General features: G+C 59.9%; 47 protein-coding genes and 1 pseudogene (1 of these 48 running past the window's edge). 17 read left to right on the plus strand and 31 right to left on the minus strand.

Features of this window, described 5'->3' with window-relative positions:
• Window positions 1–485, minus strand: a 485-nt coding sequence (locus ACP7CZ_RS25100) for a ribonucleotide-diphosphate reductase subunit beta (protein WP_426175341.1), incomplete at its 3' end; no start/stop codon positions are given.
• Between the two features lie 377 nt (window positions 486–862).
• Here ACP7CZ_RS25100 and ACP7CZ_RS25105 point away from each other — a divergent pair.
• The gene (locus tag ACP7CZ_RS25105) at window positions 863–1,078 is read left to right on the plus strand and encodes a TOBE domain-containing protein (protein ID WP_003173733.1); all 216 of its coding nucleotides are present in this window, start codon (window positions 863–865) and stop codon (window positions 1,076–1,078) included.
• 54 nt (window positions 1,079–1,132) lie between these two features.
• Here the strand turns inward: ACP7CZ_RS25105 and ACP7CZ_RS25110 are convergent, their stop codons facing one another.
• Window positions 1,133–2,278, minus strand: a complete 1,146-nt coding sequence (locus tag ACP7CZ_RS25110) for a MalY/PatB family protein (RefSeq protein WP_294165775.1) — start codon at window positions 2,276–2,278, stop codon at window positions 1,133–1,135.
• Window positions 2,279–2,479: 201 nt separating this feature from the next.
• Between ACP7CZ_RS25110 and ggt the strand changes: the two genes are divergently transcribed.
• A complete protein-coding gene (ggt, locus tag ACP7CZ_RS25115) occupies window positions 2,480–4,204 on the plus strand; it encodes a gamma-glutamyltransferase (protein WP_034127337.1) in 1,725 nt (574 codons plus the stop codon).
• Window positions 4,205–4,315: 111 nt separating this feature from the next.
• Here the strand turns inward: ggt and ACP7CZ_RS25120 are convergent, their stop codons facing one another.
• The 3 genes from ACP7CZ_RS25120 to ACP7CZ_RS25130 all read right to left on the minus strand — a co-directional run bounded on the left by ACP7CZ_RS25120 (window position 4,316) and on the right by ACP7CZ_RS25130 (window position 7,241).
• Window positions 4,316–4,846, minus strand: coding sequence for an AAA family ATPase (locus ACP7CZ_RS25120; protein WP_106118464.1), 531 nt, complete (start codon window positions 4,844–4,846; stop codon window positions 4,316–4,318).
• The gene (pnuC, locus tag ACP7CZ_RS25125) at window positions 4,843–5,406 is read right to left on the minus strand and encodes a nicotinamide riboside transporter PnuC (RefSeq protein WP_054895940.1); all 564 of its coding nucleotides are present in this window, start codon (window positions 5,404–5,406) and stop codon (window positions 4,843–4,845) included. The genes ACP7CZ_RS25120 and pnuC overlap by 4 nt, the downstream gene beginning before the upstream one ends.
• A 200-nt stretch (window positions 5,407–5,606) precedes the next feature.
• Window positions 5,607–7,241, minus strand: coding sequence for a methyl-accepting chemotaxis protein (locus tag ACP7CZ_RS25130; protein WP_294165773.1), 1,635 nt, complete (start codon window positions 7,239–7,241; stop codon window positions 5,607–5,609).
• Between the two features lie 226 nt (window positions 7,242–7,467).
• Between ACP7CZ_RS25130 and ACP7CZ_RS25135 the strand changes: the two genes are divergently transcribed.
• Window positions 7,468–8,298 carry an undecaprenyl-diphosphate phosphatase gene (locus ACP7CZ_RS25135; RefSeq protein WP_044273643.1) on the plus strand — a complete coding sequence of 277 codons (831 nt, stop codon included), beginning with the start codon at window positions 7,468–7,470 and terminating at the stop codon, window positions 8,296–8,298.
• On the plus strand, window positions 8,295–8,678 hold the full coding sequence (locus ACP7CZ_RS25140) for a DUF1294 domain-containing protein (RefSeq protein ID WP_197880389.1): 384 nt from the start codon (window positions 8,295–8,297) through the stop codon (window positions 8,676–8,678). Before ACP7CZ_RS25135 ends, ACP7CZ_RS25140 begins: the two co-directional genes overlap by 4 nt.
• Here ACP7CZ_RS25140 and ACP7CZ_RS25145 read toward each other — a convergent pair.
• Together ACP7CZ_RS25145 and ACP7CZ_RS25150 are read right to left on the minus strand one after the other, a co-directional pair.
• Entirely contained in the window at window positions 8,667–9,023 is a 357-nt protein-coding gene (locus ACP7CZ_RS25145) for an MmcQ/YjbR family DNA-binding protein (protein ID WP_252950904.1), read from the minus strand. The genes ACP7CZ_RS25140 and ACP7CZ_RS25145 overlap by 12 nt on opposite strands.
• A complete protein-coding gene (locus ACP7CZ_RS25150) occupies window positions 9,020–9,928 on the minus strand; it encodes a LysR substrate-binding domain-containing protein (RefSeq protein WP_014718355.1) in 909 nt (302 codons plus the stop codon). Before ACP7CZ_RS25150 ends, ACP7CZ_RS25145 begins: the two co-directional genes overlap by 4 nt.
• A gap of 125 nt (window positions 9,929–10,053) precedes the next feature.
• Between ACP7CZ_RS25150 and ACP7CZ_RS25155 the strand changes: the two genes are divergently transcribed.
• Entirely contained in the window at window positions 10,054–10,665 is a 612-nt protein-coding gene (locus tag ACP7CZ_RS25155) for an FMN-dependent NADH-azoreductase (protein ID WP_034127345.1), read from the plus strand.
• A gap of 191 nt (window positions 10,666–10,856) precedes the next feature.
• A complete protein-coding gene (locus ACP7CZ_RS25160) occupies window positions 10,857–11,894 on the plus strand; it encodes an alpha/beta hydrolase family protein (protein ID WP_057977268.1) in 1,038 nt (345 codons plus the stop codon).
• Here ACP7CZ_RS25160 and ACP7CZ_RS25165 read toward each other — a convergent pair.
• From ACP7CZ_RS25165 to ACP7CZ_RS25175, 3 genes are all read right to left on the minus strand, one after another.
• On the minus strand, window positions 11,888–13,060 hold the full coding sequence (locus ACP7CZ_RS25165; RefSeq protein ID WP_034127347.1) for an MFS transporter: 1,173 nt from the start codon (window positions 13,058–13,060) through the stop codon (window positions 11,888–11,890). The genes ACP7CZ_RS25160 and ACP7CZ_RS25165 overlap by 7 nt on opposite strands.
• A gap of 219 nt (window positions 13,061–13,279) precedes the next feature.
• Window positions 13,280–14,866 carry an ABC-F family ATPase gene (locus ACP7CZ_RS25170; RefSeq protein ID WP_003191057.1) on the minus strand — a complete coding sequence of 529 codons (1,587 nt, stop codon included), beginning with the start codon at window positions 14,864–14,866 and terminating at the stop codon, window positions 13,280–13,282.
• A 142-nt stretch (window positions 14,867–15,008) separates the two neighbouring features.
• Entirely contained in the window at window positions 15,009–16,247 is a 1,239-nt protein-coding gene (locus tag ACP7CZ_RS25175) for an MFS transporter (protein WP_294165764.1), read from the minus strand.
• A gap of 154 nt (window positions 16,248–16,401) precedes the next feature.
• Between ACP7CZ_RS25175 and ACP7CZ_RS25180 the strand changes: the two genes are divergently transcribed.
• Complete coding sequence (locus ACP7CZ_RS25180; RefSeq protein ID WP_236452693.1) at window positions 16,402–17,214, plus strand: class I SAM-dependent methyltransferase; 813 nt, start codon at window positions 16,402–16,404, stop codon at window positions 17,212–17,214.
• Between the two features lie 319 nt (window positions 17,215–17,533).
• Here the strand turns inward: ACP7CZ_RS25180 and ACP7CZ_RS25185 are convergent, their stop codons facing one another.
• The gene (locus ACP7CZ_RS25185; protein ID WP_054895932.1) at window positions 17,534–17,920 is read right to left on the minus strand and encodes a TIGR03067 domain-containing protein; all 387 of its coding nucleotides are present in this window, start codon (window positions 17,918–17,920) and stop codon (window positions 17,534–17,536) included.
• Between the two features lie 340 nt (window positions 17,921–18,260).
• Between ACP7CZ_RS25185 and ACP7CZ_RS25190 the strand changes: the two genes are divergently transcribed.
• Window positions 18,261–19,586: a Wzz/FepE/Etk N-terminal domain-containing protein gene (locus ACP7CZ_RS25190; protein WP_054895931.1), complete on the plus strand. Its 1,326-nt coding sequence runs from the start codon at window positions 18,261–18,263 to the stop codon at window positions 19,584–19,586.
• 264 nt (window positions 19,587–19,850) lie between these two features.
• Entirely contained in the window at window positions 19,851–20,750 is a 900-nt protein-coding gene (gene lpxO / locus ACP7CZ_RS25195; protein ID WP_014718362.1) for a lipid A hydroxylase LpxO, read from the plus strand.
• A gap of 18 nt (window positions 20,751–20,768) precedes the next feature.
• Here lpxO and ligD read toward each other — a convergent pair whose 3' ends face one another.
• A complete protein-coding gene (ligD, locus tag ACP7CZ_RS25200) occupies window positions 20,769–23,288 on the minus strand; it encodes a DNA ligase D (protein WP_294165761.1) in 2,520 nt (839 codons plus the stop codon).
• A gap of 24 nt (window positions 23,289–23,312) precedes the next feature.
• Window positions 23,313–24,152, minus strand: a complete 840-nt coding sequence (locus ACP7CZ_RS25205; RefSeq protein WP_034127353.1) for a Ku protein — start codon at window positions 24,150–24,152, stop codon at window positions 23,313–23,315.
• Window positions 24,153–24,337: 185 nt separating this feature from the next.
• Between ACP7CZ_RS25205 and ACP7CZ_RS25210 the strand changes: the two genes are divergently transcribed.
• Both ACP7CZ_RS25210 and ACP7CZ_RS25215 read left to right on the plus strand, forming a co-directional pair.
• Entirely contained in the window at window positions 24,338–24,646 is a 309-nt protein-coding gene (locus ACP7CZ_RS25210) for a hypothetical protein (protein WP_294165758.1), read from the plus strand.
• 12 nt (window positions 24,647–24,658) lie between these two features.
• Complete coding sequence (locus tag ACP7CZ_RS25215) at window positions 24,659–25,816, plus strand: PQQ-dependent sugar dehydrogenase (protein ID WP_198715210.1); 1,158 nt, start codon at window positions 24,659–24,661, stop codon at window positions 25,814–25,816.
• A 173-nt stretch (window positions 25,817–25,989) separates the two neighbouring features.
• On the opposite strand, the pseudogene ACP7CZ_RS25220 reads toward ACP7CZ_RS25215, so the two are convergent.
• From ACP7CZ_RS25220 to ACP7CZ_RS25230, 3 genes and pseudogenes are all read right to left on the minus strand, one after another.
• A pseudogene (locus ACP7CZ_RS25220) lies at window positions 25,990–26,154 on the minus strand (DUF1348 family protein); the annotation flags it as partial.
• A 192-nt stretch (window positions 26,155–26,346) separates the two neighbouring features.
• Window positions 26,347–26,826 carry a DUF1348 family protein gene (locus tag ACP7CZ_RS25225; protein ID WP_236281522.1) on the minus strand — a complete coding sequence of 160 codons (480 nt, stop codon included), beginning with the start codon at window positions 26,824–26,826 and terminating at the stop codon, window positions 26,347–26,349.
• A 54-nt stretch (window positions 26,827–26,880) separates the two neighbouring features.
• Window positions 26,881–27,444 carry a TetR/AcrR family transcriptional regulator gene (locus tag ACP7CZ_RS25230; RefSeq protein ID WP_294165744.1) on the minus strand — a complete coding sequence of 188 codons (564 nt, stop codon included), beginning with the start codon at window positions 27,442–27,444 and terminating at the stop codon, window positions 26,881–26,883.
• A gap of 123 nt (window positions 27,445–27,567) precedes the next feature.
• Here ACP7CZ_RS25230 and pssA point away from each other — a divergent pair, with 123 nt between their 5' ends.
• Both pssA and ACP7CZ_RS25240 read left to right on the plus strand, forming a co-directional pair.
• On the plus strand, window positions 27,568–28,911 hold the full coding sequence (gene pssA / locus ACP7CZ_RS25235; RefSeq protein ID WP_072448600.1) for a CDP-diacylglycerol--serine O-phosphatidyltransferase: 1,344 nt from the start codon (window positions 27,568–27,570) through the stop codon (window positions 28,909–28,911).
• Between the two features lie 120 nt (window positions 28,912–29,031).
• Complete coding sequence (locus ACP7CZ_RS25240; RefSeq protein WP_294165741.1) at window positions 29,032–32,463, plus strand: hypothetical protein; 3,432 nt, start codon at window positions 29,032–29,034, stop codon at window positions 32,461–32,463.
• Between the two features lie 56 nt (window positions 32,464–32,519).
• Here ACP7CZ_RS25240 and efeO (ACP7CZ_RS25245) read toward each other — a convergent pair whose 3' ends face one another.
• From efeO (ACP7CZ_RS25245) to efeU, 4 genes are read right to left on the minus strand one after another with little or no spacing between them, the layout of a single operon-like run.
• Complete coding sequence (gene efeO / locus ACP7CZ_RS25245) at window positions 32,520–33,335, minus strand: iron uptake system protein EfeO (RefSeq protein ID WP_034127360.1); 816 nt, start codon at window positions 33,333–33,335, stop codon at window positions 32,520–32,522.
• 25 nt (window positions 33,336–33,360) lie between these two features.
• Window positions 33,361–34,659, minus strand: a complete 1,299-nt coding sequence (gene efeB, locus ACP7CZ_RS25250; protein ID WP_057977358.1) for an iron uptake transporter deferrochelatase/peroxidase subunit — start codon at window positions 34,657–34,659, stop codon at window positions 33,361–33,363.
• 14 nt (window positions 34,660–34,673) lie between these two features.
• Window positions 34,674–35,876: an iron uptake system protein EfeO gene (gene efeO / locus ACP7CZ_RS25255; RefSeq protein ID WP_294165738.1), complete on the minus strand. Its 1,203-nt coding sequence runs from the start codon at window positions 35,874–35,876 to the stop codon at window positions 34,674–34,676.
• Between the two features lie 10 nt (window positions 35,877–35,886).
• Entirely contained in the window at window positions 35,887–36,732 is an 846-nt protein-coding gene (gene efeU / locus ACP7CZ_RS25260) for an iron uptake transporter permease EfeU (protein ID WP_034127362.1), read from the minus strand.
• Between the two features lie 168 nt (window positions 36,733–36,900).
• Here efeU and ACP7CZ_RS25265 point away from each other — a divergent pair, with 168 nt between their 5' ends.
• The 3 genes from ACP7CZ_RS25265 to ACP7CZ_RS25275 all read left to right on the plus strand — a co-directional run bounded on the left by ACP7CZ_RS25265 (window position 36,901) and on the right by ACP7CZ_RS25275 (window position 42,325).
• Window positions 36,901–37,914 (plus strand): AraC family transcriptional regulator, encoded by a 1,014-nt coding sequence (locus tag ACP7CZ_RS25265; protein WP_054895923.1) that lies wholly within the window; start codon window positions 36,901–36,903, stop codon window positions 37,912–37,914.
• A 303-nt stretch (window positions 37,915–38,217) separates the two neighbouring features.
• Window positions 38,218–41,619 (plus strand): hypothetical protein, encoded by a 3,402-nt coding sequence (locus ACP7CZ_RS25270; RefSeq protein ID WP_294165735.1) that lies wholly within the window; start codon window positions 38,218–38,220, stop codon window positions 41,617–41,619.
• Between the two features lie 322 nt (window positions 41,620–41,941).
• A complete protein-coding gene (locus tag ACP7CZ_RS25275; RefSeq protein WP_125919876.1) occupies window positions 41,942–42,325 on the plus strand; it encodes a hypothetical protein in 384 nt (127 codons plus the stop codon).
• Between the two features lie 64 nt (window positions 42,326–42,389).
• Here ACP7CZ_RS25275 and ACP7CZ_RS25280 read toward each other — a convergent pair whose 3' ends face one another.
• The 5 genes from ACP7CZ_RS25280 to ACP7CZ_RS25300 form a co-directional block, all read right to left on the minus strand.
• Window positions 42,390–42,914 carry a hypothetical protein gene (locus ACP7CZ_RS25280; RefSeq protein ID WP_294165733.1) on the minus strand — a complete coding sequence of 175 codons (525 nt, stop codon included), beginning with the start codon at window positions 42,912–42,914 and terminating at the stop codon, window positions 42,390–42,392.
• A gap of 218 nt (window positions 42,915–43,132) precedes the next feature.
• Window positions 43,133–44,548, minus strand: a complete 1,416-nt coding sequence (locus ACP7CZ_RS25285; protein WP_034127366.1) for an efflux transporter outer membrane subunit — start codon at window positions 44,546–44,548, stop codon at window positions 43,133–43,135.
• A complete protein-coding gene (locus ACP7CZ_RS25290) occupies window positions 44,545–47,724 on the minus strand; it encodes an efflux RND transporter permease subunit (protein ID WP_034127367.1) in 3,180 nt (1,059 codons plus the stop codon). The genes ACP7CZ_RS25285 and ACP7CZ_RS25290 overlap by 4 nt, the downstream gene beginning before the upstream one ends.
• A 15-nt stretch (window positions 47,725–47,739) precedes the next feature.
• Entirely contained in the window at window positions 47,740–48,981 is a 1,242-nt protein-coding gene (mexE, locus tag ACP7CZ_RS25295) for a multidrug efflux RND transporter periplasmic adaptor subunit MexE (protein ID WP_034127407.1), read from the minus strand.
• A gap of 217 nt (window positions 48,982–49,198) precedes the next feature.
• Window positions 49,199–50,095: a LysR substrate-binding domain-containing protein gene (locus ACP7CZ_RS25300; RefSeq protein ID WP_057977305.1), complete on the minus strand. Its 897-nt coding sequence runs from the start codon at window positions 50,093–50,095 to the stop codon at window positions 49,199–49,201.
• Window positions 50,096–50,198: 103 nt separating this feature from the next.
• Between ACP7CZ_RS25300 and ACP7CZ_RS25305 the strand changes: the two genes are divergently transcribed.
• Window positions 50,199–51,476 carry a DUF2254 domain-containing protein gene (locus tag ACP7CZ_RS25305; RefSeq protein WP_294165727.1) on the plus strand — a complete coding sequence of 426 codons (1,278 nt, stop codon included), beginning with the start codon at window positions 50,199–50,201 and terminating at the stop codon, window positions 51,474–51,476.
• Window positions 51,477–51,503: 27 nt separating this feature from the next.
• Here ACP7CZ_RS25305 and ACP7CZ_RS25310 read toward each other — a convergent pair whose 3' ends face one another.
• From ACP7CZ_RS25310 to ACP7CZ_RS25335, 6 genes are all read right to left on the minus strand, one after another.
• Window positions 51,504–52,085: a TetR/AcrR family transcriptional regulator gene (locus ACP7CZ_RS25310; RefSeq protein WP_034127369.1), complete on the minus strand. Its 582-nt coding sequence runs from the start codon at window positions 52,083–52,085 to the stop codon at window positions 51,504–51,506.
• Window positions 52,082–53,722, minus strand: a complete 1,641-nt coding sequence (locus ACP7CZ_RS25315; RefSeq protein WP_294165726.1) for an AMP-binding protein — start codon at window positions 53,720–53,722, stop codon at window positions 52,082–52,084. The genes ACP7CZ_RS25310 and ACP7CZ_RS25315 overlap by 4 nt, the downstream gene beginning before the upstream one ends.
• Before the next feature lie 70 nt (window positions 53,723–53,792).
• Window positions 53,793–55,037, minus strand: coding sequence for a GTP-binding protein (locus ACP7CZ_RS25320; protein WP_294165724.1), 1,245 nt, complete (start codon window positions 55,035–55,037; stop codon window positions 53,793–53,795).
• A complete protein-coding gene (gene nthB / locus ACP7CZ_RS25325; protein ID WP_096144579.1) occupies window positions 55,034–55,690 on the minus strand; it encodes a nitrile hydratase subunit beta in 657 nt (218 codons plus the stop codon). Before nthB ends, ACP7CZ_RS25320 begins: the two co-directional genes overlap by 4 nt.
• 41 nt (window positions 55,691–55,731) lie before the next feature.
• Window positions 55,732–56,325, minus strand: coding sequence for a nitrile hydratase subunit alpha (gene nthA / locus ACP7CZ_RS25330; RefSeq protein WP_054895913.1), 594 nt, complete (start codon window positions 56,323–56,325; stop codon window positions 55,732–55,734).
• A gap of 75 nt (window positions 56,326–56,400) precedes the next feature.
• Window positions 56,401–57,671, minus strand: the 3' portion of a protein-coding gene (locus tag ACP7CZ_RS25335; protein WP_034127374.1) for an amidase. 244 nt of this gene lie beyond the right edge of the window; the window shows 1,271 of its 1,515 coding nt (coding positions 245–1,515); its start codon lies off the right edge, out of view; it ends in the stop codon at window positions 56,401–56,403.

Below are 57,671 nucleotides of genomic sequence, written 5' to 3' on the forward strand. Positions count from 1 at the left end.
TTGGCTACCAGGGAGTCGGCGGTGGAGAAGAAGCCCAGGTTGCGCATGACGATGCGGCGCTCGTCGTCGGTCAGGCCTTCGGGGTTTTTCCACAGGGCGATGTCGGCGGTCATGTTGACCTCTTGCGGCATCCAGTGGTTGGCGCAGCCGTCGAGGTACTTCTGCCAGGCCCAGTCGTACTTGAATGGCACGAGTTGGTTGAGGTCGGCGCGGCAGTTGATCATGCGCTTTTCGTCAACGGCGACGCGGGCGGAGGCGCCTTCGAGCTCGGCGAGGCCTTCGGCGACGTCGAGTTTGTCCAGGGCGGCCTTGGCACGCACGATGGCGGCGGAGTCGTTGGCGGTGACGGCACGGGCTTCCACGGCGGCAGCGGCGCCGGCACCGTCGAGGCGGTCCATGTTGGCTTCGGTGGCGTGGCCGGCGTTGGCGCCTTTGATCACCGCTGCAACGGTGTCTTCGTTGTCGACTTCATCCCAACTCAGCATTGAAATACTCCCTTCTGATCCGTTCTGACGGTGTTCAACCCGTCCAAAAAATGTGCGATTTGCAGGCTACCAGGCATTGAAATACTGCGCTGAGTGTGGTCGGCAAATACCGATTCTGCACACTATGTAGTGGTCTGTTTTGTTTGTGGGCACACTATATGGTGTGTAACAAGGTTGGTCAACGCACAAGATGTGCGGTTATAAGTCGCTGCCGAACGTTGGGCGCCGGGCAGATGGGAGGCGAAGAATATTTACTTCATATGTCTTTATGGAATAGATAAATAGATATTTATTCCTTTTAATCTTTTCTATCGAGGCGCAATTTGAGGGCCTGCGCATTCGTGCGGATTGACCCAACAGCCAAAAGGAAAGCCGACATGACCATCAAAGCGATCAACGTGCGCAACCAGTTCAAAGGCGTGATCAAGGAGATTCTATTGGGGGAAGTGGTGTCGGAAATCGACGTACAAACCGCGTCTGGCATTGTGACGTCGGTGATTACCACACGTTCGGTGCGTGATCTGGAATTGAAGGTGGGCAGTGAAGTGATTGCCTTCGTGAAATCGACTGAAGTGTCCATCGCCAAGTTGTGAATGAATAATGTGGGAGGGGATTGCCTGCCCTCCCACGAATGCTCCACCGGGAGGTTAGCGCTGGCGCAAGGCTCGTTCCATGCGCTGTATCCCTTCCTCCAGCATCGCCCGTGGGCAACCGAAGTTCAGGCGCACGAACTGCTGGCTGTCATCACCGAATTCGATCCCCGCGCTCAGGCCGACCTTGGCGTGCCCAAGGAAAAACTGCTGCGGGTCATCCAGGCCAAGAGCGCTGCAATCGAGCCACGCCAGGAAGGTGCCCTGTGGTGCATGCATTACCACACCAGGCAAGCGGGTCTTTACTGCATCGAGCAGGTAGTCGCGGTTGGCTTGCAGGTACGGCACCAGCGCGCTGAGCCAGTCGGCGCATTTGCTGTAGGCGGCACGGGTGGCTTCCAGGCCCAGGGGGCTGACGCTGTCGACCATGCCGCAGCGTGCGTTATTGAAGCGCTCGCGCACTTCGGCGTTCTGGACCACCGCAAAGCAGGTCTTCAAGCCGGCCACGTTATAAGCCTTGCTCGCCGACATCAGGGTGATGGTGCGCTGGGCAATCTCGGGGCTGAGGCTGGCGGTGGGGATGTGGCGACGGCCGTCGAAGCACAGCTCGGCGTGGATCTCGTCGCTGATGATCAGCGCGCCAGCTTCCAGGCAGGCATTGGCTACCGCCGTCAGTTCCTCCCGGGGAAATACCTTGCCGATGGGGTTGTGCGGATTACTCAGCAGCAACGCATCGGCACCGCTCAAAGCCTGGCGCATCGCAGGCATAGGCGTGACGTATTCGCCGTTGAGCAACTCGAACGGCATTTCGATGCGTGGCAGATTCCAGTTGCCCGGCGCCAGGCGAATCGGCCGGTAGTTGGGGGTTTGCAGCACCACCGCCTGGCCGGGCTGGACGAATGCGTGCAGGGCCATATTGAAGCCAGGCTCCACGCCGGGCAGGAACAACAGTTCTTCGGGCTGCACGCGCCAGGCGTATTTGGCCCACAGGTCAGCGACGATGGCGTCGCGCACGTCCGGGCCGGCCACGCTGTAGCCGAGAATCTGCTGGTCCAGGCGCGCGTGCAGGGCGCGCAAAATGGCGGGCGGCGCGGCGATGTCCATGTCGGCGATCCACATCGGCAGAACATCTTGCGGGTAACGGCTCCACTTGGTACTGCCGGTATCGAAGCGTGGGTGGATCGTGTCGAAATCAAAGCTCATGGACAGGCTCGTATCAGGGCGGCGGCGAAAGAATGGCGCCGATTCTAGCGCCATTAATTTTATAGGCCAGAGCTGATTGCCACCTTGCACAGCGGTGTGCGTTCCATGACCGACAAGTTCTGTAATAAAAACGCCATTGCGCTGGGGATTGAATCAGCGAGGGGCTATTTTGGTGCATCTCAATAATCAGAGTAGCCATGGATGAAATACCAACCCTTGAGTCACACCTTGATTGCTACCGCGCTGGTATTAACGATCAACGGGGTGCATGCAGCTTCCCAAGCCCCGGTTGCGGGTGAAAATGGCATGGTGGTCACGGCCCAGCACCTGGCAACCCATGTGGGGGTCGATGTGCTCAAGGCCGGCGGCAACGCGGTCGATGCGGCGGTGGCAGTGGGTTACGCACTGGCGGTGGTGTACCCGGCGGCGGGCAACCTGGGCGGTGGCGGTTTCATGACGGTGCAACTGGCGGACGGGCGCAAGACCTTCCTCGACTTCCGCGAAAAAGCCCCTTTGGCGGCGACGGCCGATATGTACCTCGACAAGGCCGGCAATGTGGTCGAGGGCCTCAGCGCCAAAGGCCATTTGGCGGTCGGCGTACCGGGCACGGTGTCCGGCATGGAGCTGGCCCTGAGCAAATACGGCACCCTCAAGCGCGCCCAAGTGATTGCCCCGGCGATCAAGCTGGCGGAAAACGGCTTTGCGCTGGAGCAGGGCGATATCGACCTGTTGCACACCGCCACCGGTGAGTTCGAAAAAGACCAGGATATGCGTGGCATCTTTCTGCATAACGGCGAGCCGATGCAGGTAGGCCAAAAGCTGGTGCAGAAGGACCTGGCCAAGACCCTCAAGGAAATCTCGGCCAAGGGCACCGACGGTTTCTATAAAGGCTGGGTCGCCAAGGCGGTAGTGGATTCCAGCCAGGCCGGCAAAGGCATCATCACCCAGGCCGACCTCGACGCCTACAAAACCCGCGAACTGGCCCCCATCGAGTGCGACTACCGTGGCTACCATGTGGTCTCGGCGCCGCCACCCAGCTCCGGCGGTGTGGTGATCTGCCAGATCATGAACATCCTCGAAGGCTACCCGATGGCCGACCTGGGCTATCACTCGGCACAGGGCCTGCACTACCAGATCGAAGCGATGCGCCACGCCTACGTGGACCGCAACAGCTATCTCGGTGACCCGGACTTCGTGAAGAACCCCATCGAGCATCTGCTGGACAAGAACTACGCGGCCAAGCTACGTGCGGCGATCGAACCGCAAAAGGCCGGTGATTCCCAGGCAATCAAACCGGGTGTATCGCCGCATGAAGGCAATAACACCACCCACTATTCCATCGTCGACAAATGGGGCAACGCGGTCTCGGTGACCTATACCCTCAACGACTGGTTTGGTGCCGGGGTGATGGCGAGCAAGACGGGGGTGATTCTCAACGATGAAATGGACGACTTCACCGTCAAGGTCGGCGTGCCGAACATGTACGGGCTGGTGCAGGGCGAAGCCAACGCCATCGCACCGGGCAAGGCGCCGCTGTCGTCGATGAGCCCGACCATCGTCACCAAGGACGGCAAGGCGGTGATGGTCGTCGGTACACCGGGGGGCAGTCGCATCATCACTGCCACCTTGCTGACCATCCTGAATGTCATCGACTACAAGATGAATATCCAGGAAGCCGTGGACGCGCCGCGCTTCCACCAGCAGTGGATGCCTGAGACCACCAACCTTGAGACGTTTGCCGTGAGCCCGGATACCCAGAAGATTCTCGAGAGCTGGGGCCATAAGTTTGCTGGTCCGCAAGATGCCAACCATTTGGCGGCGATCCTGGTCGGTGCGCCTGCTCTGGATGGCAAGCCGGTGGGTAACAACCGCTTCTATGGGGCCAATGACCCGCGACGCAATACGGGGTTGTCGTTGGGTTACTAAGGCTTCACACCGTTGGTGTAGGAGCGAGCTTGCTCGCGAAGATCGTTAACGATAACGCGGGGTGCCTGATTCACAGCGGCGCACTCCGGTTTTTCGCGAGCAAGCTCGCTCCTACAGGGGGAAGGCGAGCAACTGCTTGACGGCGGTAAATGCCGCCTGGCGGCGCTGCTCCCAATCCCCGCCAATCACCACCAGCGGCTGTCGATGCTCCTGCATCCACTCCAGGCTGGCCTGAAAAAACGCCCGGCGATCCGCCAGTTCCGGCTGGCAGCGCTGGCCGTCGGCACTCCATTCCACATCCTCGGGTGAGAGCAGCAGGTGCAGGTCGTAATGCCGCGCCAGAAGTTCGTCATCAAGCCAGCCGGGATAGTCGCCGAACAGGGTCTGGCTCCAGAGCTTGTTGGTCAGCAGGTGGGTGTCGAGGATCAGCAAGGCGGGGCGTTTGGCGCGGGCGGCGTCCTCCCAGGCCAACTGGCCCTGGGCAATGGCCGGGATATCCGCCAGGGTGGTGTCGCGCTGATGCTGATCGATGAAGTGCCGCACATATTCCCCCACCATCAACCCGCCGAAGCGCGTGTGCAACTGCGCCGCCAGCCAGCTCTTGCCGCTGGATTCGGGGCCCGCCAATACCACCACTTTCATGTGCGCAACGCCGGGTCGGCGCGCCACTCGCGCCAGCCTTGCACGGCAATCACGGTAAACAATGCATAGAGTGCAGCCGTGAGATAGAGGCCTTTGTAGAGGAACAGACCGACGAAGATCACATCCACCACAATCCACAACGGCCAGCACTGCACGCGTTTTTGCGCCATCCACATCTGCGCGACCAGGCTGAAGCCGGTGAGGGCGGCGTCGAGCCAGGGCTGGGCGGCGTCAGTCCAGTGGGCCATGGCGGCGCCCAGCAGCAGACTGCCGACGGCGCCCACAGCCAGGCTGGCCATGATTGCCGGCGCTTTCAGGCTGGTGACCTGGCGGCCTTGCTTGACCTCGCCAGCGCGGGTCCACTGCCACCAACCGTAAACTTGCAGCGCCGCGTAGACCACTTGCAGCAGCATGTCCGAGTAGAGCTTGACCTCGAAAAACACCCAGGTGTAGAGCAACACCATCACCAGGCCGATGGGCCAGCACCAGGGGTTTTGTTTGACCGTCAGCCAGACAGCGATCACCCCCAGGGCGGCGGCGAACAGTTCAAGCCCGGACATGGCGGATCCTTGGGAGAGTGGGAGAGGGCGGTGATTGTACCCAGAGCTAACCGATCATCAAACATAGCAATGCGTCATTGCCCTCTGCAGGAGCGAGCTTGCTCGCGAAGATCGTCAAGGTTACCGCGTATTGTCTGAATAACCGCGGTGCCTATGGGTTTTTCGCGAGCAAGCTCGCTCCTACAAAAGGCTAATCAGCGCTAGATTCGGAATTGGCGCAGCAACCCATCAAGCTGCTCACTCAAGCTACGCAACTGCGCACTCGCCACGCTCGATTGCTCCGCCGCCAGCGCCGTGCTATGGGACAGCCCGGCCGCTTGGGTGACGTTCTGGTTGATGTCTTCCACCACATGGGCCTGCTGCAGGGTGGCGCTGGCAATCGAGGCGTTCAGGCCGTTGAGGTTGTGCAGTGCCTGGCCGATGGCGGTGAGGCTTGCACCGGCCTGGCCGGCTTGCTCGATGGTCAGTTGCGAGGCGCTGTGGCTGTCGCTGATGACCTTGACCGCCGCTTCCGAGTGACCTTGCAGGCGCTCGATCATTACCTGGATCTCGGCGGTGGATTTCTGCGTGCGCTGGGCCAGCAGCCGCACCTCATCGGCGACCACCGCAAACCCACGGCCTTGCTCCCCGGCGCGGGCGGCTTCGATGGCGGCGTTGAGGGCGAGCAGGTTGGTCTGGTCGGCGATGGAGCGGATCACCTCCAGTACCCCGCCGATCTGCGTGCTTTCGCTGGAGAGTGTGCGGATCACCTCCACAGCCTGGCTGATGGTGGTGGAGAGCTGGTCGATCTGCTGCAAGCTGCCGTCGATGTTGACCTGGCCCTGTTGTGCCTGGGCCTGGGCATCGCGCATTTCGCTGGCGGCGTGTTCGGCATTCTTCGCTACGTCCTGCACGCCGTAGGTGACTTCATTGATGGCGGTGGCCACCAGTTCCATCTGCTGCGATTGCTGCTGGCTGCGGTCATGGGCCTGGCTGGCGTTGTGGCCCAGCTCGGTGGACGACTGGCCCAGGGCGTTCGCGCACACCTGCAACTGGCCGACAACCTGGCGCAGCTTGGCGGTGAAGCTATTGAAGTGCTGGGCCAGTGCGGTCAGTTCGTCACGACCGTGGGTGTCGAGGCTGTGGGTCAGGTCGCTTTCGCCGCTGGCGATATTGCCCATGGCATTCACCGCCGCCTGCAACGGCTGCACGATGCTGCGAGCGATCAACACCACCAGCACGGCCATCATCAACGCAATGCCCAGGCCAATGGCCGAGGCTTTCCACACCTGGCCCCTGAATTCAGCCTGTACATCGTCGACGTAGACGCCGGAGCCGATAATCCAGCCCCAGGGTTCGAACAGTTGGATGTACGAGGTTTTCTCTACCGGCGCTTCGGCGCCGGGTTTCGGCCAGCGGTAGTTGACGATGCCGGCGCCCTTGGCCTTGGCCAGGCTCACGAATTCGTTGAACACGGCGAAACCGTCCGGGTCGCGAATTGCCGAGAGGTTCTGACCGTCGAGCTTGGGGTTGGCCGCGTGCATGATCATCACGGGGGTGAGGTCGTTGATCCAGAAGTAATCATCGTGGTCGTAACGCAGGCCGCGCACCGCGCTCAAGGCCTGTTGTTGCGCGGCGTCGCGGGTCAGTACGCCGGTTTTTTCCAGGTTCTGGTAATAGCTGAGTACGCCACTGGCGGTCTGTACCACGTGCTGGGTCTGCTGGCGCTTGGCCTGGTAGAGGTCGCCGTGGATCTGGTTGAGCATCAACAGCCCCAAGGCCAGCAGCATCAACACGGCGACTATCAGGATCAGCCAAAGGCGGCGGCTGATCGACATGCTGCGCAAACTGTTCATCGTCCTGTCACTCCCTGCTCTTTATAATTGTGGTGCTGCTTCGAGATTTCCGGCGTGTCTGATAGGCTTTCGGCCCGGAATCGAAAAACCTGAGTACTGCCTGATTTTTCACGGAATTTTTGCAGACCGGCGTTGAGAATCAACCGCGGGCGCTTGTGTGCGCTCGTCGTCAGTGAACTTAAAAAAGACTATGAGGCATGCCACGCGCATGACCTTTGGAGACAGCATGGATTTTTGGACCGCCATACAGGCATTGATTCTCGGCATCGTCGAGGGGCTTACGGAGTTCTTGCCGATCTCCAGCACTGGCCACCAGATCATCGTCGCCGACCTGATCAATTTTGGCGGCGAGCGTTTCGAAGCCTTCAATATCATCATCCAGCTGGGCGCGATCCTGGCGGTAGTCTGGGAGTTTCGGCGCAAGATCTTTGACGTGGTCATCGGCCTGCCGACCCAGCCCAAGGCCCGGCGCTTTACCGTCAACCTGATCATCGCCGTGTTGCCGGCGGTGGTATTGGGGGTGATTTTTGCCGACCTGATCAAGCACTATCTGTTTAACCCGATCACTGTAGCGACTGCCCTGGTAGTGGGTGGCGTGATCATGTTGTGGGCCGAGCGCCGCCAACATGCAGTGCGGGCTGAAACCGTCGACGACATCACCTGGAAAGACGCCCTCAAGGTCGGCCTGGCCCAGTGTCTGGCGATGATCCCGGGCACTTCGCGCTCCGGTGCAACGATCATCGGCGGCCTGTTGTTCGGCCTGTCGCGCAAGACAGCTACCGAGTTCTCGTTCTTCCTGGCGATGCCGACCATGGTCGGTGCGGCGGTGTACTCGGGCTATAAATACCGTGACCTGTTCCAGCCCGCGGACCTGCCGGTGTTCGCCATTGGCTTTGTCACCTCGTTCATCTTCGCCATGATTGCGGTCAAGGCCCTGCTCAAGTTCATCGCCAGCCACAGCTACGCGGCGTTTGCCTGGTACCGCATTGCGTTCGGCCTGGTGATCCTGGCGACCTGGCAGTTCGGCTGGATCGACTGGACTGCGGTCAAGCCATGACTATCCAGCACCCACGCCTGAAGGCGCTGATCTTTGTACTGCTGTGTGCCGCGCCGCTGCTGGGCTCGGCGTTGCTGTGGTATCGCGGCGAAACGGTGATCCCGTTGATGGCCTACGGCGCGGTCAGCGTGGTTGCGTTCTTCTTGTACTGGAGCGATAAGCGCAAGGCGCAGACCGAAGGCTGGCGCACCCCGGAAAACATCCTGCATGCGGTGGAGTTGGCGGGCGGTTGGCCGGGGGCGTTGATAGCCCAGCAGGTGTTCCGGCACAAGACGCGCAAGGTGTCTTACCAGGTGCTGTTCTGGGTGATTGTGCTGTTGCACCAGGTGTTCTGGCTGGACCAGCTGTTCCTCGGCGGCACCTTGCTGTCAATCCTCTAGCCGCAAGCCAATCTGCGCGCGCTTGGGCAGCTTGCTCACCACCAACTGGTGGGAGCGCTGCAACAGGCCGCGCAGTTCCTCTGCGCCCAAAGGGTAGGGCGTGTTCATGATGACCCACTGCGCCCTCGCCAGGTAAGGCGCCGGGTGAATGCCCGGGCGGTCGACGTGACCCAGGAACAGTTCTTTGTCGACCTTGAAGGCCAGCGACTCACCGCGCAGGTTCTGCAAGGCGAACATCTTGTTGCCAGCAATCGAAAACACCCGCACGCCACCCCATTTATAGTCTTCCCGTGCGCCTGGCAGGCTCAGGCAAAAACGTGCGACTTGTTCTTCCGTCATGCTCATAACAGCCGATCTCCACAGCCTTTGAAGCCTTCTTCCAGATAGTCGATCCAGGCCCGGATGGCCGGCAGCACGCCGCGCCGGTGCGGGTATACCGCCTGCAGCCAGCCGCCTGGCAATGACCATTGCGGCAGCAGTTGCACCAGCCGGCCGCTGGCCAGTTCTTCTTCGCAGTACATCATTGGCAGCACCGTAAAGCCCACGCCCATCATTGCGCTGGCCTTGCGCACGATAAAGTCTTCGATGCCCAGGCGCGCCTCCATCACTAGCTCATGCATGTTGCCCTGGGGGTCGATGATGCGTTGGTGCACCATTCGGTCCGCCTCGAGTGCGCCAAGGATTGGCAACTGCTTGAGGTCTTCCAGGGTTTCGACCCGCCGCTCACGCATGAAAACGGGGCTGGCCACCAGCACGGTATGCGCCTGGCGCAGGCGTTTGGTGACCAGCAACGGGTCTTCGTCGCCCAGTTCGCGTACGCGCAGCGCTACATCAATGCCTTCGGCCACCAGGTCGACGCGGCGATTCACCAGGGTCATGTCCAACTGCACCAACGGGTGCGCGGCCAAAAAACCGGCTACCAGCTCCGGCAGGATCTGCTGGGCCAGGCCCACCGGGCAACTGACCCGCAAGCGCCCCCGTGGTTCGCTGGACATACTGGCCACGGCCTCGTCGGCCATTTCCGCTTCAAGCAGCATGGCCTGGCAGTGGCGCAGGTAGCGTTCGCCGACGGCGGTGAGCGTCAGTTGCCGGGTGGTGCGTTGCAGCAAGCGTGCACCCAGGCGGTCTTCCAGTTCGGCAATGCGCCGTGAAAGCCTGGATTTGGGAATGCCAAGTAGCCGGCCAGCCGCAGCAAAACCGCCGGCTTCGACGACTTTGGCGAAATAGTAGAGGTCGTTGAGGTCTTGCATGGTGGGCCTATTGTCCTGTCAGTGGGACAAACTATCGCATTTCAGCTGGCTTATCGATCATTGGTTTCATGCGTAGCATCACCACCATCTGATCGCCACTGTCGATCCCACCTCGGAGATCCATCATGAAACTGTTGCACATCGATTCCAGCATCCTCGGCGACAACTCGGCCTCCCGTCAGCTCAGCGCCGGTGTGGTCAAGGCATGGCAAGCTGCCCAGCCGGGTGTGGAAGTGACCTACCGCGACCTCGCCAGCGAAGGCATCAACCATTTCTCCGGCGCGACCCTGGGCGCATTGGGCACTGCTGCCGAACTGCGCGATGCGGCGCAAAAGCACGAGGCTGAACTGAGTGCATCGTCGCTGGCTGAGTTTCTCGCCGCCGATGCGGTGGTAGTCGGTGCGCCGATGTACAACTTCACCATCCCAACCCAATTGAAAGCCTGGATCGACCGCATCGCAGTGGCCGGCCAGACCTTCCGTTACTCCGAAGCCGGCCCTGAAGGCCTGTGCGGCAACAAAAAAGTCATTATTGTCTCCACCGCCGGCGGCCTGCATGCCGACCAGGCTTCGGGCGCTGCCCACGAAGGCTACTTGAAGCTGCTGTTCGGCTTCCTGGGCATCACCGACATTGAGATCGTGCGCGCTGAAGGCCTGGCCTACGGTGATGAAGTGCGCAGCAAAGCCATGAGCGACGCCAACGTGCGCATCAACGAGCAACTGTTCGCCGCTGCGTAAGGCTTATGTAAATTTGCCCTGTCCTCGGTTTCATTCTGAAACCGAGCGCCTAAACTCTGTATTCTGATCGCCTGAACGCGAGCGGAGTACGGAGTTTTTTCGTTGTGGCCCAGGTTATGCACACATCCCTTCGATACCCTGGACTTTTTATTCGACAGGCCGGTTCTTGTGCAGCAAAGGTGGACGTCCCCATGATGCGTCTTTGTGCTGTTTTGGTACTTTCGCTGTTGGGCGGCCTGGTTTCAGTGCTCGCCGCGCCGGCACCGCACCCCCATTGGAGTGTGGGGTTTCATCGCATGAGTGTGCTCGACCCGCTGGATTCGCAGCCGATGAAGGCCATCGCGTTTTACCCTTCCACCGATACCGAACGCACCACGCCGCTGGGCGCCTATCAGGTCGCGGCCAGTGAAGATGCCAAGGTTGCTATCGGCCGTTTTCCGATGCTGATGCTGTCCCACGGCAACACCGGCACGCCCCTGGCCCTGCACGACCTGGCTACGTCACTGGTGCGTAAGGGGTTCGTAGTGGTGGCGGTCCTGCATCCCGGCGACAACTATAAGGACCACAGCCGCCTGGGCACCGTGAGTAATCTGTATGGCCGGCCGATCCAGATATCCCAGGCGATCACCGCGACCCTGGCCGATCCGATGCTGTCGCCCTTTGTCGATGTCGATCAGATCGGCGTCATCGGTTATTCCGCCGGTGGCGAAACGGCATTGATCCTGGCGGGCGCCAAACCGGATTTCGAACGTCTGCGCCGCTACTGCCAGGAACGCCCCGAAGACCGCGACGCGTGCACCACCAAGGGCGAGTTGGTGGTTGATCGCGACGACTTGCAACCCCAGGCTGACCCGCGCATCCATGCGTTGATGCTGATGGCGCCGCTGAGCTTGATGTTTGGCCGCCATACCCTGGCGGACGTGCATGTGCCAGTGCTGCTCTACAGTGGCGATGGCGACCAGTTGGTGGCAGTGGACAAAAACGCCGCCGCCCTGGCGCGCAAACTGCCAGAGCCGCCGGACTTCAAGCTGTTGGCCGGGGCAGGGCACTTTGTATTCATGGCCCCGTGCGACAGTGATCAACTGGCGACAATGCCGGGCATCTGCACCGATGCCGATGGTGTCGACCGCGAAGGGATTCACCGCGATATGGTCTCCGAGGCCGGGCGCTTTTTCAGTCGCACCCTCGGTGAGGCAACGCGTGCCGGCCTGCAGACGGCTGATCAGTAGGCGCGGCGCCTGAGCAGTACGGTCAGGGCGAGCGCGCTGACCGACAGCAACGCGGCGCAGAAGAATATCCAGCCGTAGCCAAGATTCAACGCCACGGCGCCCATCAACGGCCCGGCAATCGCCAGGGCCAGGTCGAAAAATACCGCATACGCACTCAGCCCCGCGCCGCGGCTGCTGTCCGGCACTTGCTTGATAGCTTCCACGCCGAGCGCCGGGTAAACCAGTGACAAACCAAAACCGGTCAACCCTGCGCCGATCAAGGCCACGCTGGTAGACGGTGCCAGCCACAGCAGCGTCAGGCCCAGGGTTTCGATGATCATGCAGGCGATGGCGGCGGTGAACCCGCCAAACCGGCTGATGGCTGAGATAAACACCAGGCGCGAGAGAATAAAGCACACACCAAATACCGTCAGGCAATACGCCGCACCGGCCCAGCCACGATTCAGGTAATACAGGGTGATAAAGGTCGTCAACGTGCCGTAGCCAATCGAAGCCAGGCACAGGCTGGCGCCGAACGGTGCGATACGCCCGAACACCGCCCAGAACGGCAGCCGCTCGCCACGTACCACCGGCACCGACGGTTTATTGCGGATCAGCACCAGTCCCAACGACGCCAACACCGCCAGGGCAAGACCGAGGCTGGTGTAGCCGTAATCAGCCACCATCACCACGCCAAGTGGCGCACCAATCGCAATCGCGCCGTAGGAGGCGATGCCATTCCAGGAAATCGAGCGTGCGGTGTGCTCGGCGCCCACCGCGCCCATGCACCAACTGATGGTCCCCACGCCAATCAGGCCCTGGGCCACGCCGAGTAACAGGCGACCGGCGATCAGAATACCCAGGCTCAAGCTCGGCAGACTTTCCAGCAGCGTGGCGATAAAGGTCAGTACACCGCTGATCAGAATGCCGGCCAGGCCTAGCACGATCGCGCGTTTGGTACCGACGTTATCCGACATCCGCCCGGCCATCGGACGGCTGAGCAGTGTGGCAAGGTACTGCGAACCGATGGTCACCCCGGCCACCACGGCGCTGAAACCCAGTTGCTCGTGCACATAGCCTGGAATCACCGCAATCGGCAGGCCGATGCAGATAAAGGCAATGAAGGTGTAGAAAACGATGGAAACGATCTGCAGGGTGATCGACAGGGAGGAGGGGGCGGCAGGCATGAATACTCAATCGCTGGCGGGCGGTAAAGCATCATGGCATATCCCGCATTACTGTAGGAGCGAGCTTGCTCGCGAAGAACGTCAACGATAACGCGGGTTGCCTGATTCTGCGCGGCGTCCTCAGGTTTTTCGCGAGCAAGCTCGCTCCTACAGTAGTAGAGCGTATGCAAAAAGCCCTGTCACAGGGACAGGGCTTTTGCTTGCAGCTAAGTGCTGTTCTTAGAACACCACACCCTGGCTACGCAGGTAGTCGTCATAGGTGCCGCTGAAGTCGATCACGCCGCTTGGGCTCAACTCGATGATGCGGGTGGCCAGGGACGATACGAACTCGCGGTCGTGGCTGACGAAGATCAGCGTGCCCGGGTAGTTCTCCAGCGCCAGGTTCAGCGCCTCGATGGATTCCATGTCCAAGTGGTTGGTCGGTTCGTCCATGATCAGCACGTTGGGCTTTTGCAGGATCAGCTTGCCGAACAGCATGCGACCTTGTTCACCACCGGAGATCACTTTGACCGACTTCTGGATTTCGTCGTTGGAGAACAACATGCGGCCCAGGGTGCCACGAATCATTTGCTCGCCTTGGGTCCACTGGCCCATCCAGTCGAACAGGCTCACGTCGTCTTCGAAGTCGTGGGCGTGGTCCTGGGCGTAGTAGCCCAGTTCGGCGGCGTCGGTCCACTTGATGCTGCCGGCGTCCGGGGTCAGTTCGTTGACCAGGGTGCGCAGCAGGGTGGTCTTGCCGATACCGTTGGGGCCGATGATCGCCACGCGCTCGCCGGCTTCAACCTGGAAGCTGAAATCCTTGAACAGCGGCTTGCCGTCAAAACCTTTGGCCATCTTTTCGACCATGACCGCCTGGCGGTGCAACTTTTTGTTCTGCTCGAAACGGATGAACGGGCTCACACGGCTCGATGGCTTGACTTCGGCCAGCTGGATCTTGTCGATCGCCTTGGCACGGGAGGTCGCCTGCTTGGCTTTCGAGGCGTTGGCCGAGAAGCGGCTGACGAAGGATTGCAGTTCGGAGATCTGCGCTTTCTTCTTGGCGTTGTCCGACAGCAATTGCTCGCGGGACTGGGTCGCCACGGTCATGTACTCGTCGTAGTTGCCCGGGAACAGGCGCAGCTCGCCGTAGTCCAGGTCAGCCATGTGGGTGCACACGCTGTTCAGGAAGTGACGGTCGTGAGAGATGATGATCATCAGGCTGGAGCGCTGGGTCAGGATGTTTTCCAGCCAGCGGATGGTGTTGATGTCCAAGTGGTTGGTCGGTTCGTCGAGCAACAGCACTTCCGGGTCGGAGAACAGCGCCTGGGCCAGCAGTACGCGCAGCTTCCAGCCTGGGGACACTTCGCTCATCGGGCCGAAATGCTGTTCCAGGGGAATACCCAGGCCCAGCAGCAGCTCACCGGCGCGGGATTCGGCGGTGTAGCCGTCCATCTCGGCGAACTCGGTTTCCAGCTCGGCCACGGCCATGCCGTCTTCTTCGCTCATTTCCGGCAGCGAGTAGATGCGGTCGCGTTCGGCCTTGACCTTCCACAGCTCCTCGTGGCCCATGATCACGGTGTCGAGCACGGTGAATTCTTCGTAGGCGAACTGGTCCTGGCGCAGTTTACCCAAGCGCACATTCGGCTCCAGCATGACCTGGCCGCCGGACGGGTCGAGGTCGCCACCGAGGATTTTCATGAAGGTCGACTTGCCGCAACCGTTGGCACCGATCAGACCATAGCGGTTGCCGGCGCCGAACTTGACCGAGACGTTCTCGAAGAGCGGCTTGGCGCCGAACTGCATGGTGATGTTAGCTGTGGAGATCAATTACTTTACCTATCAATGGGTTGCGAGCGTGACGGCAGGTGCCTTCAGGCATGCGTCAACAGCGACATCAAGGCGCGAAACCCGGTCGCTGAACACAAAATTGGGGATGTGTGTTGGAATTTGGCGCGCATTGTCGCATATGTCAGGCGACAGTTGTATGGCGAGCGAAGGATGGTTTTGCCAATGTCTCAGGCATAGCCAGCCACAACAGCATCAAGGCAGCGGCTGCAACCGCTGCCAACGTCAGGAAGGCCGCGTTGTAGCCAGCCTGCTGCACCACGAAACCGGCCAGGCTGTTGCTGAGTGCCGCGCCCAGGCCGAATACGGTGGAGAGGGCGCCCAGGCTGACGTTGAAGCGCCCGGTGCCTTGGGTCAGGTCTTTGACGATCACCGGGAACAGGGCGCCGAAAATACCGGCGCCGATACCGTCGAGCATCTGCACGGCCACCAGCCAGTAGGGGTCGCTGGATAAGGTATAGAGCACGCCACGCAACGGCAGTATCAGGAAACCTGCAAGCAGCAGTGGCTTGCGCCCCCAGATATCGGCCTTGAGCCCGACCAGCCAGGCCATCGGCACCATCACCAACTGTGCGGCGACAATGCAGGCTGACGTCAGCGGGGTGGCCATCTGCAGATTGATCTGCGCCAGTTTCTGGCTGACCAGCGGCAGCATCGCGGCATTGGCCAGGTGAAACAGTGCGCAGCAGATGGCAAACAGTAGCAGCGGTTGGTTGGCCAGCAATGCTTTCAGGCCCGAGGGCTGTTCGTGGTCGGTGTGATGGGCCGGATCAAAACCACGGGCGACCTCATGGTCAATCGCCTCGGCCGGCACGCAACTGACCGCAATGACACTGGCGACGGCCATAAACGCCATCAGGTAGAACACCACCACCGGCCCGAACAGGTAGGCCAGCCCGCCGGCCAGCAACGCGGCCACGGCATTGCCGGCATGGTTGAAAGTCTCGTTGCGCCCGGTACGCCGGGTGAAGGCACGCGGCCCGGTGATCCCCAGCGAAATGGCGGAAATTGCCGGAGCAAAGACAGAGGCAGCTACGGCGCTGGCAGCTTGGGTCAGCGCCACCCAGCCAAATGAACTGACGAAGGGCAGCATCAGGCAACTGCCCGTCACCAACAGCGCGGCCAGGGCGACCACCGCACGTTTGCTGCGAGTGCGGTCGATCAGCGCACCCGCGGGGCCTTGGGTCAGCAAGGCAGCGATGCCTGCGAGGGTCATGACCACGCCAATGCTGGCCGGCTCCCATTGATGGACGGCCAACAGATAGATCGCCAGGTACGGTCCGAGACCGTCGCGCACATCGGCAAGAAAGAAGTTCAGGCTGTCCAGGGATAAAGCGATGCGCAGTTCTGAATGACGGGCCACGGTGCGACCTTCAAGAGCGGCGTTCAGGGGCTGAGCGCGCGTTGGGATAATGACCGGTGGGCTGGGCGATAAGTTTCGCGGTGGGCCAGGGTTTCCTCCTGCGCGCATTTAATTTACTTTCCGAAGCCCACTGGAATGAATTTCTGGAGAAGCAATGGACATGCCCTCAGCGCAAGAGGCGATCGCCAGCAATAGAAATGCCTGGGACGAATCCGCCGGGTTGCATAAAGACACCGCGACCTGGGCGGCACTGCTGGACTCGGTAGCCGAGCCTGATTTTTCCTGCCTTGACCCGACCATCACCACCTTGCTGCAAGAGGTAGGCGTGGTGGGCAAGGACGTGGTGCAATTGTGCTGCAACAACGGACGCGAAAGCCTTTCGTTGTATGGCTTGGGCGCCCGTTCGGTGGTGGGGGTTGATCAATCCCGGGCGTTTCTTGAACAGGCTCGGGAGTTGGCCGAGGCCTCGCCACACAGCCCTGAGTTCATTGAGACCGATATCCACCATTTGCCCGAGCGTTTGCAGGCACGGTTCGATATTGCCCTGGTGACCATCGGCGTGCTGGGCTGGATGCCGGATGTGGCGTTGTTCATGCGCCAGGTTGCCAGTGTGCTGAAGCCCGGCGGTACGTTGGTCATGTACGAAACCCATCCCTTTCTTGAGATGTTTGACCCCTATGGGGCCAACCCTATGCTGCCTGCCAGTTCTTACTTCCAGCGTGAACCCTTTGTGCTGCAGGAGGCAATTGTCTATGAAGGGAAGGATGAGCGGCCCGGGCCGACCTCCTATTGGTATGTACATACCCTGGGCAATGTAGTCAGCGGGGCTATCGCAGCGCAGTTGCAGATCGCTCATTTGCAGGAATACCCGCATTCAAACCGGGAAGAACTCTACGATCAATATGAGCATCAGGCCGCGCAACTGCCCCTGTGCTTTACCATGACAGCGATCAGGCGTGATGGCTGATCAAGGTTTGCGCACGCAAAAAAAAGGCCCGCGAGGAGAGGGCGGGCCAAGTGATTCACTGGAGTAGGTAGGCCTGACCTTATAGGTCGAAAAGTGAAGTCTTTGTGAAAATGCCGTGATCAAATCGGATAATCACGGCTTATGTGTCCTCCTGTGGCGAGGGAGCTTGCTCCCGTAACGGCCTGCCAGCCACCGCCTATCTGCCTGACGCCCCGCGTTCAAACCTGTGGGAGCTGGCTTGCCTGCGATAGCGGTGTATCAGTGACAGATTAGTTGACTCACCCACCGCTATCGCAGGCAAGCCAGCTCCCACATTTGATCAAGAGCGCCGCACGAAGGTGCGCATGGTTTGCCCTGGGCCGGTGCTGAATACAGTGGGCCTGGGCATGCCCTCATCCGCTGCGATAAACACAAAATCATCGCCGTCGAGCCGGTAACTGGCGGGGAGTTGCTTGCCTGCATCTTCGCCGATGGCGTCCGTCCAGGTGATGCTTTTGGGCGTAGTACTGGCGTCCAGTACGAACCGCCCCGCCAATAATATTTCGCCATTGACCGTGGTCACTTCGAAGCGATCCCCCGCAATTGTCGTCATTGCTCCCGGTGCGCTGTGAGCATCCACGGGGTTGAGCACGCCACTGTCTTCAAGGGCTGTTTGTTCCCATTTGCCTTGCAGTGCGTGAAAGTCCGAGGCTGAAAGCGGTGACATGCAAACTCCTTATTGCTGTTCAAAAAAATGTTCAATTGTCTTGAGGCTGCCACTGTCCCCCATGAAGGCGAAATTTTTTTCTTTATAAGACAGGTATTTGACAGCTTTTTCATGTTGGATTGACTACGCTTGCAGCCAGATCAGTCTGACATGGCTGTGTGATTTGGCTTACTCACCGAAATGAAACCGAAATAATCCCTAAGTTTGTGGGATATTTCAGGGGACTGAGTGGTCACATCGCCACTGGTCTGCCGTATCCAGGGCGTTGTCCCTGATTTTTGAAGTCATTCAGACTTCTGAGAATGATGGCCTTTTAGTATTATTTTAAGGTGTTCTTATTTTGAATCGTACTTCCCCGCTTCCGCCTTCCGCAGCGTCTGATGAAATTGATTTATTTGAATTGTTTCACGCCATCTGGCGACAAAAAAAGCTGGTGGTCGGGTGTACGCTTCTGGCCGGGGTATTAGGCGCAGGTTATGCCTTCCTGGCACCCAAGACCTATGAGGTCAGCAGTGTGTTACGGCCTGCGGCTATCAACGAGTTGGACGCCTTGAACCGTTCGGAAGTGTATAAGTTGCCGCCTGCCGATGCGCTGCTCAAGGTGGGCGCGCAGTTGGATTCCTATGATGCGCGCCTGGGGTTCTTCAAGGATCATGAGGAGTTGTTCAAGGCGTTCAAGAAACCGGGGCAAACCCTTGAGCAGAGCTTTGAGGCGTTCAACCGCAATTCCGTCAATCTGATTCTGCCCGACCCCAAGAAATCCGATTCGTTGAGCAGTTATATCCGTCTGGAGTTGCAATACCCGACCGACGTCGATGGTGTTGCGATCCTCAACGGTTTTGTGGACTACGCCATCGCCGCCGAGCGTCAGCAGGTGGGTGCCGACCTGAAGGTTATCGTCAATAACCGCTTGAGCGAGCTCAAGGGCAAGATCGACGCTGCCCGCGCCAATTACGATACCGATAAAGAATCGAAAATCGCCAAGTTGCTGGAAGCTGACCGGCTCAAGCGTGCCCAATTGCAGGACGAGCTCAGCGCTTTGCGCTTGCAAATGAAAATGGAGCGCACCAACCGCTTGGCCGAGTTGGCCGAAGCGATCAGCATTGCCAAGTCCATGGGCATTCGTACACCAACAACGCCGTCCTCTATGGCCGACTCCACCCGCACAGGTTCGAGCCAGGTCATGCGGACCGAGGTGAACAACCAGAAGATTCCGCTGTATTTCATGGGGACCGAGGCGCTGGAAGCCGAACGCGCTGCATTGCAGCAGCGTACCAGCGACGATTTCACCAACCCGCGCATTGCCGAGATCGGCAAAGACTTGCAACTGTTGGAAAGCAACCGCGAGGTTGAGGTACTGCGCAAGCGGGGCAATGAAGACATCTTCTTGCAGGACGTCGAGCCGCTTCGCGCTGAAGTCGCCAGGTTGCGTGGTTTGAATATCGATATGAGCAACCTCAAGCTGGTGACCATTGACCGTCGAGCCCAGGAGCCTCTGTCGCCGATCAAGCCGAAAAAGCCGCTGGTTATCGCGTTGAGCCTGGTCGGAGGTCTGCTGCTGGGCCTGATGATTGCGCTGATCCGCTACTTCGTTCGCAGCCGCACTCAGGCCGTGCCCTATACGGCATTAGGGGATCGCCGCGAGGGTAAAGATTCGCCGCTTTAACCCTTCAAACGCCCTCAAACAGGCAGGCTCAAGGGCCTGCCTGCTCCTACCCCCAGCACACTCAATAGACAGCTTTTCACAATTCTTAGTTAACCTTTGGTTACAAAGTGTGGCTAAATAACTGCCAATGGTCGCACGCAGGCGGTTATCCCGCCGGCCGTGTCACCTGTATGTGAATTGTGATTTCAGGTGCTGCTTATCCATCCTCGGCCGTTGTGGGCCCGCAGGAGCAGCCTGTTCTCTCCCTGACGTGTGACGAATCCCTTGAAACTCATCATTGTTGCTCTCTACGTTGCTTCCATTGCGTATGTACACCTGCGTGGTCGGGTGCGACACAAGCTGGGTCGCCAGCTTAGTGATCACTCGACGTTCCTGGCGCCGATCAACTGTTTCCTGTACCTGTTCTCCAAGCAGCCCAGCCGTCCCTACCTTTCGCCCAGCGACTTTCCAGACCTGAGCCCATTGCAGGAGCACTGGGAAGAGATCCGCGAAGAAGGCCAGAATCTGATGCGGGCGGGTGAGATCAAACGCTCGGAGCAATACAACGACGTAGGATTCAACTCGTTTTTCAAGACCGGCTGGAAGCGTTTCTACCTCAAGTGGTACGGCGACAGTCACCCCTCGGCGATGAAGCTGTGCCCACGCACCACCGAGCTGGTGCAAAGCATCGGCTCGATCAAGGCCGCGATGTTCGCCGAACTGCCACCGGGCTCCAAGCTGGTGCGTCACCGCGACCCGTATGCGGGCTCGTACCGCTATCACCTGGGGCTGGATACGCCTAACGATCCAGGCTGCTACATCAACGTGGACGGCGAAAGCTATTACTGGCGCGACGGCGAGCCGGTGATGTTCGACGAGACCTACATTCACTACGCGGAAAACACCACCCAACAGAACCGCATCATACTGTTCTGTGATATCGAACGGCCGATGAAGTACCGCTGGGCGGCTGCGTTCAATCGCTGGTTCAGCCGCAATGTGATGGCGGCCGCAGGTTCGCCCAACGATGAGGGTGACAAGACCGGCGGCCTCAACCGTGCCTTCACCCGGCTGTACAAGATTCGCCTGCGTGGCAAGGAGCTCAAAAAGCGCAACCGCACGCGCTATTACCTGGAAAAGTGGGCGATCTTTGCCGGTCTGGCGCTGATTTTCATTCTTATCTGACCTGGCTCAGGGCGCGGATCACCCAGGGGGTTGCGCGCCCAACTTGTCCCACATTTTTTTGCTGATCTTCTGCCGATTGGCATACCCCGCCCACGGGTCGTCCTTCAAGGCCTGCAACCGTTGGTGCAGGTTCGCCACTGTCCACTGTTGGGCGCCGCGCAATCCTTTCAACTCCTCTCGACTCACCGGCACCGATACTGGCAAGCCCGGGCGTGCCCGCACTGAATACGCCGCCACGGTACTGGCGCCGCGGGCGTTACGCAGGTAATCGATAAAGATCTTGCCCACGCGGTTCTTGGGGCCACTGGTGGCGGTAAAGCGTTCGGGCAGTTGGCGGGTCATGAATTGGGCAATGGCTTTGGCGAATGCCTTGACGGTGTCCCAGTTATCGCGCCGGGCCAATGGCACGATCAAGTGCAGGCCCTTGCCGCCGCTGGTTTTGACGAAAGCCTGCAAGCCCAGCTCATCAAGTACCGACAGAGTCAGTTGGGCCGCTTCCAGCATGGCTTTCCAGGGCAAGGCCGGGTCCGGATCGAGATCGAGCACGAACAGGTCGGGCGTTTCAATCTTGTCTGCGGTAGCGCCCCAGGTGTGAAACTCGACCGTACCCATTTGCACCGCGCCGACCAGGGCTTCCACGCTGTCTATTTCCATCAGGCGCGCATGGCCTGGATCCAGCGCCGGGTCCAATTGCTTGATGTGGGGGATTGCCATGCGCTCTGAGTGTTTCTGGAAGAACTGCTCACCTTCGATCCCTTCCGGCGCGCGCAGCAGGGACACGGCACGTGCGCGCAGAAAGGGCAGGATCCATTCGCTGATATCGGTGTAGAACTGTGCCAATTGCTGTTTTTGCGTGTCGCTGTGCTTGTCGATAATGCGCTCGGGGTGAGTGATTTTCACGTTCTTCACCGTTGCCTGCGCTTTATCGGCTTTCGATGCTTGCGGTGCCTTGACCGACTTGGCCGCGCGCGGCTGTTCATGAATGATCTGCGAGGCTGGCTTGTCGGTGCGCAGGCTCACAAACGCGGCCTGGCGCACCACGCCTTCACGGGTCCATTCGGCAAATTGCACTTCGCCTACCAGGCTCGGCTCAACCCAATGCACGCCGCGGGCCTGGGCACTGGTCAATGGCTTTTGCAGTGGCGAGTCCTTGCGCTCGAGCGGCGTGAGCTTGGCATAGATGGTTTTCAGCGCCGCCTGATCAAAGCCCGTGCCCACGCGCCCGGCATAGACCAGGCCGGTGTCATCGTTGACCGCCAGCAGCAGCGCCCCAAAGCCGCTGCGCGAACCTTGGGGGCGGGTGTAGCCGACAATCACGAACTCCTGGCGCAGGCGGCATTTGAGCTTGATCCAGTCGGCACTGCGCCGCGACACGTAGGGGCTGCCGGCGCGCTTGCCGATCACGCCTTCGAGCGACAGGTCACAGGCGCTCTCGAAAATATCGCGCTGGCTGGCGGCAAAGGCTTCGGAGAAGCGCAGCAGTTTGCTTCGGCTGGCGGACAGTGCGGATTTAAGCGCAGCCCGACGCTCCTCGACCGGGTCTTCGCGCTGGTCGCGGCCATTCAAAAAGGGTGCATCGAACAGGTAATAGACGATGTCCAGGCTGCGGCCGATATCGAATGCGTTTTGCAGCGCCTGGAAATCCGGCAGCCCGTCGCCATTGAGGCTGACCACTTCGCCATCCAGCCAACTGTCTTTGAGCTTGAGCGCTTGCAAGGCTTTGCACTGACGCGGCAGGCGCTCGGTCCAGTCGTGGCCGTTGCGGGTGAACAGGCGCACTTCACCGTCGCGAATGCGCGCCATGATGCGGTAGCCGTCGAACTTGATTTCGTAGCGCCAATCACCCTCGGGGGCGCGGTCGACCAAGGTTGCCAGTTGGGGGGCAAACTCGTCAGGCAGCGCAGCGTTGCGCTTGGGCGCTTTGGCTTTTGGCGCGGCCTTGGGTTTGGCCTTGGCCTTGGCTTTTGGCTTGCCCACGACCGCGTCGCTGAGCACGCTGGCGGGCTCGGCCTCGACAATATCGAACTCAGAGGCCGGGCGCGCCTGCTGATCGTTTTCCTTGATCAACAGCCACTGCTCCTTGTCACCGCTGCCCTTGAGGCGGGTACGTACCAGCGCCCAATCACCGGAGAGTTTCTCACCCACCAAGGTGAATTTGAGTTTACCCGCCGCGTAGGCTTTGCGCGGGTCATCGTGGGGTTGCCAGATGCCTCGGTCCCACACGATTACATCCCCCGCACCGTATTGGCCGGTGGGGATACTGCCCTCGAAACTGCCATAGCTCAGTGGGTGGTCTTCAACATGCACCGCCAGGCGTTTCTGGCTCGGGTCCAGGCTTGGGCCCTTGGGCACCGCCCAGCTCAACAGCACGCCATCCAGTTCCAGGCGAAAGTCGTAATGCAGGTTGCGCGCATCATGCTTTTGAATCACAAAGCTCAGGGCCGAAGCGGTACGTTTGCTGGCGGGTGAGCTGCCTGCGGGTTCGGCGGTGATCTTGAAATCGCGCTTGCGGTTGTACTCGCTCAGGGGCTTTGCCATGTCGTTCTCCCGTCAATGGCAGGCTCAAGAGGCCTTGTTATTGGACTTTTTCGCGGCGCTCTTTTTCGCCGCAGGTTTACCCGCCAGGCTGCGTTTGAGCAGTTCCGTCAGGTCGATGACATCCGCGGATTTTCGCTCTTCGCCGCCTTCGGCCGTTTCCACATCTTCGATCTTGCCGGCCTTGGCCTTCTTCGCCACCAGCGCCCTGATCTTGTCCTGGAAGCTGTCACGGTACTCATCGGGCTGCCAATCGGCGCTCATGTCTTCCACCAGGCGCTTGGCCATGTCCAATTCACCTTTGGCCAGGGTCGGCTTTGTCACATCGCTGCCCAACTCCAACTCATCCAGGCTGCGCACTTCGGCGGGCCAGCGCAGCATGACCAGCACCAGCGCCGACTCCAGCGGCATCAACGCAGCCAGATGCTGCTTGGTGTGCAGCACCACATTGGCCAGGGCGACCTTGCCGGTTTTTTTCAGCGCTTCGCGCAGCAATGCATAGACCTTGCCGCCGCGTTTATCCGGGGCGAGAAAGTAGGGCGTGTCGATGTTTTGCAGGGGGATCTGGTCGCTGGCGACGAAGGCGATGATTTCGATGGTCTGGGTGGACTTGGGGTGTGCCGAGCGAATTTCGTCTTCGCTGAGCACCACATAGCGTCCTTTTTCAAAGGCCACGCCCTTGACGATATTGTCTTTGGTGACTTCCTTGCCGGTGGTTTTGTTGATGCGCTTATAGCCCACCGGGTCCATGCTGCGCTTGTCCAGCCAGTCGAAGTCGACGCCTTGTGAAGAGGTCGCCGAGACCAGCGATACCGGGATGTGAACCAAGCCGAAACTGATGGCGCCTTTCCAGATTGCCCGTGGCATAGGTGTTATTCCTCAACGAAGAGCCTGTGTGCTGGTGACTCGCAGAGCACGGCAAAAGTTTCGGCGGATAGATGCTCGGACAGATCGTGTTACACCTGATGAGAAACTATTTAGTGTCACAACGCGAACCCACGGCGTAGCGTGTTATCGAAAGCACGTAGTACTTGGCATAGAGAGGTTTGGCCATGAACCCTTGTGTACGTCATCTTGCAGCACTGGCGCTGGGCCTGGCCCTTGCGCCATTGGCCCAGGCGCAAAACCTGCCAGGGCGTAACGACTACGGCCCTATTCACCGGGCCAACCCCAATAGCATGCAGGGCACCCAGCCCAATACACCGGCGGTACGCAGTATCCAGCCTGTCCCGGCAAACCCGCGGCCGACGCTGGAAAACGGCGGCATCGGCAACCGCTACCCCAAGCAGGAGGCGGCCCCCAGCCCACCGGCCACCGCACCCAAAGCGCCCACCTATGATGCCAACGGCAATCGCCGCTAAGGATCTCGCCTTATGTTTGTACGTAAAACCCTGCTAGCCGCCCTGTGCGCCAGCGCGTTGCTACCGTTGAGCGCGGTGTATGCCGCCGATAGCCAACAGTTCCCCAGTGAGCAAGGCAGCATCACCGCCACGCCGGTTGCCAAGGGCCTTGACCATCCGTGGGCACTGGCATTTTTGCCGGACCAGCAAGGTTTCCTGGTGACTGAGCTGCCTGGAAACCTGCGTTTTGTGAGTCCGGACGGCAAGCTGTCTGCGCCCTTGAAGGGCGTGCCGCAGGTATGGGCCAAAGGACAGGGTGGGTTGCTGGATGTGGTGCTGTCGCCAGACTTCAAGCAGGACCGTCTTGTGTACCTGTCGTACGCCGAAGGCGGTGGCGAGGGTGGCAAGGCCGGCACAGCCGTAGGGCGTGGTCGTTTGGCGGCCGACTTGAGCGGCTTGGAGGACTTCAAGGTGATACTGCGCCAGGAGCCCAAGCTGTCTACTGGCAACCACTTTGGCTCGCGCTTGGCCTTCGATCGTGATGGCTACCTGTTCGTGACTCTCGGGGAGAACAACGACCGCCCCACGGCCCAGGACCTGGACAAGCTGCAAGGTAAAGTGGTGCGCATCTACCCGGATGGGCGCGTGCCGGACGACAACCCTTTCGTCGGTCAACCCGGCGTGCGTCCGGAGATCTGGTCCTACGGGCAGCGTAACCCTCAGGGGCTGGCCCTGAACCCCTGGAGCGGCACGATCTGGGAACATGAACACGGGCCCCGTGGCGGCGACGAAGTCAATATCATCGAGCGCGGCAAGAACTACGGTTGGCCGTTGGCAACCCATGGCATCAACTATTCCCTGCTGCCGATTCCGGAAGCCAAGGGCAAAACGGCAGAGGGCACAGTGGCGCCCCATCATGTCTGGGAGAAATCGCCGGGCATCAGTGGCATGGCGTTCTACGACGCCGACCGATTCAAGGCATGGCAGCACAACCTGTTTATCGGCGCGCTGGCCAGCCAAGAGCTGATTCGGTTGCAGTTCGAGGGGGACAAGGTGATCCACGAAGAACGCTTGTTGGGCGAATTGAAAGCGCGAATTCGCGATGTGCGGCAGGGGCCGGATGGCTTTCTGTATGTGCTGACTGATGAGGATGACGGCGTGTTGTATCGGGTTGGGCTGAATCAGGACTAAACGTACGTGGGGCTGACAGCAGAGGCAGATCCAATTGATGCCCCGCGATCCAAATGTGGGAGTTGGCTTGCCTGCGAAGGCGGTGTGTCAGGCGCTGAATCTATTACTGCACCACCGCTTTCTTAGGCAAGCCAGCTCCCACATTGGATCTCATTCGGTCTGCAGAGTCGGGGTTATAGCCCCAGCTCTGACAGGCCGGGATGCTCATCCGGGCGCCGCCCCAGCGGCCAATGGAACTGGCGCTCGTTCTCTTTGATCGGCATATCGTTGATGCAGGCAAAGCGGTTGGCCATCAAGCCGTTCTCGTCGGACTCCCAGTTTTCGTTGCCGTAGGTCTGGCTGAATCAGGACTAAACGTGTGGGAGGGCGTTGACAGCAGACGTTGATCCAATTGATGCCCTGCGATCCAAGTGTGGGAGCTGGCTTGCCTGCGAAGGCGGTGTGTCAGGCGCTGAATCTGTTACTGCACGACCGCTTTCGCAGGCAAGCCAGCTCCCACATTGGATCTCATTCGGTCTGCAGAATCGGGGTTATAGCCCCAGTTCTGACAGGCCCGGATGCTCATCCGGGCGCCGCCCCAGCGGCCAATGGAACTTGCGCTCGCTCTCTTTGATCGGCATATCGTTGATGCAGGCAAAGCGGTTGGCCATCAAGCCGTTCTCGTCGAACTCCCAGTTCTCATTGCCGTACGAGCGAAACCAGTTACCCGAATCATCGTGCCATTCATAGGCATAGCGCACCGCGATGCGGTTATCGGTGAAGGCCCACAATTCCTTGATCAGTCGATAATCCAGCTCCTTGGCCCATTTGCGGCTCAGGAACTGCTTGGCTTCTTCGCGGTTATGGGCAAATTCGGCGCGGTTGCGCCAGTTCGTATCCAGGGTGTAGGCCAGAGACACGCGTTGTGGGTCGCGGGAGTTCCAGCCGTCTTCCGCCAGGCGGACTTTTTCGATGGCCGAATCGCGGGTAAACGGCGGCAGGGGTGGACGGACGTCTTCTTGGGCTGACATGGGCGGCTCCTCAAAGTAATTAAGGTTGGGTCGAAAGTTGCCTGGTCTGTGAGTTCAAAGTTGCAGTAAGGTCCGCGCCATGCATTGCGCATTATCGGCAGCTGTTGAATCACCCATGACCAGGGCGACGGTAATGGCACCATCGATCAGGATCAGCAGTTGCGCGGCCTGCTGCTCCGGGTCGGGAGTGCCATGTGCTTGGCACAGTTCGAGTGCGTAATCGAACAGTTTGCGTTTATGGGCCTTGGCCAACAGGCGCACCGGGTCCTGGGCGTCGCCGGTTTCACCGCTGGTGTTGATAAAGGCGCAGCCGCGAAAGTCCGCCGAGCCGAACCAGCGCTTGAGCGCGCCGAACAGCCCCAGCAGGCGTTCGCCGCTGTCGTCGCTGTGTTCCACTTCGCTGCGCAGCCACTGCATCCAGCGCTCGTCGCGGCGTTGAAGGGCAGCTATCACCAACTCATCCTTGTTGGTGAAGTAGCGGTAGATACTCTTTCTCGACACCCCGGCGGTTTTCACCAGTAAGTCCATGCCGGTGGCAGCAATGCCGTGGCGATAGATCAATTTTTCGGTGACGTCGAGGATGATGTCGCGGGTTTCATTCTGAGTGATATCGTTCATGTTTCGCACAGTAGAACGATCGTTCTTCATGGTCAACCGGTTTTTGAATTGCCCACTGCGAGACCTGAGCAGCCTCATGGTGTAAGCTTTGGGCCTCTTCGGATTCGACCCATTGCGAGCCCTATGCCGTCGTTCTTCAAACGCTCCCTGTTGCCCAAGCTGCGCGGTTTCCCGTTGTCCAACGAGGCCATTGAAGTGCTGCCCAGCGCCGACGCCTACCGTCGCTGCTTGTTGGAGAAAATCGCCCAGGCCACGCGGCGTATATACATCGTTGCCTTGTACTTGCAGCAGGATGAGGCGGGGCAGGAAATCTACGACGCGCTGCATGCCGCCAAGGCCGCACGGCCCGAACTGGACATCGTGGTGATGGTTGATTGGCTGCGCGCCCAGCGCGGGTTGATCGGCGCGGGCAAGCAACCGGGCAACAGCGCCTGGTACCAGGCGATGACTCAGCGCCACGCCACCGAAGTACCGGTGTACGGCGTGCCGGTGCAAACCCGCGAGCTGTTCGGCGTGTTGCACCTCAAGGGCTTCGTGATCGATGACAGCGTGCTGTACAGCGGCGCCAGCCTGAACAATGTGTACCTGCACAAGTTCGATAAATACCGCTTCGACCGTTACCATCTGATCCATAGCCAACCCTTGGCCGATTCGATGCAGCACCTGGTGGAACACGGCCTGGTGGCGTCCAAGGCCGTGCATCGCCTGGACCTGCCGAACCCGCCCACCACTCGCAGCCTGCGCAACGACATCGGCGACCTGCGCAGCCGTCTCAAGCATGCGGCCTACGACACCACGGCCGGCCAGTTTCCCAACGGTCATCTGTCGGTCAGCCCATTGCTTGGCGTCGGCAAGAACAACCCGTTGAGCCGGGTGATCCTCGAATTGATCGCCAGCGCCCAGCAGCAGCTGACTATTTGCACGCCGTATTTCAACCTCCCATTGCCGGTGACCCGTGAGATCAACCGCGCTCTGGCACGCGGTGTGAAGATCGACATCGTGGTGGGCGACAAGACCGCCAACGATTTCTACATTCCGCCCACCGAACCTTTCAAGGTGATTGCGGCGTTGCCGTACCTGTACGAGATCAGCCTGCGACGCTTTGCCAAGCGGCATCAGCCGATGATCAACAGCGGCCAGTTGAACCTGCACTTATGGCGCGACGGCGATAACACCTACCATCTAAAGGGCATGTGGGTGGATGAGCGCTACACCTTGCTCACCGGCAACAACCTCAACCCTCGGGCGTTTCGCCTCGATTTGGAAAACGGCTTGCTGATCGACGATCCACAAGGGCAGTGGCTAGCGCCGCGGCGTACCGAGTTGGCCCAGATCTTCCAGCACGTAACCCGTATCGAGGGCTACCAACAGTTGCAAACGCTGGTGGATTATCCACCCGCGGTGGGCAAGTTCCTGCGCCGGGTCAGTCGAGTGCGCATCGAGCGGTTGCTGTACCGTATTCTGTAGGACTGTTTTCACCGTCTTGGGAGTTTACCTACTCGCATAGCTTGTGTTGGTTGCTACGTTGTTTCTCGACGGTTCTTAGGGACGAGAACTCTGCCCTTGATTGGTTCAGAGGAAACAGACATGTCGAGTATCAGCCCTAGTCGCGACACCCTTGCGTTTACGCCGCCGCTACATTCTGTGAGCCCGGCGGCAAACGCCTTCCCCGACCCCGTTGTTCGCAGCAAGCGCGAAGCAGCCTCAAATCCTGCTGTAGATAGTCCCCGACGATGGACGCTGCAACCTGTGCCCTTGGCGTCGAGCGAGGGTGATCACCGCCTGCGTAACGAGCTGGCGACATCAGCCACGCGCCACGCGTGGGATTCCCTCGTCCAGATCCCCACCGACAGCACTTTCTACGCAGGCTTTGCCGCTTTGCGCAGTGCGTTCAATACTGATGAAGTCAAGGCGTGGATTATGAGCAAAGGCATGGCCCTGGATACCGTGGTGGTGAAACCGGATTCGATCACAGGGCTGGTCTTAAGCGGTCGCGTGGGAACGCGAAAGACGTTCACTCTGAACGACGATTCTGGCTGGTGGCAGGTCGGGGCCCGATTGCGCGCCGCTGCCACGGCGCTGGATAGGGCGGGTAATGGGGTGGCTTATGTGCCGGAACAGTCCGACCGGTTTTCTCGCAATGCTGTCTTGCAGTGGCATGACATCACCCCGCCAACGAATGCCGATGAGTTGGCGTTGGTGCGTGGACATCTGTTGGCGGAGGAATGGTCCGGTTGGTCAACCGAGACAAAAGGCCGGCTGCAGGGCAGCAGCCTTGCGGCAAGAAAAACCATCGACCGGCTGGACGAGCGTCAATACCTGGCAGGTTGCCTGGCTGATCTAGTTCGCAATCGACCCGACGACGAAGAGGTGTCGCTGGCCGATGCGCAGACGCCGATCGGCGCCACGTCGGTGCTTGCCACAGACGGTGCCGACAAGGCCGCCGTGCGTGATGTACTGATTTCTCACGGCTTCCTCGTACCCAAGACCGCGAAGGAAGTGCGCAATGTCATTCGCTGGTTGCAAGCTGCGGTGGCGCCTGCCCCCGCGCTGGGTAATTACGCGCAATTGCTTGCACGACCATGGGTACCGGGCATGTTGTCTGAAAATGACAAACGCTTGATAGCGCAACTCTTGAGCGACGATGCCATCGGTCGCAGCGAACCGAGTCTATTGCGCGCCTTGGATTTTCAAGGCGTACTCGATGAGCACACCCCGCAGGAGGTGCGTGCCAACGCCGACAAGATACTGGAGCGGATACTTGACCAACCGTTAGCTCTGGACTGGGGCAAGGCCGCTGCTCGCAGTCTGTATTTTCAGGGCGCGTCCGGTACTTATGACTTATCAACCCTCGAAGCCAAGCAGTGGGAACTCACGGCGGCTCTGCTGCAGATCGACCCCGAGATGCCTCGGCGCCCTGGAAACGTTGCCGGTTATGACATCTATCAGCCCGCCAACAGTGGACGGACGATGGCATCGGTACGCGCTGAAATCGAGACCCAACTGGCTCAGAACACCTTGCTCGATCCAAAGACGGTACCGCTGGCCGCGCATCTGTTGTTGGCCAGTAGCGCGCCCGAGTTTCTGGTCCGGGATATCCCTTCCACGATGCGGATAGGCTCGGTGGAATGGGCCGACTTTCGCCTGGGGGTCACGTTTGCCGAGCGGCAAGGTGGGCCTGGTTGCTCGCGGCGCATGAGCCACACCGAAATTATGGGACTCAGCCGGCTGAGCACCAGTACGCCGGGCGAAGCGGCGGTATTGGATAATTATGGGATCGACGTGTTACTCGATTGGGGCTTGATGCGCGGGCTTTATGAAAAGCCAGTGGATGGCCGCTACACACAGCAGCACCATCTGCAGGCCATCACGGCTTTCAATGAGGAGTGCGAGCAACTCGTTTATGCGTTGGAGCAGTTCAACCTGCCGCTGCCTATACGAGAAGACTCGGCGATCAGGAACTTGCAGACAGTATTTCCAGGCCTGAGCGCGGAACAGTTGAAAGCCATGCGGGTATACATCGCAGACCCGGATGAACGCCGCAACATGAAGCTGTCCGAGCCGAGAACGCGTACGCTGATCGAGGCGTACATGACCGGCGACCTTACAAGGGACCGGTGGATGCTGCTGGCGCCCGGGGAGCAGCCGCCACAACCAGCCCGGCGCAACTCTCCATTTGTCATACCGCGGCTGAGCGCATCCGACCAGGCAGCCGTTGATGCCAACGTGCAAGCGTTGAACGCCAGGATCGCCCATTTACCGGATGTGCAGGCCCAATTGCCTGGTGAAGTCGATGCCTACCTGGACAAACTCAAGCAGGGTTTGAGCATCGCCACAAGACGCATGATCGCCCAACTGCCGTTGGCTGATCGCCAAGCCTTGGAGTGGGGGGACGTGGACCTGTTTGCCTTGCGCGAGGCAACCGATAGCGTGCCTGAGATAGATGTAACACCGGAGCAGGTGGAGGAGCGCAGAGGGCGAAAGGGCACGCTGATACGCTGTAATTACAACGGGGTAATCAGCTACTTCGAGGTGTTCCCGGACAAGCTGTTGATCGTCAAGCGCGAAGACCTGCCGCGTGATTTGGCCCTCGGAGGGACCTTTCAAACGGTGCCGAAGACGTATGGGCCTTGGGCGGTGTCAGAGCTCCCCGTGCGGCTGGGCGCGGTGGAACCATTTGATTTTGCCGCTTACAGCTCCAATGCCTTGCCCAGGCCCGGTGTGACCTCGCCAGGTGTCATTATTGATAAGCTGGGCGAGACCCTGCACGCTACGCCGGTCTCTGTACAGGGCGAGGCATCCAACCAGGTGCCTAACAGTTTTTCGTCGCCCCGCACCCAGTCAATTGTCGATCGGATCATGCAGGGCAATTTTATCCATCATCGTGCCAGCGTGCTGAAGGTCGCGCATGGCATGTTGCCGCTGGAACAAAAGCGCGAAATATTGCGACGCAACGACAGTATTTTGTTGAGCATGATCCCGTTTGTCGGGGCCGTCATTGACCTGACCAAAGGCAACATCGTTGAAGGGATGCGCGGGCTGATCATCGACACCGCCGGGGCATTCGCAGGTGGGGCATTTGGAACCTTGAAACCGCTCGTCAAGTCCACAAAAGCTGTGGCTCCCTTCGGCGTCAAGGCGTTTCGCGTACTGGAAAAGGGGGTTGAGGTGGTCAGTGGCTTCTTGAACCCACTGGATGGCGCGGCAGATTTGATGGCCGCTGGAGGGAAAGGGCTCGTCGCGCTGCCTAAAGCGTTAGGCAGGGCATCGAACCCCTCAGTGCTTTTAAAGCTTGGCGTGGTGGAAGAAAAACTGCGCACTTGCCTGGGTGTATCAAACCAGTTGCAGGCGCCGCACAATGTCCAGGAGCAGGCGGTTCAGCCTGGTGCTCATAACGGACACAATCATTCGATACCGGTGTACGCGGTACAGACCGATGGACGTTGGTACGCGACCCATCCAAAGACCGGGTTGCCGACCGGCACGCCGCTGGATGGGTTTGAAGCACTGCCCGCATGACGACCTGAAACACTTCAGGCAGCGCCCTCGCCGTGACGTACGGGGGGCGCTTTCGATCAGTTGAGTCCCAACTTCCCACGCAAAGTGGACAAATCTTCCGCCAGTGTATTGACCGGGCCCACTAAAGCCTTACGGTCGTTTTCCTTGACTTTGTCGTAGGTCTCGAAGCCGCCATCCGAGGTCTTGTATTTGGCCAGGATCTTGTCCACGGCGGCGAAGTTTTTATCGACCTTGGCCAAAAATGCCTTGTCTTGGTGGTCGATCTGGCCACGGAACAGGTCGACGATTTTCTTTGCACCGTCGATGTTGCCTTGAAAGTCGTACAGGTCGGTATGGCTGTAGCGGTCTTCCTCACCGGAAATCTTGGTGGCGGCGACTTCCTCAAGCAGCGCTGCGGCGCCGCCGACGACTTTTTCAGGCGGGAAGGTCAGGCCGTCAACCCGGGTTTTCAGGTCCAGCACGTCCTTGTTGAGTTTATCGGCCAGGGCGGCGAGACCCTGGGTGGTGTTCTCGGAGAACAGGCTGTACTCGATGCGGTGGAAACCGGTGAAGTCTTCGGCCTTGACGCCTTTCTCGTGATCGTCGACGCGTGAGTCGATGGACGCGTCGAGGTCGCTGAACAGCTCGGCGATCGGCTCGATGGACTCATAGTGCACGCGAGTCGGCGCGTAGAGCTTCTTGGCGGTGGCCAGGTCGCCTTTATTGATGGCGTCAGTAAACGCCTGGGTCTGGGTGACCAGCTCAGCGATTTCTTCGGTGACGTAGATTTTGTAATCCGACACCGGGCCCACCAGGTCCAACGGCGCAGTAGCGGCGAAGCTTGCCAGTGGCGAAAGGCTGAGTAACAACAACGCGATAGACGACTTCTTCATGGGATGCATTCCGCTGTGGGGTGTTTTAGGTCTTGGCAGGGGGGTGAGGGTGCGTTGCGGCGAGCAGCGTGCGTCCGATGAAATCCTTGGGCCCGGTGACACCCGGCAAGGTAAAGAAATACCCGCCACCCACTGGCTTGAGGTACTCCTCCAGCGGTTCGCCGTTGAGCCGGGTTTGCACGCTGATAAAGCCTTTCTCCAGGTCAGCCTGGTAGCAGATGAACAACAAGCCCATGTCCAGTTGACCGTTTTTGTTGACGCCGTTGGAGTAGTTGAACGGCCGCCGCAGGATCAGGTTGGCCTGGGTCTGCGGGGTGCGCGGGTTGGCCAGGCGGATGTGAGCATCAAGCTTGGTCAACTTGCCTTGCGGGTCCTTGCGGTAGTCCGGGACCTGGGTTTCGTGCTGGCCGTCCATGGGCGCGCCCGTGGGTTTGATACGGCCGATGATGCTTTCCTGTTCTTGCAGCGGAGTGCGATCCCAGCGCTCGACAAAGTTACGGATGATGCGCACGGCCTGGTAACTGCCATGGGCGGCCCAGGCCGGCTCGTCGCTGGTGGGCTGTACCCAGACGATCTGGTCCATGGCCTTGTCATCGTTGGAGTTGGGGTTGGCCGAGCCATCGCGAAAGCCCAGGAAGTTGCGCGCACTCTGTGCCGGTTCGCCGGGCTTGGCCGGTGCCTGGGGCGGCACGCTGCCTTCTTGCTTCCAGCGCACCAGCAGCAGGTCGGGCAGGTTTTTGACGATGTCACGCAGCGCGTGGATATTGGTGTCCGGCGTGTTGGAGCTGAACTGCAGGCTCAGGTCGCCGTGACACTGCGCCGGTTCCAGTGCATCGTTGGGAAAGCCGACCATGCGACTCAGGCGCTTGGGCTTGGCGGCGGCAAGGCCGAAGCGTTCGTCGAACAACGACTCACCGACCGATACTGTAATGGTCAGGTTATCCGGTGTGACCACAGGGCCAAGGATGCCGGAATCGGTGGGCGGCAATTTCGGGTCGACCTGGGGCACGGTGCCGCCGGTCATCAGAAATGCGATGCGCTCGTTGAGGGTGCGGAACAGACGTTCCAGGTCTTGGCGGTCGCTGGCCAGTACATCGAACGCCACGACCATGCCGCAGGCCGGGCGCGGGGTGACGATGCCGCTTTGGTGCTTGCCGAAAAACGCCTGGTGGTCCTGGGTCTTGTCACTGCGTGGTGCGGTGGTGACTTGCTCAGCCGCCATCGCCGGGCAGGTCAGGCTGCTGCCGGCAATCGCAGCGCCGGTGGCCGCCATGCCCAACAGGACGCGGCGACGTTGGAGGTCAAACTGTTCTGTATCACTCATGTATGCGGTCGTCTTCACTGCAGGCCGGAAAGGCCAAGGGCGGGGTCGATTCCATCGAGTGCAACGGCCAGTGCCTTGGCCTTGTCGCCGATCTGCTTGCGCTGATCGGCTGTAACCTTGTCGTAGCTGGGGTAGCGGTCATTCACCTTGAGCCCGTCGAGTTCGCTGTCGAAGGCGTTGAGCGCGCTGTCGATAGCGGGCAACAGGTCGGCGGCGGACTTGACCAGCAACGGGCGCATCAGGTCGACCACCTTGCGCGCGACCTGCAGATTGGCGGCAAAGCCGTTCAAGTCGATGTGGCTGTAGCGTTCCTCTTCACCGCTCGCCGCCCGCACGTCCGCCAGGCTGTTGAGGTTGCGGACCACGATGCTCACCAGTTGCTCCGGGGGCAGGGACTGGGCCAGTAATTGCTGCTTGAGCGTGGTGACGTCGGTAACCAGGCGTTGGGCGACCGGCGCGAGGCCATCAAGGCTGTGTTGCTGGAACAGGCTGTATTCGAGGCGGTGGAAGCCGCTGAAGGCGGGGTCCTGCTCGCGCTTTTCAAAATAATCGGCGCGGGCATTGATCGCGTTATCCAATTCGGCCAGACGCTGAGACGCCGGCGCCAGGCGCTGATACGCCTCGCGCGCCGGTACATACAGCGCCTGGGCCTGGGCCAGGTCGCCGGCGGCGATGGCCTGTTGCAGGACCGTTACGGCCTTGACCAGCGCACCGCCTTGGCTGCTCAGGTACACGCGAAACTCCGACAACGGGCCGATAAAGGCCACCATCGACGGCTTGGCCTTGGCCTGGGCGTCAGACTCTGCCGTGGGCGTGACATGCAAGGTGCCGCGAGGGTTGCTCAGCAGGCCACAGGTAATGGCGTAGTCGCCGGGCAGCAGGTTGGCGTTGATCACTTGGCTCAGGCCTGGGGCGATGTTTTCCCGCTCTTCGACCACCAGCACGCCGTCGAGGATTTCCCACTCCACCGCGCGGTCGGAGCGGTTGATGATGCGAAAGCTGGCATGTCCTGCTGGTACCGTCAGGGCGTTGGGTTCGCAGGCGTGGCCGTGGATGGTCACCGCGATTTCATTGTGGTTGGTCTGGCGCTTGCCGGCGGCCAATTGCGAGGCGTAGTAGAACAGGCCTCCGGCGGCGATCATCACCACCACCGAGCCGGCCACGCCCCAGCGCAGGGCGCGGGACGGCGGGGCCGATTGAGGGGTTGGGTTGGACAAGAGACGGTCCTTACTGGCTGGAAACTGAAGAGGTATTGGCAACGGGCTGGGTAGGGGCCGCGGGCAGGAAGAACATCACCAGGGCCACCACCAGGTAAATCAGATAGGCGCCCAGGGTGCTCACGGTCGGCGCCTCCTGGTAACCGAACATACCGGCCAGTACCGAACCGAGCGGGCTGTCCATGGGCAACGCAGCGCTGAAGTCGAATAGCACGGTCTGCCAGTGATTCCACACGCCGGCTTCATGCAGGGCTTGCACCGAATTGGCGAGAATGCCGGCCGCGACCACCAGGATGAACAGGCCGGTCCAGCGGAAAAACGCACTGAGGTTCAGGCGCATGCTGCCGGAATAAATCAGCAAACCCACAACAATGGCCAGCGCCAGGCCAAGCAGGGCGCCCACCGGAGCGCCCGGACCTTCGCTTTGCTGGAACACGGCCAACAGGAAGAACACCGTCTCCAGCCCTTCGCGGGCCACGGCGAAGAACACCATGGCGATCAAGGCGAACACCTGATGCCTGGAGCCGGCCAGCGCATGATCGAGGGATTCATGCAGCGAGTGTTTAATCGAGCGCGCCACTTTGCGCATCCAGAACACCATGGAACTGAGGATGCCCACGGCCACCAGACCGACGACACCTTCAAACAATTCCTGCTGCTTTTGCGGGAATTCCGCACTGACCAACTCCAGGCCGCCGCCCACCAGCAGCGCCAGCGCTGCCGCCAGGAACACGCCGATCCACACTGCAGGCATCCACTGGCCACGCCCGGTCTGTTGCAGGTAACTGGCGATAATGCCAACGATTAATGCCGCTTCAATGCCTTCGCGCAGCATGATTAAAAAAGGAACGAGCATCGGGCACCCGGGCACAACTAGTTAGGGAGCTAAGTTGTAACATAATGATACTCATTGCTAAACAAGAAATATTGACCTTTGCTGAACGTGGGCTGAACGGTGGTGGCGAAGCGCAACCGCCTTTATGATGCAGACCACCCAGACTGCAGCCGGACAGTTCAACGCCCCATGTCGGAAAAAGACACTATCTCCATCCACCTTGTGCGCGAAGCGCTGTTGCACAGTTGCGCGCCGGGAGCGGCCACCGTTGAGGCATTGAGCAAAGTCGGGATTGACCCGGCGTTGCTTGAGCAGCCCGACGCTCGCGTGGCGGCCACGGCCTATGCACGTCTGTGGCGCTTGCTGGCGCGGCGCAGGGACGATGAGTTTTTTGGCATGGACCCACGCACACTCAAGTCCGGTAGCCTGGCGTTCCTGTGTCGCGCCTCCATGGCGCAACCCAGCCTGGCGGCCGGCCTGGAAACCGGCTTGGGGTTTCTCTCGTTGATGCTTGAGCATCTTCCGGCCCAACTGGTTCGCCAGCAGAGTCTGGCGGAGATTGTCCTGCTCGAACCTGATGAGCCAAAACGCGCTTTTACCTATTTCACCTATTGGATGATCGTCCACGGCGTCGCCTGCTGGCTGGCGGGGCGGCGCATCCCGATCCTCGCCATTGAACTGCGTTGCGCGCAGCCGGACTTCTGTGACGATTACCGGGTGATGTTTTCTGACAACCTGCGCTTTGACCGACCACGCACACGCATGATTTTTTCAGCCGATTGTCTCGACCTGCCGATCAAGCGCAGTCCGGAAGAACTCAAGCGCTTCCTTGCCCGTGCGCCGGCCAACATCCTGGTCAAATACCGCGATCCCGAAAGCCTCGCCACCCGTATCAAGCACGACCTGCGCCAGATGCCGCCCCATACCTGGCCTGAAACCGAGGGCCTTGCGGCCAGCTTGTGCATTTCCGCTTCCACACTGCGCCGCCGCCTGGCAGAGGAGGGGCAGACTTATCAGGGCCTCAAAGACGGTGTACGCAAGGAGCTGGCGATTGTGTGGCTGGCTGAACCGCAGATCAGTTTTGCCGAGATTGCGTCGCGGTTGGGGTTTGCCGATACCAGTTCGTTCTACAAGGCGTTCCGCAAGTGGTCCGGGTCCAATCCGGGGCACTTGCGCAGCCTGATTCTGCGCGACGCGAGTTGAATCGGCGGCAATTAGCGTAGCGAAAGGTCTGGCTTGCGCCTCGTCTTTTTCCTATGGAGCCAGCGCAGACCTTCTCTCAGTCTGGAAACCCTTATTGAACGCTGGGTCATGGACGTGTTATCAAAAGTTCCTGCAGCAATACCTCTTCTCTCTTCAGCGCGTTTCGGTCCCCCACCTTTTGTTACCCCCCCTGAGGTCTCGTCATCGTGGGTTGCCGGGTCGGATCCCGCGCAACACAGATTCACTCAAGCCGAGGCGGACGCGATTGACCGGCAAGCCTGGTTGACCGTGTTGGAGCGCAGTGTGCTCGATAAGGCTGACTATGCCTTCGTCGACCTGGCGAACCTGCGGTTTAACCTGGCACCCCGTCCTGGCGCCGTCGACAAAGACACCACCGCGCTGGCGTTTCTGCAACAACGTTTTCCAGGGCTGAGTGGTGAAAACCTGCCGCGAACGGCCGCGCAGGTGCGTAACCTGATCAATTGGCAGCGTCTTGGGCTACCATCGAGTCCTGCCTTGGGCAACTACACCTGGGCATCTGCGCAGGCACCGGAGCCAGGCCACCCAAGCCTGAGCCTTGACGAACGCCAACGCTTGGTCGAGGCGTTAAGAACCTATGTCGGCGACGGCATCCTCACCAGCATGAACGTGACCACGCAAAACATGGATGATCAGATCACTCGGCATCTGAGTAGCCATGCACCGCTCAATCGCTATCGGCAGAACACATTGCTGGCTGCGATTGGGCGTGATCCTGCCGGGTTTTCAAACGACCAGCGCAACCAATTGCTGCTGACTGCCCTGATGTTGAGCATTGACCCCGAGCTGGGGCAGCGTAGAAACCATATCGCAGGTTATGACCTGTACTCACCGGCTAACGCCGGGCGTACCCTGGCAGAAGTCAAGGGCGACTTGAAGGCGCATCTGGTGCGCAATGGGCGCGTGCGGCCCGAGGCGGTGGATGCCACTGTGCATATCATGCTGGCCAGTGTCGCTCCAGAGTTTGTGCTGCCAGACACGCCGGATACGTTGCGCATCGGCTCTCCTGCCTGGGTGGTACTCAGGAAAACTGTCGCGTTGCTGGAGGAGTCAGCAGAGGGCTCCAGCCGCACCCTCACCTATGACCAGGTGCTGGAGCGCGCCATCCTCCAGGCCCAGACGCCGGAGCAAACGGTGTTGTTTCATGCCATCGAAACAGAACCGCTGCTTGATTGGGCAACGATGCACGGGGTAATTGCTCGGCGAGCGGACGATCAGTACACCACCCAAGACCTGCAAGTCGCGGCGACAAAATACAACGACTATATCGAGAGCTCTCATCAGGCCCTTGTAACATTGAGCACCCCGATAAAAGACCGGCGAGCGCGAGCACAGGCTGACCTCGAACGCGTGCTTCCCGGGCACGATCTGAACGAACCGATGCATACCGTGGCGTACCGGTTTCCCCAGTTGCTGTCTAATATGGTGCCCGGGTTACCCTGGTTGCAGCGCAGTCTCGGCTTTAAGGAAAGCCTGGTTGACCTGCACATGAGCGGCAATCTCAAGTACGGTGAATTTGCCTCGACCAGGCTTGTGGATATGACTGGCGCCACGTTGTTCAAAGATGAATATGACCCCAGGCTGGCTTCCCTGCGGGTGCACTTCACGAGGTTGAAACATTCCGGGCAGTCCCTTGCCGAGGCTGTCAAGGGTGATACCGAGCGTTTTCAAAAGGCCGTCTCCACGGGCCTGAAAGACATTCTCAGCAAAATGCCCTACGCGGACCGGCAGGCACTGGCCACTCAGGAACTGACCTTTTATCGAGTCGAGGCCGAGTCCATTAATGGCGCAGGTACTTCCATAACAGATGCCGATGAGCAACTCCAGGCGGTGAGGGGGCGCTATGGCTTCCTGATCGGCGTCGGGCAGGGCAAAGATGCCAAGTGTTATGAGTTTTTTCCCATGAGCGGGACCTATGTCGAACGGCACGACTTCAAGGCGATGTTGGACAAAGGCGAGGCAATCGTCCCGCGGTTGTGGGTGACCCGTATGAAGTCCCACGTGGACGGTCCACGGGCGGGGGCATCCGAGGTGCAGATCAGGGCATTGCGCGAAACACTGCCGGCGGCGACATCTTCACAAACGCTGGCACCGCTTGGTTTTTTTTCGGAGCGGGCCAATGCGATTGCTGACTACGTAGCCCAACGCAATCTGGTGCTGGATCCCGAACAACTCCTCACTACCGCAATGGGGCAAACGGCCTCGGAGCGTTTCCAGGATCGGGTCAAACGGGTCAGTAAAACACTTGTAAATACATTGATTCCCTTCAAGGCTTGCTACGACGACATTGTCTCCGGGCACGTCAAAAAAGACCTGAGAGCGTTGACAGGGTGCGCCACCGACGTTGCGGTAGCCATTACTGTCGTCGCAGGAGGTGCAGCGGAGGGGGCTGCAGCGTTCGATAAGGCGCAAACCGGCTTTTCCAGGCTGGCGGCGGCTACCCGGGCGGTGGGGACAGTCACCAACCGTTTGCTCAATCCATTCGCCGGCCTCTCTGAACCTCTGCTCAAAGCCGCCAAGTGGGTAGGAAGCCGCCTGTATCGGCTTGGAGAGAAGTCCCAGAGCGTGGTGCGCGCCGCTTGGAAAGCGCAACTCGAAGAACAACGGGTCGGGCGCGTTCGGCAAATGCGCCGCGACTCGCTAAAAAGCACAGAAAAGCCGCAGGAAGAGCGCCCGGTGGAGACGCAACCGAACGAAGGCAAGGTCAAGCCAGGGCCGAGAGCCACACGCGCGGAGGTCAAGGAACTCATCGAGCGTTCGCAGCCGCTGATGGTGTCCAAGGTGGACGATGCACTTAAAGCGCTAGCAGACCCTGCGCTGACTGAAGACGTGGACTTTGTGCTCAAGAGCTTCCAGGGCATTAGACCTGATCACGCACGAAAACTGATGACCTCTCGCCTTACACGGCTCAAGACCAACGCTCAAGCGCTGACCACCAGAAACATAAAGTTCATGCGCTCCCGGGACCAACGATGGGTGGCGCAGGTCATCCCGGAAGATTTCAAGGTCGATAAGACGGGGAAATTCATGGAGGTCAACATCGATGGTGCCAAGCGCTATTACCAGCATTTCGGCTCCCACGAAGGCGCTATGAGCAACGCGTTGATTCATGAATTGGACCACCTGCCAGGCCCTGTGAGCCGAGGTACGCTTGATCTCGCCTACCTCACGCGGTTGAGAACAGATGAAGAAAATGCGGCAGGTTTGCTCAACCTGGCCAACGGGCATACCGACCCTGCAGTGTTGGTCCTGCCAGGTGAAGATGCACCAGTCCTTGTGGGCAAGACGGGCGTCAACATGTATGGCTCCCGCGCCGGCAATCTCAACGCGGAGTCCACGATGACCAGTGTTGCCCTGCTGTCTCAGCTCAAGACAGACCCCAACTTGTTCAAGCAGAACCGCGCGATAATTGAAGCCGCGCAGGCGGCTTTTGGGGAATTACCGATCACCGATCAGGTACCCATAAGAATCGTCAGCAAACGCTCTGCGCGCGCCCCCGCGCCAGGGTTGATCTACGCGATGGAGCAGGGCTCCAGGAAGCTGATCGGAGTTTACCGATTAATGCAGCAGCCTCCCGGTACAGTGCTTCCCGAGCGCCCGCCCACGCATCAGCCGGCACGTGACCAGGCGTTCAAGGCCTATGTGCAAGAGCACTTGGTATTTTAAAAAAGGTTCTTTTTAGAATGGGCGGCCAGGACGGCACCTGACTTGCGTGAAAGTGGCGTTACAGGCGGGATTAGGAAATAACTGACAGCGCCCTTCGCTTGAGTATGACAGACCCTGCCTTATTGTTTTTAGGAAGTGGCTGGCATATCCGGAACAAAAAATCGTGCACAGTTTTAATGGTGATCCTACGCGGCCGCTACAGACGCTTTTGGGTAGAGGGGTCACAGTACTTAACTGTGAGGGCGTTGCTATAGCTGAATGAGCACGTGGCGTGATGACCTTCATGCGTTAAGTTTTCAATCCATAATGTGATGGTGAACTTATGAAGCGTTTAATTGCGTTACCCTTTAGTGCGTTGATGGTGGTGTCTGTTCAGGTGTCTGCGCTTTGCTTGAATATTTCAGAGAGCTTCACCGGGATAATCGGGCCTGGAGGTGATAGTGTCGCCCATGGTCCCTTCACGATAACTGGTGCGAACGGTTGCTCCGGCGCAAATATAAATGCCATGGTTTCCGCTGGCGGTGCAGGGAGAAGTCCTCAGATTTATATTGATCAAGAGGTCGGCAGTTCCTGGAAAGCCGTCGCCGGTAACGCGCTTTCAGCCAATACTTCCTGGGTAGGAACCTTAGGTACCTATCGAGTGAGGCTTCACAACCCGGATGGGGAATCAAAGTCCTATTCGGGTACCGTTAGATACGGCCGCTGACCCATAGATAAATAGGGTGTGCCAGAGGTTCTGGCACACTTCGATTTGGGTTTCTGCGTCGGGATCAAGCATGCTCTTCGACTGACAGATCATTTTTCGAAGAGTTCGAGAAGTACGCCAACGCATTAATAGCGCGATTAGCATCCACCATCCCTTTTATGTATTCAGGAATGCCTTGCGAGCGCCCCACGCTTGGGTTGCTTTTAACAAAGTCAAGGTAATCATCCAGCTTTTCGTTGAATAGGGCGATTGCGTTGAATTTTACCTGTGTGTTTGTTTGTTTTCCGTTGGCATCAAATGCACCATCTCCAAATGTGAATATGCCGAAAGCGTTTGCATCAATGATATTGCTCTCGTACAACCGCCTTCCGACCACTTTTAGCTCGTCAGTGCTAATAGATGTCATGTCATAGCTCTTTAAAAACTGCTTCAGGTCAGCAAGATGCGTTTGCTGCCACACTCGCAGTTCATCAACGGCTTTGGACTCTTCAGTAAAAGTAAACGTGTTCGTCGTTTTCTCTGGGTTTTTGATGACAAAAGCATCTGCCTGCTTAGAAAGCGCATTGGGCATTACCACTCTCATATCCATGCTCGTCTCCTTATAGGATGAAAGGTTCACCCTGCTATCGACCCCTTGCGACAGATATTTAACCTGTTTGAATATTTGGGAAACTTCTTTCAGATAAGTATTACACGTAGGCCAAATTGATTGATCCGCTAATGCCAGGGTAAAAAAAAGCCCCGCGACCGAATGGACCGCAGGGCTAAAAATTGGCTGGATGCGACCAACCAAAGGAGCTCTTTACATCACTTGCTGCTAGCCACCACTGTATCCGGCTGCCAGCCACCCCCAAGGGCCTTGTAGATTGCGACGATGCCGCGATACAGGTCGACTTCGGCCTGGGCCTGGGCGTCTTCGGCGGCCAGGCGTTCGCGCTGGGCGTCGAGCAGGACCAGGAAGTCCACGGTGCCTTCGCGGTAGCGGATCGCCGCAAGGTCGGCGGCGGCGCGGCTGGATTCGCTTTGGCGGATCAGCGAGACCAAACGTTGCTGGCGTTTGCCGTAGTCGCTGAAGGCGTTTTCAGACTCTTCCAATGCCAGCAACACTTGCTGTTCATAGGTGGCCAGCGCGCCATCGGCTTCGGCATTCGCGCCACGCAAACGCGCGCGTACGCTGCCCAGGTCAAACGCGGCCCAAGTGATGCTCGGCCCTAGAGACCAGGCATTCGCGGCGGCCGAGCCGATCTGCGAACCGCGCCCGGCGGTGAAGCCGAGGAAACCGCTGAGGCTCACCCGTGGGAACAGGTCGGCCTTGGCCACGCCGATACGTGCGGTGGCGGCGGCCAGTTTGCGTTCGGCGCTGAGGATGTCCGGGCGCCGTTGCAGCAGTTGCCCTGGGTCGCCAATCGGCAACGCCTTGGCAATCGCTGGCAAGTCTTTCGGGCTCAGGTCCACGCTCAGCTTGTCGGGGCGCTGGCCGAGGAGGGTGGCGATGCGGTTGCGTTCGCGCACTTGTTCGGCCTGCAGTTGCGGCACGCTGGCTTCCACCGCTGCCAGGCGCGCATCGGCACGTTCCACGTCGAGCTGATCACCGACGCCAGCATCACGCAGGCTGACGGTGATGGCACGCGACTCCTGCTGGTTCTTCAGGTTGTCCAGGGCAATACGTTCGCGCAGTTGCGCACCGCGCAGTTGGCCGTAGGCATCCACCAGCTCGGCAATCATGGTGACTTGCAGCTGGTACAGGTCGGCTTCGGCCACCTGTTGGTCGGCGTCACTGGCTTCCAGGTTGCGGCGGATACGTCCGAACAAATCCACTTCCCAGGCCATGTCCAGGCCCAGGTCGTAGCGCTCGCTGTTGACGCGTTTGGTGGTCTGGCCGGGAATCTGGCCCTTGCCCACATCGCTGCTGGCGCGGGAGGTGACCACCGGCATGATGTCGTTGGCCGCATCATCACGGATGGCCCGTGCCGCCCGCAGACGGGCGAAGGCCACGCGCAGGTCGCGGTTGCCGCTCAGGGACTGGGTCACCAGTTGGTTGAGGGTCGGGTCGTCGAACTGCTGCCACCAGATGCCTTCGTATTTGGCGTGGTCGTAGCTCTTGGTGTCGGCGGCGGCCGTGATATTGGCCGCCTCCAGTTGCTGGGTCTTGTAGTCCGGGCCTACGGCACAGGCGGCGAGCGCCAGCACCAACAGGCTCGGCAGGAATACTTTCACACTCATTGCTGTGTCTCCAGCTTCAAGGCCTTGGCCGCTTTGCGCGCTTCACTGCGTTCGACATAGCGGCGGATCAGTACGTAGAACACTGGTGTCAGCAACAGACCGAAGAAGGTCACACCGATCATCCCGGAGAACACCGCCACGCCCATGGCATGGCGCATCTCGGCGCCGGCACCGCTGGAGAGCACCAACGGCACCACACCCATGATGAACGCGAACGAGGTCATCAGGATCGGCCGCAGACGCAGGCGGCAGGCTTCCAGTACCGCGGCGAGCGGATCGAGGCCTTCCTGCTGTTTATCCTTGGCAAATTCGACGATCAGAATCGCGTTCTTGCACGCCAGGCCCACCAGTACGATCAGGCCGATCTGGGTGAAGATGTTGTTGTCGCCGCCCGAGATGATTACCCCGGTAATGGCCGACAGCAGCGTCATCGGTACGATCAGGATCACCGCCAGCGGCAGGCTCCAGCTTTCGTATTGGGCGGCCAGTACCAGGAACGCCAGCAGCACACAGAGCGGGAACACGAACAGCGCGGTATTGCCCGAGAGGATTTGCTGATAGGTCAGGTCGGTCCACTCGTAGGTCATGCCGTTGGGCAGTTCATCTTTGAGCAGTTTTTCAATCGCGGCCTGGGCCTGGCCGGAGCTGTAGCCCGGCGCGGCGTTGCCGTTGATTTCTGCGGTGATGAAGCCGTTGTAGTGCATCACGCGGTCCGGGCCCGAGGTGTCGCTGACCTTGATAAAGGTCGCCAGCGGGATCATCTCGCCTTTGTTGTTACGCACTTTCAGTTGGCCGATCTGGTCAGAGTCCTGGCGGAACTGTTGCTCGGCCTGCACGTTGACCTGGTAGGTACGCCCGAAGCGGTTGAAGTCGTTGGCATACAGCGAACCCAGGTAGACTTGCAGCGTGTCGAAGATGTCGCTGATCGCCACGCCGTGGGTCTTGGCCTTTTCGCGGTCGATGGCGGCGTCGACCTGTGGCACGTTCACGGTGTAGCTGGTGAACAGGCCGAACAGTTCAGGCACGCCGTGGCTCTTGGCAATCACGTTCTGCACTTCTTTGTACAGCTCGTCATAGCCGAGGTTGCCACGGTCTTCGATCTGCAGGCGGAACCCGCCGATGGTGCCCAGGCCCTGTACCGGCGGCGGCGGGAAGATCGCCATGTAGGCTTCTTCGATATTGGCGTATTGGCCGTTCAGTGCACCGGCAATCGCACCGGCAGACATGCTTGGGTCTTTGCGCTCATCAAAGGGCTTCAAGGTCACGAACACGATGCCGCTGTTCGGACTGTTGGTGAACCCGTTGATCGACAGGCCCGGGAAGGCAATTGCGGCTTCCACGCCGGGTTGTTTAAGGGCGATCTCCGACATGCGCTTCATCACGTTTTCGGTGCGGTCCAGGCTCGCCGCGTCGGGCAGTTGGGCGAAGGCCACCAGGTATTGCTTGTCCTGCGCCGGTACGAAACCCGTCGGTGTGTGGGCAAAGCCGAAGAACGTCAGCACCATCAAACCCGCGTAGACGAACAAGGCAATGCCGCTGCCGCGAATCACACGGCGCACGGTGCCTACATAGCCATGGCTGGCCTTTTCGAAAAAGCGGTTGAAGGGACGGAACAACCAGCCTCCGAAGACCTTGTCGAGGAACTTGGAGAAACGGTCCTTCGGCGCGTCGTGACCGCGCAGCAGCACAGCGGCCAGGGCAGGGGACAGGGTCAGGGAGTTGAACGCCGAGATCACGGTTGAGATCGCGATGGTCAAGGCGAACTGCTTGTAGAACTGCCCGGTCAAGCCACTGATAAAGGCGGCTGGAATGAACACCGCACACAGCACCAGCGCCGTGGCGATGATGGGGCCGGTCACTTCACTCATGGCTTTTTCGGTCGCCGGGAACGGCTCCAGACCCAGTTCGATATTACGCTCGACGTTCTCCACCACCACGATGGCGTCGTCCACCACGATGCCGATGGCCAGTACCAGGCCGAACAATGACAGGGCGTTGAGCGAGAACCCGAACAGGTGCATCACCGCAAAGGTACCGATCAAGGATACCGGTACCGCCACCAATGGAATGATCGAGGCGCGCCAGGTCTGCAGGAACAGAATCACCACCAGCACCACGAGGATCAGTGCTTCAAACAGGGTATGCACCACCGCTTCGATGGAACCGCGCACAAAGATAGTCGGGTCATAGGCGATGCGGTAATCCATGCCCGCCGGAAAGCTCTTTTTCAGCTCGGCCATTTTGCTGCGTACATCGTTGGAGATGTCGATGGCATTGGAGCCTGGACGCTGGAAAATCGGAATCGCAACGGCGGGCTGGTTATCGATCAACGAGCGCAGCGCGTATTGGCTGGAGCCCAGTTCGACCCTGGCGATGTCCTTGAGGCGGGTGATTTCACCGTTGGCGCCGGCGCGAATCACGATGTTCTCGAACTCTTCCTCAGTGACCAGGCGGCCCTGGGTGTTGACCGACAACTGGAAGCTGGTGTCACTCGGCGCAGGTTGGGCGCCCAGGGCACCGGCTGCCACCTGGCGGTTCTGCTCGCGGATCGCCGTGACCACATCGGTGGCGGTCAGGTTGCGTGAGGCGGTCTTGTTCGGGTCCAGCCACACGCGCAGGGAGTAGTCGCCCATGCCGAACAACTGCACGTCACCGACGCCGCCCAGGCGGGCCAGTTCGTCCTTGATATTGAGGATCGCGTAGTTGGACAGGTACAACATGTCATAACGCTGATCCGGGGAGGTCAAGTGCACCACCATGGTCAGGTCGGGGGAGGCCTTGTCCACGGTAATACCGATGCGCGTCACTTCCTCCGGCAGCTTGGGCTGGGTGCGCGTCACACGGTTTTGCACCTGCACCTGCGCGTTGTCCAGGTCGGTGCCCAGGGCGAAGGTGATGGTCAGGGTCAGCTTGCCGTCGGCGGTGGACTGCGAGGACATGTACAGCATGTTCTCGACACCAGTGATGGCTTGCTCCAACGGCGCGGCCACGGTTTCACCGATGACTTTGGGGTTGGCACCCGGGAAGTTGGCGCGCACTACCACGGTCGGCGGCACCACCTCCGGGTATTCGCTGATCGGCAGTTGGAACAGCGAGATTGCGCCTGCGATCAGGATCAACAGCGACAGCACCGCTGCGAAGATCGGCCGTGAAATGAAGAACTTGGAAAAATTCATCTTGAGTCGTATCCCTTAACCGCGTGGAGTCGCGACGCTTGCGAGCTTGGGCGCGGGTTTCTCCGGCGCCACTTGCTCCAGGTTGCTGGCTTCAAGGGCTTGTCGTTGTTGGGCCAAGGCGGCGAGGGTTTCCTTGCTGGCCATCGGGATGGTTTCGGGTGCGACCGGCGAGCCTGGGCGTACACGCTGCAGGCCCTTGACGATCACGGTGTCGTCCTTGGTCAAGCCGCTGCGCACGATGCGCAAGCCTTCGATTTTCGGCCCCAGTTCCACCGCGCGATAAGCCGGCTTGTCGCCGTCCATCACCAGCACGAATTTCTTGCCCAGGTCAGTGCCGACGGCTTCGTCGTTGATCAACACCGCCGAATAGGTGCCGCTGCCGACCAGTTTCAAGCGCGCATACAGGCCAGGGGTGTATTCGCCCTTGCTGTTGTCGAACACCGCACGGCCACGGATGGTGCCGGTAGCCGGGTTGACCTGGTTGTCGACGAAGTTCATCTGGCCCAGGTGCGGGTTACCGGTTTCGTTGGACAGGCCCAGGTACACAGGGGTGGTTGCGCCGCGCCGGCCTTCACGGGCCAGTTCGGTGTACTTGAGGAACACGCGCTCATCGGCATCGAAGTAGGCATAGACCTTGTCGGTGGAGACCACGCTGGTGAGCGCAGTGGTATCGGCGGTCACCAGGTTGCCGGCGGTGATTTCGGCACGGCTGACGCGGCCACTGATGGGCGAGGTCACGCGGGTGAAGCTCAGGTTCAGCTTGGCCAGGTCCAACTGCGCCTGGATCCCGGCCATCGCGGCACGGGCTTCCTGGGCTGCGGTGGTGCGCGAGTCGGCCAGTTCGGCGGAGATCGCATTGCTCTGGCGCAGGCGTTCGCCGCGTTGCGCTTCGTTTTCGCTGCGGGTGGCGGCGGCTTTGGTCTGAGCCAGTTGGGCCTCCAGGCGGCGTACTTCGGCCTGGAACGGGCGCGGGTCGATCTGGAACAGTAGGTCGCCTTTCTTGACCAAAGCGCCTTCAGTAAAAGCGACTTGGTCAATCTGGCCGGACACCCGAGGACGAATCTGCACGGTTTCCGGCGCTTCAAGGCGCCCGGTGAACTCGTCCCACTCGTTGACCGGTTGTTCCAGCACCTTGGCCACGCTGACCTTGGCAGGAGGCATGGCGGCCGCCTGTTCCTGGGTCTTGCCGCACGCGCTCATCACCACCACGGCCAATATCGCCAGAGGGAAGCGCAAATGTTTGAGTGACTGTTCCATGAGGTGCATCCGCCAATGTATTTGAGATGGGCGGATCATGCGCGGGGAGGTGCTATGTCACGAATCGAATGAAGCAAAGGTAACTATCATTCGGAATGATATAAGCGCGGAGTCAGCCCTCTAGCATGGGGGTTTTGTTAGGGAGCTATCAATGTGATTGATGACAAAAGACTGTTGCTGAGGGTGCAAGGAACTTTCCCAGCAATCCGTGGGACCATCACCGCGCCTCAAACGCGTCGCCCAGAAAGTCGATCAAGGACCGCACCGACGGCATCAGCCCACGCCTGGAGGGGAACACGGCGGTGATCACGCCTTCAGCGGGTTGCCATTCAGGCAATACGGCAATCAAACGGCCATCGGCCAGTTCGTCTTTCACGACTACCTGCGGCAGGTTGGCGATGCCCACGCCCGCCAGTGCTGCGTTTTTCAGGGTCGACATATCATCGCTGACCAGGCGTGGCGTGTGCGCGACCTGGGCCGTCGCGCCGTCCGGCCCGGTCAGGTCCCACAGGTACGCAAGCAACGGGTTGCCCCAATGGATCGTCGCCAGCCCGGCAAGGTCAGCCGGTAGCGAGGGCAGGGGAGCGTCCTGCAAAAAAGTCGCGCTCGCCACCAGTACCTGAGGACTTTTAGCCAGTACCTTCATGACCAGCTCACTGCTTTCCAGCGGCGGGAAACACAGGTTCAAGGCCATGTCATAGCCTTCGCTGATGATGTCGACCTTGCGGTTGAAGCTTTTCACGTTCAGTTCGACGCTGGCGCATTGCGCCATGAATTGGGCGAGCATCGGCGCCACCCAGTAGTTGAGCAGCGCAGTGGTGCAACTCAAGCGGATCACGCCCCGCGGCTCTGATTTGTTGAAGGCAATCACATCTTCGGCCGACTCGGCTTCGGCAATCATCGCCACGCAATGGCGGTAATAGGCCTGGCCGATATCGGTGACCTGGAACTGGCGCGTCGAACGCTGTATCAGCCGCGCCCCCAGCCTGGCTTCAAGCTGGCTGACTCTGCGGCTCAAGGTCGATTTGGGCAGGTTCAGCGCACGGCCCGCCGCCGCAAAGCCGCCGTACTCGACCACCTTGGCGTAGAGGAAGAGTTCGTTGAGGTCGAACATGGGCAGTGTTCCATTTTTGAGATGACCAAGATTAATTCAACTTAGCCAGTATCGACAGCCATGTACACTCCGTTCAAATCGACGCAGTCACCGAGGGCACCACATGATCGACCGTTTGCGCTGGGCAACCCATCGTCTCACCAAGCGATTGTGGTTCAGAGCCTCCTTGTTCTCGCTTCTAGGGGTCGCTACGGCACTGCTTGCCGTTGTGTTCAAAGACTTCGTTCCCGAGTCCCTGCCCACGCGCATCGGTGCAGATGCGGTGGACAAGATTCTGGGCATCATTGCGTCCAGCATGCTGGCCGTCACGACCTTTTCTTTGAGCACGATGGTCACCGCGTACGGTGCCGCAAGTAGTGGTGTGACCCCGCGAGCCACCACTTTGGTGATGGAAGACACTACGACGCAAAACGCCCTCGCTACGTTTATTGGCTCATTTCTTTTCAGCCTAGTAGGCATCATTGCCCTGAGCACCGGCGCCTACGGCGCGCAGGGTCGCGTGCTGCTGTTCGCGGTGACCATCGCCGTGGTTGTACTGGTGGTCTACACCCTGCTGCGGTGGATCGACCATTTGTCCAAGCTCGGCAGGGTAGGAGAAACCATCGACCGCGTCGAAAAAGCGGCCATGGCGGCCATCAGCCAACGCGCCCAATGGCCCTGCCTCGGCGCTGCAGCCTACCCGACCGATCACGCTCTGGCCCCCGGCGCAATGACCATCGAAAGTGAGCAGACGGGCTATGTGCAGCATATCGACGTGTTGGCCTTGGGCGCTATCGCGCAGCATGACTGCACGCATATTTACCTGGAGGTGGTGCCGGGAACCTTCGTACACGAAGGCATGCCACTGTTGCACGTGGTCAGCCTGGGCACCAGGCAAGACGATGGCACACAGGCCACCAGGGAAAAGATCCTGTCTACGCTGACCATCGGTAACCGTCGCACATTCGAACACGATCCCCGTTTCGGCCTCTGCGTCCTCTCTGAAATCGCTTCGCGCGCGTTGTCACCTGCCGTCAACGATCCAGGTACCGCTATTGATGTGATTGGCCGGGGAGTGAGAACGTTGACATGCTGGGGTAAGCCCGGCGGGTCTGGCCGGCAGACAGATCAGCAGTGTGAGCAGGTATTTGTTCGAGGGCTGAACGTCGATGATCTGTTTGAGGATTTCTTCGCCCCGATCAGCAGAGACGGTGCAGGTGTGTTCGAAGTGGATGCTCGCCTGTTGAAAGCCCTTATCAGCCTTGCCGAAATAGACCCTGTTCTGTTCAAAACGGCGTGCCTTAGGCAGGCGGACCAACTCATCACACGCGCGCATGCAACACTGACACTGCAGCATGAGAAGGAGCGACTAAGCGCCTTGGCCAAGGCGATAGGCGTGTAGGAGGCTACTGGGCCTGCGCAGCGGCACTCAAGGTAGGGAATTAATGGCCTTTATGACCGCATCGGCGATGGTCTTTGTAATAAGCCGACGCTGACAGTTATCAATCGTCGGGCTCAGCCATGTGGGCAGGCTGTTCAGTACGGGCAAAATCGCCGTGAGCGCTCCCTCACGCAACGGCCCGCCGGGCTGATGGCCCTGCTGGCCGATCACCTTCATGAGTTGCGACTCATAGGCTCGCCTCAATCGCTCAACGCTCGCCTGCATCGGAGCGCCCAGGCAATTGGCGTCCATGACCGCTAACTTGAAGTGCCCGGTCATCTGTTCATGCAATTGAAGATGGCCTTCGATCAGTGTTGTGAGACGTTGTGCCGGCGTCAATCTACGGGTGTTGATCCGGTCGACGTGCGACAAGAGCGCCTGATACAGCTCTATCAGCCACTCATACAACATGGCTTCCTTGCTCTCTACATGGTGATAAATTGCTCCCGGGCTGATGCCAACATGCGCTGCCAATTCGCGCATGCTGACCTGGCTGAAACTACGCTCCTTGAACAGCTCCAGGGCTCTGCGCTGAAACTCCGAGCGGCTGAGCGCGAGAGCCGTCCTCATGTGTCGAGTGCCTGCTGCTTGGCAATTTCCTGGTTGCGCAGTATGAACCGCTGCAACTTACCACTGGGGGTCTTGGGCAGTTGCTCGACGAACTCGATTTCCCGTGGGTACGCATGCGCAGCCAGGCGCTGTCGGACATGCAGGCGCAAGACTTCTGCCAACTCGACACTGGGCAGGTACTCACGATTGAGCACGACAAACGCCTTGATCAGTTCGGTGCGTTGCGGGTCGGGCTTGCCGATCACCGCGGTTTCGACGACTGCCGGATGTTCGACGAGCGCGCTCTCCACATCGAAAGGCCCCACGCGGTAGCCGGACGTGGTGATCACATCGTCGTTACGGCCGACAAAGCTGATACTGGCGTCCTCATTGAGCTCCACGATATCGCCGCTCAAGTAATAACGGCCCACAAACGCCTTGGTGGGCATGTGAAGGTAGCCATTGAACCAGCACAGGGGCGAGCGCTCGCGATCCACCGCCAGTACGCCCGGCTGGCCTGTCGGCAACTCCCTTTGCGCATCGTCCAGCACGACAATCCGGTACCCCGGCACCGCATAACCGGCAGAACCCTCGCGGACCCGATGGCGTAACCCATGGTGATTGCACAGCACCATGCCGATTTCGGTTTGGCCGTAATGATCGTGAATGACCACGCCGAGCTGTTCGGCGAACCAACGGATGACTTGTGGGTTGAGCGGTTCGCCGGCGCTGCTGACGACACGCAGTTGGCCACGTACGGCGTCGGCGAACTCGGCCCCGGCGTCAATCAACAGGCGAAAGGCCGTAGGCGAGCCGGCCAGGTTGCTGATCCCGTACTTGGCGATAATCCGGCTGGTGCTTTGCGTGGTGAAAGGGCCGTCATGGAACAGCGTAGCCCGGCCGCACGCCAGTGGCCCGGTCACTGCGTAATACAAGCCATAGGCCCAGCCGGGGTCGGCGAGGTTCCAGAAACGGTCGTCTTCGCGCAGGTCGATTGAATCGCGCATATAACTTTTGAAGGCAAGGATGGCGCTCAAAGGCACCTCCAGCGGCTTGGCCGGCCCTGTGGTGCCCGAGGTGCACATCAGCAGGAACGGCGCACGGGCGTCCAGCAGCTCAGGTGTGCAGTCGGGTTGTTGATGTTCCAGCACATCCCAAAACGCGTAGTCGCTGGGACGCCGTGAGGTGGCGTCGGTCACGATGACGTGGAGGCAGTCGAAGAGCTCGTCCAGCTTGGGACGATTGTGGGCGTCGGTCACGATCCAGCGCGCGTTGGAACAGTCCAGTCGCTGTTCAATGGCCTTGGGGCCGAACGCGGTAAAGAGTGGTTGGTAGACCGCCCCGATGCGCCAGGTTCCCAAGATGGCAATCACCAGTTCAACCGTGCGTGGCATCAGGCCGGCAACCCGATCCCCCGGCTGCACGCCATGGGCTCGCAGGAAGTTGCCGAAGCGCGCCGCGTGCGCCTGCAGTTCGCTGAAGGTGTGCTGCGTGGCGTGGCCATCGCGCGTTTCACAATACAACGCCACGCCATTGCCATGGGCATGCCGGTCGCAGCATTCAATGCAGGCATTCAAGGCGCCGGGTTCGCCGTGCAAGTCCCGGGCAGCCAGCTGTAGATAATCGAAGGATGAGACTGCTGAGTCGTAATCGCGCATAACGTACCTGGTTATTATTGTTGGAATATGTGCTCTGCCCACGCAGGCTGCGCGGCCACCTCTACCTCGGTCAAATGGGGTCAGCCTGCAAGGACGGCGTCGGCGCCGATAAGGCCAGGGAGTCAAAGGTTGTCGCCCCCGGCAGGGCTTGCCAGGCCGAGGGGCCAGCGGCGATTTCCCGAGCGCTCAGCAGGCAATTGTCGAGTGCGCGCTGCAGTGCCTGGGTGTCCAGGCCCTGGCCGATAAAGACCAGCTCTTGCCGGCAATCGCCGACAATGCTGTCCCACTTGGCCATGATGTTCTGCAACCGATATTCATCCAGCGGCCATTGCGCCTGCTCGATGAAGTTCCACCAGTGCCCGACGTAGTCCCACTGGAATTGCCTGCCGCTTTGCACCAGCAGGCCGGTTTCCAAGTGCCTGCTGGCGAGCCAGAAGTAACCTTTGCTGCGTAACAGTCGCCCGTTTCGCCAGGGCTGCTGGAGAAAATCGAGTAATCGCTGTGGGTGAAAGGGGGCACGCTCGCGGTACACCCAGGAGGTCACGCCATAGGTGTCCGATTCAGAGGCCGGTGCGTCGTCGGCCTGCATTTTTTTCATCCAGCCGGGCGAGGCCACAAGGCTGGGCAAATCAAACAGGTGAGTACCGAGGATGGCGGATAACTCCACGTTACCCTGAGTCCTCGGTATGATCCGCGCGCTCGGGTTAAGGCCGGCAAGAATCGCATGCACGGCCTGGTAGCCGGGCTCGTCGATCAGGTCCAGTTTGTTGACGAGAATGACGTTGGCGTATTCCACTTGCTCGATCAGCAGGTCGGTCAGGTGGCGCGTGGGTGCGTCGTCGCGGTCCACGATGCCCGGCGATTCGAGCAATGCCTCAAACCGACTGCCATCGACCACCGTCACCAAAGTATCGAGCCGCGCCAGTTCGCTTAGGCTGAAGCCCTGCGCGTCGAGGAAGGCGAACGTCTCGGCAACCGGCATCGGCTCGGAAATCCCCGTGGACTCGATCAGCAAGTAGTCGAAACGTTGCTGGCGTGCCAGGGCGCTGATCTGCTCGAGCAAATCGGCGCGCAGCGTGCAGCAGATGCAGCCATTGCTCATCTCGATCAACTCATCGCGGCCCCGGTGCAGCGCTACGTCGCGCCGCACCTGCTCGGCATCGATGTTGACCTCGCTCATATCATTGACGATGACCGCTACGCGCAGGCCGTCGCGATTGCGCAGGATATGGTTGAGGAGGGTGGTTTTGCCGGCGCCGAGGAAGCCGGAAAGCACCGTCACCGGCAGTCGGCCTGCCAAGGCACCGTCCATCATGCGTTCACCGTGCCATCGGCGTGGTCCAGGTAGCTTTCGAACAGGTCGACCACCACGAACCCCTCATCTGCTGCGTCGCCCCAGAGATCTTTCACGCGAAACTCGACGTGGTAGGTCGGCTGATGCGCCGCGCTCAGATCGCCGTGGCCGATAGCGTCAGGGAAGGGCCACTTTTGCGCGGTGCGGTGCACAACCACGCCTTCTTTGCCGCGCACGTAGGCCGGCATGCGGGTATGCCCGGCCACATACTCGTTGCGCACCACCACCCGGTCGCCCACTTCAAAGGGCGGGCGGCCGCTGATGGCCGGGCGCCCGCTGGCATGCGCGGGGTTCGCCAGCTTGAAGTGCGAACCCAGGGCCTGGTCGAGTTCCGCCTGGGTGATCACACCGGTTTCGACCAACAGGGTGGCGGTCGCGATGACATAGCGTTCGTAGTATTGGGTGCCGACATGTTGGCGCACGTCGAGGCGCTCCACGGCATGGCGAACTTCGTCCACGCTGAACTTTTTCAAGTGATCGGCACCGACAAACATCAGGCTGTAGGCCAGGTGTTCCCAGTCCTGCTTGAACACGGGTTGGTAGCTCAGGCTGTTGATGGTGTGAGGGATTTTGCCAAAGCCTTGAAACCCACCGAGATCGTGAAAGCCATCCATTGTGAATACCTCTGAAAAATGCAAAAAACAAAGGGCACCGTTTACGCCACGTAAGGCAGCGCCACGCCGATAAGGACATCCTTGGTGATCAGTTTTCGCAGGGCCTCTTCATCCATGGATTCGCTGCCCTTGGGCCGTACAGGCAGCACCAGATAGCGGGTTTCGGCGCTGGTGTCCCATACCTTGACGATGACGTCGGCCGGCAGCTCGGTGCCCAGCTCCCGCAGGACGGTGCGCCCTTCGCGCACCAGTCGGGCGCGGAACTCGAAGCCCTTGTACCACTCCGGCGGCAAACCCAGGACAGGCCAGTTGGTGCAGGAGCACAGGCTGCACACAATCACGTTTTTCACGCTGGGCGTGTCTGGCAGCGCAACAATGTATTCACCCTGCGGGCCGGTATAGCCAAATTGGGCGCACGCCGCGGTGCCGTCTTTGAGCAGCAGTTCGCGAAACTGCGGGTCCACCCAGGCTCTGGCGACCACTTGAGCCCCGTTCTCCGGGCTCCATTGGTGTGCCATCAGCTGTGTCATGTGGTCGATGTAACCGTCGGGGATCAGATCCTTCTGTTTGAGCACTTGCAGTAGCGCTTGCGCGCGTTCTCCCGGTGTTGATGTGGTTGCTTCATGTGCGCTCATAAGTTGACTCCTCATCGTTGAGCTTCTGGGCAGCGCCTGGCGGCTTGTTCTTTTTGCGCTGCGCGGGATTACCGGCTAACAGTTTTTCCAGTCAACCGACGCCTCGAACGCTGCGCCAGCCTGGTAAATCGTGCCTTCGGCATAGTGCTTGCTGACCAGCATCATCCCGACAGGTAAACCGTCTACCAGACCACAGGGAATCGACATGGCCGGATGCCCGGTGATGTCCTGGGCAGAGGCATTGCCGATCATTTCCAGTGCACGGGCCACGTACTCGGTAATCGAGCAACCCGGCTGCGGGTGGGGTTGGGCGATGATCGGGACGGTGGGCATCACCAGCAGGTCATACCGCGCCAACGCGGCGTCATACCCGGCACGTGCCACGCGCCTGAGGTTTTGTGCCTTGGCGTAGAAACGTCCGTTGTAGCGTTCCAGACCGTATTGCCCGACGAACATGCACAGCTTGAGAGAGGCGGACAGGTCATTGGCCTGATCGCGCCATCCGGCTTGCTGGTCCAGCAACCCGAGGTCATACAGCCCTTGCCAGTTAAAACCGGCCCCATTGCCGTGCATCATCTGCATCATCAAGCCTTCACAGCCGATGGGGTGCCATAGCGAACCGGCAATGCTGTGCTCAGGCACCGACACCTCCTCGACCTGCGCGCCCAGCCGCGAAAACGCTGCAATGGCTTGACGTACGCAAGAGGCCACACGTGGGTCCTGGTTGGCCAGTTCAAAACCTTCGCGCAGGATGCCGATCCTCAGCCCGCTGACACCGCGTTCCAGGTAATCGCTGTAAGCGTCGACCTGCGGCGCGGCTTGTCGCGGATCGAGCCCATCGGCGCCGGCCATCACTTCCAGCATCAAGGCGTTGTCGCGCACGTTTGCGGTAATGGGGCCGGCGTGATCGATAGTCGCTTCGATGGCCATGATGCCGGTGTAGGGCACCAGTCCGTGGGTCGGCTTCATGCCGTAAGTGCCGCAGAAGGCGGAAGGGATGCGGATTGACCCGCCCTGGTCACCGCCGACTGCCAGGTCGACCTCGCCGGCGGCAACCAGTGCTGCGCTGCCGGAAGACGAGCCTCCCGAGGCAAAGCCCTGGCGAAAGGGGTTGTGCACCGGTGCAGGATCGGAGGTGTGGCTGCCGCCGGACAGGCAGTAGTGTTCGCACGTTGCCTTGCCGAGGATGGTCGCGCCGGCATCCAGCAAGCGCGTGACAACCGTGGCATCGAAGGCGGGAACGAAGCCTTCAAGCGGCTTGGCACCATTCATCATGGGGACGCCAGCCAGTGAAATATTGTCCTTGAGGGCGACCGTTTTACCCGCCAGCTTGCCTTCGCGCGCAC

The organism is Pseudomonas sp. DWP2-2, assembly GCF_049897065.1.
Classification (GTDB): domain Bacteria; phylum Pseudomonadota; class Gammaproteobacteria; order Pseudomonadales; family Pseudomonadaceae; genus Aquipseudomonas; species Aquipseudomonas paracarnis.

Excerpts from the sequence above, each read along its gene's own strand:
- ACP7CZ_RS25105 (WP_003173733.1), top strand. The coding sequence starts at position 863 with ATGACCATCAAAGCGATCAACGTGCGCAACCAGTTCAAAGGCGTGATC.
- ACP7CZ_RS25110 (WP_294165775.1), bottom strand. The coding sequence starts at position 2,278 with ATGAGCTTTGATTTCGACACGATCCACCCACGCTTCGATACCGGCAGT.
- ggt (WP_034127337.1), top strand. The coding sequence starts at position 2,480 with ATGAAATACCAACCCTTGAGTCACACCTTGATTGCTACCGCGCTGGTA.
- ACP7CZ_RS25120 (WP_106118464.1), bottom strand. The coding sequence starts at position 4,846 with ATGAAAGTGGTGGTATTGGCGGGCCCCGAATCCAGCGGCAAGAGCTGG.
- pnuC (WP_054895940.1), bottom strand. The coding sequence starts at position 5,406 with ATGTCCGGGCTTGAACTGTTCGCCGCCGCCCTGGGGGTGATCGCTGTC.
- ACP7CZ_RS25130 (WP_294165773.1), bottom strand. The coding sequence starts at position 7,241 with ATGAACAGTTTGCGCAGCATGTCGATCAGCCGCCGCCTTTGGCTGATC.
- ACP7CZ_RS25135 (WP_044273643.1), top strand. The coding sequence starts at position 7,468 with ATGGATTTTTGGACCGCCATACAGGCATTGATTCTCGGCATCGTCGAG.
- ACP7CZ_RS25140 (WP_197880389.1), top strand. The coding sequence starts at position 8,295 with ATGACTATCCAGCACCCACGCCTGAAGGCGCTGATCTTTGTACTGCTG.
- ACP7CZ_RS25145 (WP_252950904.1), bottom strand. The coding sequence starts at position 9,023 with ATGAGCATGACGGAAGAACAAGTCGCACGTTTTTGCCTGAGCCTGCCA.
- ACP7CZ_RS25150 (WP_014718355.1), bottom strand. The coding sequence starts at position 9,928 with ATGCAAGACCTCAACGACCTCTACTATTTCGCCAAAGTCGTCGAAGCC.
- ACP7CZ_RS25155 (WP_034127345.1), top strand. The coding sequence starts at position 10,054 with ATGAAACTGTTGCACATCGATTCCAGCATCCTCGGCGACAACTCGGCC.
- ACP7CZ_RS25160 (WP_057977268.1), top strand. The coding sequence starts at position 10,857 with ATGATGCGTCTTTGTGCTGTTTTGGTACTTTCGCTGTTGGGCGGCCTG.
- ACP7CZ_RS25165 (WP_034127347.1), bottom strand. The coding sequence starts at position 13,060 with ATGCCTGCCGCCCCCTCCTCCCTGTCGATCACCCTGCAGATCGTTTCC.
- ACP7CZ_RS25180 (WP_236452693.1), top strand. The coding sequence starts at position 16,402 with ATGGACATGCCCTCAGCGCAAGAGGCGATCGCCAGCAATAGAAATGCC.
- ACP7CZ_RS25185 (WP_054895932.1), bottom strand. The coding sequence starts at position 17,920 with ATGTCACCGCTTTCAGCCTCGGACTTTCACGCACTGCAAGGCAAATGG.
- ligD (WP_294165761.1), bottom strand. The coding sequence starts at position 23,288 with ATGGCAAAGCCCCTGAGCGAGTACAACCGCAAGCGCGATTTCAAGATC.
- ACP7CZ_RS25205 (WP_034127353.1), bottom strand. The coding sequence starts at position 24,152 with ATGCCACGGGCAATCTGGAAAGGCGCCATCAGTTTCGGCTTGGTTCAC.
- ACP7CZ_RS25210 (WP_294165758.1), top strand. The coding sequence starts at position 24,338 with ATGAACCCTTGTGTACGTCATCTTGCAGCACTGGCGCTGGGCCTGGCC.
- ACP7CZ_RS25215 (WP_198715210.1), top strand. The coding sequence starts at position 24,659 with ATGTTTGTACGTAAAACCCTGCTAGCCGCCCTGTGCGCCAGCGCGTTG.
- ACP7CZ_RS25225 (WP_236281522.1), bottom strand. The coding sequence starts at position 26,826 with ATGTCAGCCCAAGAAGACGTCCGTCCACCCCTGCCGCCGTTTACCCGC.
- ACP7CZ_RS25230 (WP_294165744.1), bottom strand. The coding sequence starts at position 27,444 with ATGAACGATATCACTCAGAATGAAACCCGCGACATCATCCTCGACGTC.
- pssA (WP_072448600.1), top strand. The coding sequence starts at position 27,568 with ATGCCGTCGTTCTTCAAACGCTCCCTGTTGCCCAAGCTGCGCGGTTTC.
- ACP7CZ_RS25240 (WP_294165741.1), top strand. The coding sequence starts at position 29,032 with ATGTCGAGTATCAGCCCTAGTCGCGACACCCTTGCGTTTACGCCGCCG.
- efeO (WP_034127360.1), bottom strand. The coding sequence starts at position 33,335 with ATGAAGAAGTCGTCTATCGCGTTGTTGTTACTCAGCCTTTCGCCACTG.
- efeB (WP_057977358.1), bottom strand. The coding sequence starts at position 34,659 with ATGAGTGATACAGAACAGTTTGACCTCCAACGTCGCCGCGTCCTGTTG.
- efeU (WP_034127362.1), bottom strand. The coding sequence starts at position 36,732 with ATGCTCGTTCCTTTTTTAATCATGCTGCGCGAAGGCATTGAAGCGGCA.
- ACP7CZ_RS25265 (WP_054895923.1), top strand. The coding sequence starts at position 36,901 with ATGTCGGAAAAAGACACTATCTCCATCCACCTTGTGCGCGAAGCGCTG.
- ACP7CZ_RS25275 (WP_125919876.1), top strand. The coding sequence starts at position 41,942 with ATGAAGCGTTTAATTGCGTTACCCTTTAGTGCGTTGATGGTGGTGTCT.
- ACP7CZ_RS25280 (WP_294165733.1), bottom strand. The coding sequence starts at position 42,914 with ATGGATATGAGAGTGGTAATGCCCAATGCGCTTTCTAAGCAGGCAGAT.
- ACP7CZ_RS25285 (WP_034127366.1), bottom strand. The coding sequence starts at position 44,548 with ATGAGTGTGAAAGTATTCCTGCCGAGCCTGTTGGTGCTGGCGCTCGCC.
- ACP7CZ_RS25290 (WP_034127367.1), bottom strand. The coding sequence starts at position 47,724 with ATGAATTTTTCCAAGTTCTTCATTTCACGGCCGATCTTCGCAGCGGTG.
- mexE (WP_034127407.1), bottom strand. The coding sequence starts at position 48,981 with ATGGAACAGTCACTCAAACATTTGCGCTTCCCTCTGGCGATATTGGCC.
- ACP7CZ_RS25300 (WP_057977305.1), bottom strand. The coding sequence starts at position 50,095 with ATGTTCGACCTCAACGAACTCTTCCTCTACGCCAAGGTGGTCGAGTAC.
- ACP7CZ_RS25305 (WP_294165727.1), top strand. The coding sequence starts at position 50,199 with ATGATCGACCGTTTGCGCTGGGCAACCCATCGTCTCACCAAGCGATTG.
- ACP7CZ_RS25310 (WP_034127369.1), bottom strand. The coding sequence starts at position 52,085 with ATGAGGACGGCTCTCGCGCTCAGCCGCTCGGAGTTTCAGCGCAGAGCC.
- ACP7CZ_RS25315 (WP_294165726.1), bottom strand. The coding sequence starts at position 53,722 with ATGCGCGATTACGACTCAGCAGTCTCATCCTTCGATTATCTACAGCTG.
- ACP7CZ_RS25320 (WP_294165724.1), bottom strand. The coding sequence starts at position 55,037 with ATGATGGACGGTGCCTTGGCAGGCCGACTGCCGGTGACGGTGCTTTCC.
- nthB (WP_096144579.1), bottom strand. The coding sequence starts at position 55,690 with ATGGATGGCTTTCACGATCTCGGTGGGTTTCAAGGCTTTGGCAAAATC.
- nthA (WP_054895913.1), bottom strand. The coding sequence starts at position 56,325 with ATGAGCGCACATGAAGCAACCACATCAACACCGGGAGAACGCGCGCAA.